This window comes from Pontibacter harenae (assembly GCF_020907245.1).
Taxonomy (GTDB): domain Bacteria; phylum Bacteroidota; class Bacteroidia; order Cytophagales; family Hymenobacteraceae; genus Pontibacter; species Pontibacter harenae.
In genome coordinates this window covers 1-49,610 of sequence record NZ_JAJJWH010000034.1, presented here as the reverse complement: position 1 = coordinate 49,610, position 49,610 = coordinate 1, and the positions used below count along the sequence as shown (strand labels likewise).

Below are 49,610 nucleotides of genomic sequence, written 5' to 3'. Positions count from 1 at the left end.
GCAGAAAAGTTATGAAACAGGATAAGGCTTGCAGCTCGTACCACTTCACAAAACAAGAAAGCTTGCTCAACTACATGTACATCAACAGCTGTATTGGTTGCAAAATAATTAGGTAATGAAGTACGAGCTGCAAGCTCGCACTAGCGAAATAGCGAAGAAATATCAGTTTATAAAATAGGTTGAAATGACTTTAAAAAAACACGCTTCTATACTTACTATACTTACTATACTGCTGTGCCTGGTTCTAAACTACGTGCAGGCGCAACAGCATGATTTTGTGGTGGCAAAGGATGGAAGTGGCGATTTTAAAACAGTGCAGGAAGCCATTAACGCTGTGCCTGATTTTAGGAAGAACCCAACTACCATCTACATCAAAAACGGGATGTATAAAGAAAAACTGGTACTGCCAGCTTCTAAAACAGCAGTGCATTTTGTGGGGGAAGATGTAAAGAAAACTATCCTCACTTATGATGATTATGCTTCTAAAAAGAACAGGTTTGGGGAGGAAATGGGTACGACAGGCTCTACTAGTTTTTACATCTTTGGCGATGATTTTTCAGCAGAAAACATCACCTTCGAAAATTCAGCAGGTCCAGTTGGACAAGCAGTAGCAGTGCGCATAGACGGTGATAAAGTAATGTTTACAAACTGCAGGTTTTTAGGTAATCAAGACACGCTGTACCCGCACGGCGAAAAGAGCCGCCAGTACTATAAAAACTGCTACATAGAAGGCACAACAGACTTTATTTTCGGCTGGTCTACGGCTGTATTCGAGAACTGCGAGATTTACTGCAAAAAGGGTGGCAGCTATATTACGGCAGCCTCTACCTTAGAAGGAACATCCTATGGTTTTGTATTCCTGAACTGCCGCATTACAGGCGACGCGCCTGCCAACTCTTATTACCTGGGCCGCCCCTGGAGACCATTCGCCAAAACTGTTTTTATTAACAGCTACCTAGGTAACATGATTAAACCAGAAGGCTGGCACAACTGGAACAAGCCTGATGCTGAGAAAACAACTTACTATGCTGAGTATAACTCCAAAGGACCGGGTGCAAACGCTAAAGCGCGAGTGCCATGGTCACACCAGTTGACGAAAGAGCAGCTTGCTGAATATACGCTGGCGAAGATTTTCGGCGACTGGACACCAGGCAAGGCTACAGCAACAGCTGGTAAGTAAACTTTAAATTATGAATTAGAATTCAACTTATTAAGTATAAAAGCATAAAATGACCTGTAACCGATTCACCTTTTCCTGTGCAGTAGTATCACTATTTCTTTTCTCCTGCTCAGGATCTAACCAAACCAGTTCCAGCGCCACGGTGGCAAATACAAGCACGAACACTGGTACTACAGAGAGAACCTCTGCGCCAGTTCCAACAGGCGAAGTATCGAAGGCTTGGGTTGCGGATAATGGCGACGGTACTTACAAAAACCCTATTATTTACTCCGACTATTCTGATCCTGATGTATGCCGTGTAGGAGATGACTATTACATGACCTCCTCCAGCTTTAATGCCATACCAGGTTTGCAGATTCTGCACTCGAAGGATCTGGTGAACTGGAAGATCATCGGTTATGCTTTGGATGAAAATACGCCATCGGAGCATTTCTCAAAACCACAACATGGCAATGGTGTTTGGGCTCCTGCCATCAGGCACCATAACGGGGAGTTTTACATTTATTGGGGCGATCCTGATTACGGCGTTTACATGGTGAAAACCAAAGACCCTGCGGGCCAGTGGGAGAAGCCTGTACTGGTAATGGAGGGTAAAGGCCTGATCGATTCCTGTCCGCTTTGGGATGAGGACGGCAAGGCTTATCTGGTGCATGCTTATGCAGGTAGTCGTGCGGGTATAAAAAGTGTTTTGGCGGTGAACAGGATGAATCCTGAAGGTACGAAAGTGCTGGATGCTGGCGTGATGGTGTTCGATGGACACGATAATCACCCAACGGTGGAGGGGCCGAAGTTCTACAAGCATAATGGTTACTACTATATTTTTGCTCCTGCAGGCGGTGTGTCTACAGGCTGGCAGCTTGTGCTGCGCTCTAAAAATGTATACGGTCCTTACGAGGAGAAAATAGTAATGGATCAGGGCAATACAACTATAAACGGTCCGCACCAGGGTGCCTGGGTGGATACCCCGACAGGTGAAGATTGGTTTATCCATTTTCAGGACATAGAAGCTTACGGTCGTGTAGTGCATCTGCAACCAATGGAGTGGAAAAATGATTGGCCTGTGATTGGAGAAGATAAAGACGGTGACGGCAAAGGCCAGCCTGTGATGAGCTATAAAAAGCCGAACGTGGGTAAAAGCTATCCGAAGGTAACCCCGCAGGAATCGGATGAATTTGATGGAAACGGTTTAGGGCTGCAGTGGCAATGGCACGCAAACCCGAAAGCCACTTGGGCTTTCGCAACAGGCAGCACAGGTAAATTGCGCTTGTTTACAGAACAGTTGCCTGCTGATTTTAAGAACTACTGGGATGTGCCAAACCTGCTGCTGCAAAAGTTTCCTGCCGAAGACTTCACAGCTACTACCAAACTCACTTTCACGCCTAATACTGAAAAGCTTCAGAATGAGCGCACAGGCTTGATTGTGATGGGTGAGGATTACGCTTACCTCTCGCTGGTGAGCAAAAAGGATGGTATTTACCTGGCTTATACTTCAGTGGACGATGCGCACAAGGGTACACCTGAAAAGGAGCAACTGCTGGGCAAGCTTAATGGCAAAGAAGTATACCTGCGCGTGAATATAGACAAAGGAGCTCAATGCCGCTTTAGCTACAGCGAAGATGGTAATCAGTTTAAGGAAGTCGGCAGCACGTTTACAGCCGTACCTGGTCGCTGGATCGGAGCCAAGGTAGGTTTGTTTGCAACCCGCCCCGATAAAACCAATGATGCTGGCTATGCTGACTACGACTGGTTCAGAATTACGAAATAACTTTATCACGGAAAAAATTACAAGTATAGATATGAAGATGAAGAATTTATATGTGAACCGTTTTATGCTGCTAATTGGTATGGCCGGGGCACTTCAGTTTTCCTGCCAGCGCCAATCTTCTAGCGAGAGCGTAGCAACTGCTTCAGCAACAAGCTCAACAACTACAGCTAATGGTGCAAGCAGCGCAAGCAATATAGAGGCTACCCTGTACGACGGATTAGAGTTTTATATGCCGCGTGTGCAGGAACCGAGCTTTCCGAACTATAGTGTAAGTATAACAGAGTTTGGCGCTGTGGGCGATGGCTTAACAAAAAATTCAGAAGCCTTTAAAAAAGCCATTGCCGCCGTCGCTGCAAAAGGTGGAGGAAGAGTAGTTATTCCAAGAGGCATGTGGCTGACAGGACCGATTGTGCTCAAAAGCAATATCAACCTGCATGCAGAGGCAGGTGCAATGGTTATCTTCAGTAAGGATTTTGATGATTATCCACTGATCGCAACAAGCTTTGAAGGCTTGGATACCTACCGCACTATATCCCCGATTTATGGAAAAGATATAGAAAATATTGCCATAACTGGCAAAGGTACTTTTGATGGAAACGGCGATGCCTGGCGCCCTGTGAAGAAAAGTAAAATGACGGATTCACAATGGAAAAACCTTCTGAAATCGGGAGGGGTGCTAAGCGATGATGGTAAAATGTGGTATCCTTCTGAGAAGTCTAAAAAAGGAGACAGCAATGATAATTTTAATGTGCCAAATTTTACGGAGATGGCACAGTTCGAGGCCGTAAAAGATTACCTGCGCCCTGTCATGGTGAGCCTGGTAAACTGCAAAAAAGTAATGCTGGACGGTCCGACTTTCCAGAATTCTCCTGCCTGGAACCTGCACCCGCTGATGTGCGAAGACGTTACCATTCGCAATCTGAACGTACGCAACCCCTGGTACTCCCAAAACGGTGATGGCCTTGATTTAGAGTCCTGCAAAAATTCCGTGATCTATAACAATACATTTGATGTGGGGGATGATGCGATCTGTATTAAGTCTGGTAAAGATGAAGATGGCCGCAAAAGAGGTATCCCTACAGAAAACGTGATTGTGAAGAATAACACAGTATACCACGGACACGGCGGTTTTGTGGTAGGTAGCGAGATGTCGGGTGGTGTAAAGAACGTTCATGTATCTAACTGTATCTTTATGGGAACCGATATCGGCCTGCGCTTTAAGAGCACACGCGGCAGAGGCGGCGTTGTAGAAAACATCTACATTTCTAACATAGACATGATCAACATCCCGACGCAGGCCATTAGCTTTAACCTCTTTTATGGCGGTAACTCTCCTGTGCTTGAGGAAGATCAGAATGCTAGCACAGAAGCCAGAAGCGAAGAAGCTGTGCCTGTAACCGAAAAAACACCATCCTTCAAAGACATTTACATGAAGAACATTCGTGTATCTGGTGCTGATGAGGCAGTGGCCCTGCAAGGCTTGCCAGAGATGAATTTGCAGAATGTGAACATCGAAAATGCTCTGTTGAAAGCAAGAAAAGGCATTACAGCGGTTGATGCGGATGGTATTACATTGAAAAATGTGAAGGTGATAGCTGAGAAAGGACCTGCGCTTACGATCTATAATAGCAAAAATGTAGAAGTAGAAGGTTTGGCTTATGATGAAACACAGGGGCCAGTAGTAAAAGTATTGGGGCCACTCACAAAAAATGTAAAGCTCGAAAGTAAAGATTTTAAAAACGCTTCGCAGCAGGTATCGAAGGGTAAAGATTTGAGCAATACCGCACTTACCATGGAGCAGTAGAAAAGTAAACAGCCTGCGCTTTCCTTAACGTAGGCTGCTTTACAGTTCATTTAATTTTTAAGTAACTCATTTACCATGTACTGGATTAGCTGTGGGATGAAGAGAAACAAGCAGAAGCCTAATCTTACTTCTTTTAAAACGTGGGTCTATAGCATCCGTGCTTTGCATACTCAGGTAGTACTTGCATTCTACTGCCTTTTGGCTGTTGGTTGTACTGGACAAACACATAAAACGCATGCTGCTGAACCTGTCAGGTGGAGCCGAGCACTATTACAGCAAAGCGAAAGCTGGTATGCTGCACCTGAAGCTATACGCATTGCTGACAACCTGCTCTTATACCAGCGCGATAGTGGCGGCTGGGACAAGAATACAGACATGGCAAAGGTCCTTTCAAGTAAAGAGAGAGCAATGCTTCAGTCGGAGGTAGAAAAGAAGGGCGAGGCAACCATCGATAACAACGCCACTTTTACCCAGATGGAGTTTCTGGCTAAAGTTTACAAGGCTACAGGTCAGGATAAGTACAAGCAAAGCTTTTTACGGGGAGTAGATTACCTGTTAGAAGCCCAATATGAAAATGGTGGATGGCCGCAATTCTACCCGATCAAGAAAGGCTACTACGAGCACATCACGTTTAACGATGGCGCCATGATCGGGGTAATGGAGTTGCTAACCGATGTGGCACACAAAAAAGAGCCATACACTTTTGTTGACACCGAGCGGGTAAATCAGGCCGCAAGGGCTGTTGATAAAGGGATAGAGGTAATTTTGAAAACACAGGTAAAGGTAAACGGTAAATTAACCGTTTGGTGTGCGCAGCACGATCGGTATGACCTGAGTCCTCAAAAAGCCCGTGCTTATGAACTACCTTCCCTTAGCGGCGGAGAAACGGTAGACATTGTAAAGTACCTAATGGCAATTGAGAACCCAAGTCCAGCAGTGATGCATGCCATAGAAGGGGCTGTCGTGTGGCTGGAACAGGTGAAATTTGAAGGTATTCGGCTAGAAAGAGTAGCAGAGCCTGCAGCGAGAAAAAAGTATGATGTAGTGGTCATAAAAGACCCTTCGGCACCTCCAATGTGGGCTCGTTTCTACGACATCAACACGAACCAACCTATGTTTGTTGGCCGAGATGGAATTGTGCGGGAAAATCTATCGGAGATAGAAGAGGAGCGCAGAAACGGCTATAACTGGTACAGCAATGCTCCGCAGGAACTATTGGAGAAAGATTACCCCCAGTGGAAGCAGCAATGGGTGACCAGAAAGTAAATTACTTTGCTTTATAGCCAAAATCCAATATTGCTTTGCTAACATAACAGCAATTAAAGCTTAAGCGAAAACTAAACGCTTTGTACAAGATGAAAAACAAGAATACAGGAACCATAAAAACTGCTATACGATGGGGGCTGCTCGTGCTGCTGGCATTGCCACTGGTAAGCTATATCCAGAAGAAGGAAACAACCATTTTTCTAGTGGGAGATTCTACTGTAGCAGATAAACCTTACAGCAACGGAAATCCAGAGAAAGGTTGGGGGCAGGTGTTCCCGCTATACTTGCAGGAGGGTGTGAAAGTAGAAAACCATGCCGTGAACGGGCGCAGTACCAAAAGCTTCCGCGACGAAGGCCGCTGGGACAAAGTGCTGAACAAGCTGAAGAAAGGCAATTATGTGATCATTGAATTTGGGCACAACGATGCTAAAAGCGAGGATCCTAAACGTTATGCTGCCCCTGAAACTGATTACCGCCAAAACCTGGAGCGTTATATTTCCGAGGCAAGAGCCAAAGGCGCTATACCTGTGCTGGCTACGCCCATCGTCAGAAGGTTGTTTGAAAATGGCGAACTGGTGGAAACGCACGGCAAATATCCGGACGTAGTGCGGCAAGTGGCCAAGCAGCAAAACGTACCTCTGCTAGACCTGCACAAGCGCACCAAAGAGTTGGTAAGCCGCTATGGAGAAGAAAAATCAAAGGCATTGTTTCTACATATAGATCCGTCAGAATACGAATCGTTACCTGAAGGAAGAAAGGACGACACGCATCTTTCGGCCTACGGTGCATTCAGAGTGAGTGATTTGGTGGCTGATGAGATGCGAACGGCATTGCCTGAACTGGCGAAGCTGCTGAAGAAGTAAGTTTTGTCATTCCATGCCAAATAATATAGCAGGTTGAAAACTTGCGGCAGGTAGAGAAATCCCCTTTGCCCTTGTTGTGTGTTCTCATCAACAAGCAGTACAGCGGAAGAGTTAGCAAGACAGTAAAGAGCTTGAAGGCTACAATTTTTCCATTCAAGAATGAAAAATGAGTTAGTGATGATTTTTACTTCTTCCTGTAAGTAATGTCTTATTGCTTGTTGGTGATAACACGCAATAAGGGCAAGGGCAACTACTTTAGGACTTTATAAATGTGAGAAAGGTATTCTTTAGTCAGAAATTGTTGCTCCATTGTCTGAGGAGCCGTTCTACAACAGCTAAAATACTAACCGAAGTGAAAACGATTTGTAAAATTACGACTACATCAAGCCTATGAATACCAATACTCTCAGGATCCTGCCCTTTATCCTCGTCAGCGTCATTCTCACATCCTTCATTGCTTTTAAAAAGAAGCCAGTAAAAGTATACCTGATCGGTGATTCTACGGTAGCTGATTACACAGGAGATTATGATGAGAAAGATTACATGACCACACGCTATCCCATTGCAGGTTGGGGACAGGTGTTTCAGCCTTTCATGAGCAAAGACAGCCTTTCTCAAGTTAAAAGCATCATTAAAGGTGATAGTGTGATCGTACTCGACAAAGCCAGGGGCGGACGCAGCACTCGTACTTTTTTTGAGGAAGGGCGCTGGGCGGAAGTATACCATAACCTGCAGAAAGGAGATGTAGTGATGATGCAGTTCGGCCATAACGATGCAGCCGAGAACAAGCCTGAACGCTATACTAACGTAACAGCCTACAAAGAGTACCTGCGCCTGTACGTGAACCAGGCGCGCCAAAAAGGAGCACTTCCAATCATCCTCACGCCAGTTAATCGTAATTACCCCTGGAAAGACGGCAAGCTGAGCAATGTGCATGGCGAATACCCACAGGCGGCTAAAGAAGTAGCCAAAGAACTGAATGTGCCGCTCATCGACCTTACACAACTTTCTATTGATGCCTTTTCGGCCAAAGGACAGGAGTATGTTACCAACCATTATTTCATGAACCTTCCTGTGGGCAAATACACAGCCTATCCAGATGGTGAAAAAGACAATACCCACTTTCAGCCAGAGGGAGCCAGGGCTGTAGCACAGCTAGTTTTTGATGCCATGAAAACGCTGAAGCCTGCGGAGGCATCGGCGAAAAGGTAAGTTTTAAGCAAGAGGGAGAAAAATATCAGCAACAAACCAAAGCCAAACTTCATGTACAAGTTCAAAAGCCTATACCTAATAGCTTTCATGTGGTGTTTTCTGTTGGGCAACACTGTTGCACAGCCTACAGAGGCTCCTGCGCTGAAACTATGGTATACAAAGCCAGCTGACAATTGGAATGAAGCTTTGCCTCTCGGAAACGGCCGCATCGGTGCGATGGTCTTCGGAAGCCCTGGTCGTGAACAGCTGCAACTAAACGAAGAAACGGTTTGGGCGGGTGAACCTGGAAATAACATTAACACAGCCTTAAACAGCGCCCTTCCCGAAATCCGCAAGCTGATTTTTGAAGGAAAGCACAAAGAGGCACAAGCACTTGCACTGGAGAAAGTTCCGAGGCATGCTCCTGCCGACAATAACTACGGTATGCCTTACCAGCCTGTGGGCGATCTGTATCTAACCTTCCCCAATCACGATGCTGCACAAAACTATTACCGCGACCTGGACATAGAACGAGCTGTATCCTCTGTATCTTATAAAGTAAATGGCGTTACTTTTAAGAGGGAGATGTTTACTTCTTTTCCTGATCAGGTGCTTGTTGTTAGATTAACCGCAGACAGGCCGAAAAGCATCACCTGTACGCTCAGCATGAATAGTCCGCACAAGCAAAACTCAGTGGCAACAAAGCAAAACAAGCTGATTTTGGCGGGAGTTTCAGGCGATGTAGATAACAAAAAAGGAAGGGTTAAATTCCAGGCGCAGGTACAACCTGTTGTGGAAGGAGGAAACGTATCTGCTACGGACACTTCGCTGCAGATTACAGGTGCCGATGCGGCCACCATATATGTTTCGATGGGTACCAACTTCAGAAGTTACAAAGATATAACTGGCAATGAAGCTGAAAAAGCAGCGAATTATCTGAGCCATGCCAGCGGGAAGAAGTATAAAAAGGCAAAGGAAGCCCACATCGAAAGCTACAGAAAGTACTTCGAAAGAGTATCGCTTGACCTGGGCGTGACAGAGATGGTACAGCAGCCAACAGATGTACGCCTGGCTGCCTTTGCCACCGAGGATGATCCGCATCTGGCTGCGCTATACTTTCAGTTCGGCAGGTATTTGCTTATCTCCAGCTCACAGCCTGGTACGCAGCCTGCCAATCTGCAGGGTATCTGGAACGATAAAGTCTCGCCGCCCTGGGACAGCAAGTATACTGTCAACATTAACACAGAAATGAACTACTGGCCAGCGGAAGTAACGAACCTGCCAGAAATGCACGAACCACTCTTTGCCATGCTCAAAGACTTAGCGGAGACAGGCAAAGAAAGTGCCCGCACCATGTACAGTGCCAGAGGCTGGAATATGCACCACAACACCGACATCTGGCGCATGACGGGTCCTATAGATGGCGCTTTTTATGGACTTTGGCCGATGGGAGGAGCCTGGCTTACGCAGCATATCTGGCAGCATTACCTTTTTACAGGCGATAAGAAATTCCTGAAGGAGATGTATCCTGTTCTGAAAGGCGCAGCCATGTTTTATGTAGATGTACTGCAGGAGGAACCTACGAATAAGTGGCTTGTGGTAGCACCCTCCATGTCGCCTGAAAATGCGCACCAGAGCGGTGTTTCTATTGCGGCAGGCACTACTATGGATAACCAGCTGGTATTCGATGTTTTTTCCAACATTATTCGGGCAGCCGAGGTGTTGGGTACTGACAAAGCTTTTGCGGATACGGTAAAAGCAAAAAGAGACAGACTGCCGCCCATGCAAATAGGGCAGCATAACCAGTTGCAGGAGTGGATGCACGATTGGGACAGAACAGGCGATAAGCACCGCCATGTGTCGCATCTATATGGTTTGTACCCAAGTAACCAGGTGTCTCCGTTCAGCAATCCTGCCTTGTTTGCTGCCGCCAGAAATTCGCTGGTGTACCGTGGAGATAGATCTACTGGCTGGTCTATGGGTTGGAAAGTGAATCTGTGGGCAAGGCTGCTGAATGGAAACCGTGCCTATAAGCTTATCCAGGACCAGCTAACGCCTGCTGGTAGCGAGGCCTCTGGAGAAGGGGGAGGCACTTACCCGAACCTCTTCGATGCGCACCCGCCTTTCCAGATAGACGGAAACTTTGGCTGTACGTCTGGTATAGCTGAAATGCTGGTGCAGAGCCACGATGGGGCCATTCATTTGCTTCCTGCGTTGCCAGACGCCTGGCAATCTGGCGAGGTGAAGGGGCTGGTGGCAAGAGGTGGTTTTGTGTTAGACATGAGCTGGGAGAACGGAAAAGTGAAATCACTAACGGTACATTCAAATCTGGGAGGCAACTGCAGAATCCGTACATCAAGCCCTTTAACCTTGGCTGGAAAAGGCGAGTTGAAGCAGGCCGAGGGAGAGAATGAAAATCCTTTTTACCGAACAGCTGCGGTGAAAGAACCTTTGGTTTCAGCAAAAGCAGATATTCAAAAAGCGGACGTACCCAAAGTAATTGAAGTAGATTTAACCACTAAAAAAGGCAAGGTATACCAGCTTCAGATGAAGTAGAAAGTGCCTTTTACTATACTCTATGACAAGAAATATCTTCAACATTTGGTTTGCTTGCTTCTTGGCCTCGTTTTGCTGTATGAGCAGCACCTTAAAGGCTCAGGAGCAACCTAAATCTGATGTCGCTAATTTTTACCCGCTTCTGGATGCCTACGCCAGCAAAGAAAACAGCAGTTTATCGTATCTCTCCCGAAACTGGCGCAGTGTGGAAAAGTGGCGAAAAACTGCCAAAGCACAGCTAAACGATTTGCTCGCCTTCAATCCGACTCCTGCGCCACTTAACTCCGAAGTTTTAAGCACGACCAAACGCGAAGGTTATACCCAATACTTGGTGCGGTATAACGTAAATGCATTACAGAAAACAGAAGCATTCCTGCTTATACCTGATAACCTTACCAAACCTGCGCCCGCCGTTATCGCCCTACACGACCACGGCGGTTTTTATTTTTTCGGAAAAGAGAAACATACTTACACAGATAATCAGCCTGCTTTACTAAAAGAGTATGTGCAGAACCTGTACGACGGCAGGTATTATGCTGATGAACTCGCGAAGCGGGGTTTTATAGTGCTTTGCCCTGATGCGCCATATTTTGGCTCCCAAAAGCTGAATCCAGCCCTGTTGGTTGATGCCAAAGGATACGAGAAGAAAATAGGAGGAGCCGATGAAAGTGAACGCATCAAAATTTACAACAAGCAGGTGGCAGGGCCGAACGAGGTGGCAATGAATAAAACTATTCTTACAGCAGGCACCACATGGCTCGGCATGATTGTGCAGAACGACAAAGTAGCTGTAGATTTCCTGCTTTCCAGGCCAGAAGTAGATAAAGATAAAATCGGCTGCATTGGTCTGTCTTTAGGCGGATTGCGCAGTAACTACCTCTTCGGGCTCGACTCTAGGATAAAAACAGGTGTGGTGGCAGCTTTCTCTACTACATATCAGCACATGTTGCAGCAACATGCCCACCATACCTGGATGATGTATGTGCCGCGTCAGTATGAGTTCCTCGACTTGCCCGACGTTCCCTCGTTAAATGCTCCACGTCCCTTGATGATCATGAACTGTAATCAGGATAAACTTTTTAGTATAGCGGGGATGCAGGCCGCAGAGCAAAAGCTTTCAACGATTTATTCCCGTATGAATGCCTCGGACAAATTCGCCTGCAAATATTATGATGCACCTCACTCTATGACGATTCCGATGCAGGAGGACGCTTTTGCTTGGCTGGAGAAGTGGCTTAAGTAAAAAAGAGAAAAGTCGTAAGACACAGGACCTTGAATACAGTTGTATACCTATGAAAGTCTTAGCTATACTTTTCAGAAATTCTTGTAAAGGCTTGATGCCTGTTGTATACTTATGAACTGCTCCCAATGTAGGCTTTGAAACGGGGAAGGCTTCAGGTAGGAAAGAGTTTACTATCTAGCATCTAAAATCTAACAACTAAACCATGAAACTAGAACACTTTGCCCTGAACGTAGAAGACCCGCTTACGATGGCCAAATGGTATGTAGAGCACCTGGGCCTGACAGTTGTAAAGCAGCAAGAGGAGCCACCTCATATGACTTTTCTGGCCGATGATAGCGGCAGAATAATGATAGAGATTTACTGTAATCCTGCAGACGAGGTGCCACCCTACAGAGAAATGAACCCGTTGCTAGTGCACCTGGCTTTTGTGTCAGAAGATCCCGCTCAAGACAAAGAACGCTTGGAAAAGGCAGGAGCGAGTGTTGTGTCAGATCAGCAACTGGAGGATGGGTCGCACCTGGTTATGCTCCGCGACCCCTGGGGTTTGGCGCTACAGCTATGCAAACGAGGTACGCCTATGTTGGCCTCAGCCGAGAGACAAGTATAGATTTCTGCTGATGAGAACAAACTTAATTTTTCCTTCTGCTTTTGTGCTTGTGTTGCTGCTTGTTTTTGCCTCCTGCACTAAGCGTACTACCACAAGCAGCCAGACCGAAGAGACGATAGCTGCTGATGCCTGGCAATATGCCGCAGACATTCTAACACAGATTGTTCCTCCTACCTTTCCCGATAAAGATTTTAAGGTTACAGAATTCGGAGCAGTGGGAGACGGCAAAGCAGATAACTCTGCAGCCATTAAACAAGCCATAGAAGCCTGTAGCAGCGCAGGTGGAGGGCGCGTAGTAGTACCTGCTGGGGATTATTTATCAGGGCCTATTTACCTAGAGAGTAACGTAAACCTGCACCTCGAAAAAGGAGCCCGCATTTTATTTTCGACTAATCCGAAAGATTACTTACCATTGGTTTATACCCGTTGGGAAGGAGTGGAACTGATGAATTATTCGCCCCTGATCTACGCTTTCGAAGAAACGAACATTGCAGTAACAGGTGAAGGTACACTGGATGGGCAGGCCAACGAAACCAACTGGTGGCCCTGGAAAGGAAACAAGAAATATGGTTGGAATGTGGGTATGCCTAGCCAGAACGACGATGACAAGAGACTGGCCTTATTCGAAATGGCTGAGAACAATGTGCCTGTTTCGGAAAGGAAGTTTGGGGAAGGCTACTACTTGCGCCCGCAGTTCGTACAGCCTTACCGTTGCAAGAATGTGCTGATAGAAGGGGTGACCATTGTGAACTCTCCTATGTGGATACTCAACCCTGTGCTTTGTACCAACGTGACTATTCAGGGTGTGCGAGTAGAGAGCCAGGGCCCTAACTCCGATGGCTGCGACCCAGAGTCCTGTAAGAACGTGCTTATTAAAGATTGTTATTTTAATACGGGAGATGATTGCATTGCCATAAAATCGGGCAGAAATGCTGATGGCCGCAGGATAAACGTTCCGAGTGAGAACATTATCATACAAAATTGCTCTATGGCAAACGGGCATGGCGGTGTGGTAATTGGCAGCGAGATATCGGGAGGTGTGCGAAATGTATTTGCCGAGAACTGCACCATGAACAGCCCTTTATTAGATAGAGCGTTAAGAATTAAAACAAGTTCGATGCGTGGTGGAGTGGTAGAGAATGTGTATCTGCGCAACATAGAGGTGGGGCAGGTAGCAGAGCAAGTAATCAGGGTAAATATGTTTTACGAAGATTCAGGCCCGCACATTCCCTCTGTTCGAAACATAGAGGTACGAGACATGACCGTGCAAAATGGCGGTGAAGTCGGTGTTTTGTTAGAGGGTTACGAAGAGTCGCCTGTGCAGAACCTGCGCCTGATCAACGTGAGAATAAATAATGTGAGGGTGCCTTATAAGTTCTCCAATATCAAAAGCATCAGCTTTGAGAATGTAACTATAAACGGGGAGCTAGTAGAGCTTCAGAATAAGTAAGCGGTTTTAGTAGCTCTCGCCGTGGGTTTGGCAGGTGTGTTTGTGCCTAAATGCTTCTGCCATCTTACTCATCACCCAGTGTTGTAGCTTTATTTAGATGTAGAAGATACTATGCCAATAGCGGCAGTATACTTAGGTTTCTCTTTGAAGAACAATTTAAAAAGAATATCTTGATAGACAGAAGCTAACCAGTTACAGCCTCTACTACCCATGTCTAACGAAGCAGCGCTATGAGTACAGAGAACCAGAAAGTGTCTATGATAAGGTCGGGTAATATCTGGCCTTACATCCTGATCACAAGCCTCTTCTTTTTGTGGGGCTTGGCCAACAACATGACCGATACCTTGCTGGCTGCATTTAAGCGGATACTGAGCCTGTCAGACTTCCAGGCCTCCTGGATACAGGTGGCGTTTTATGGCTCTTACTTCTGCCTTGCCTTGCCAGCGGCTATCGTTATTAAAAAATACTCTTATAAAACAGGCGTACTGCTGGGCTTGGGCCTGTTTATACTTGGCTCATTGCTATTTTACCCCGCCAGCCTCACCGTGTCTTATGGCCATTTCCTGATAGCACTTTATATTCTGGCTGGTGGCTTGTCTATTCTCGAGACTTCTGCTAATCCATACATTGTAGCCATGGGGCCAGAAGAAACAGGTACCAGACGCTTAAACCTGGCCCAGTCGTTTAACCCCATTGGCTCAATTACAGGTGTTGTGCTGAGCCAGTTGTTTATACTTTCGCAACTGAATTTATCAAGTGCGGCGGAACGCGGGGCCATGAGCGATGCTCAGCTGGCTGTCATTCAATCAGAAGAACTTACTGCCGTGATGGGGCCTTATGTGGGTGTGGCAGTGTTCCTGATGGTGCTGTGGGTGGTGGTAAAATTCACAAAAATGCCCAAAGCCTCTGACGCTGGAGGTAACCTTGATCTGGGACCGACTTTCAAACGACTAATCAGAACACCACATTATACTTGGGCTGTTATTGCACAGTTCTTCTATATAGGTGCCCAGATCGGTATCTGGTCCTTTACCATTCGCTATGTGATGCAGGAACTGGGGCTGAACGAAGAGGGTGCGGCCAATTATTATACGGCTTCACTGGTGCTGTTTATGGTTAGCAGGTTTGTTTTCACGGCCCTGATGCGCTATATTAAACCCAGAACCCTTCTTTTTATGACTGCCGCTGTTGCTATGGTGCTCACGCTTATTGTTATTTACGGAAGTGGTATCTTAGGTGTGTATGCTCTAATTGGTATTTCAGGTTGCATGTCGCTGATGTTCCCAACCATCTACGGACTGGGCATCAGGGGCCTTGGAGAAGATACAAAAATCGGTGGCTCAGGCTTGATTATGGCTATACTGGGTGGAGCATTACTGCCTGCCTTGCAAGGCTACATCTCCGACCAAACGGTAGGTATTGGCACTGCTTTTTACGTGCCGCTGGTTTGTTTTGGTGTGGTGGCCGTCTATGCGCTTTTAGAAGCAAAACTAAGTGCTGATAAAGTTCAGCATCATGGTACAGCCGAAGCGCAATTAAATAAACCGAAGGCTGTGCTTTAGAAAATCAACTTAAAAATAAGTAGTACAAGAGGAGGAAGAGGCGAAGCAGGGAGAGAATTGTACTGCATCAACTATAAAATTGATCAACATTCGATCTTATGTTTAGACTTGATGATAAAGTAGCCCTGGTAACGGGAGGTGGCAGCGGTATAGGAAAAGCCGTGGCCCTGACTTTTGCTCAACAGGGAGCCCTGGTGCAGGTGCTGGATGTGAACCAGGAGCAGGCACAGGCAACAGTAGAAGAGATACAAAACAGCGGCGGTACCGCCTATACCCAGACCTGCGATGTAACAAACCAGCAGCAGGTAGTAGAGGTGTTCAGAAGTATAGGTAAACTGGACATACTCGTAAACAGCGCAGGCGTATCTCATATCGGTAAAGCCGATACCACTTCAGAACAGGACTTTGACTGCGTGTTCCAGGTAAATGTTAAAGGTGTTTACAACTGCCTTTATGCCGCTATTCCTATCATGAAAGAAAACGGGGGTGGTGTAATCCTGAACATGGGTTCCATAGCTGCGCTGGTCGGTTTGCCAGATCGCTTTGCCTATTCCTTGAGCAAGGGCGCTGTGTATGCCATGACTTTATCGGTGGCAAAAGATTACCTGCAGGACAACATCCGTTGCAACAGCATCTCGCCTGCCCGTGTGCATACGCCTTTTGTAGATGGTTTTCTGGCTAAAAATTATCCTGGGCAGGAAGATGAGATGTTTGCTAAACTTTCTAAAACACAACCTATCGGCAGAATGGGCAAGCCAGACGAAATATCGAAGCTGATTCTGTACCTCTGCTCCGACGAAGCCTCTTTCATTACAGGCAACGATTACCCCATAGACGGTGGATTTATCAAGCTGAATAATTAAGCTGATGTTAACACACTTCTCACTTTCTCATTTCGAACGGTAGTGAGAAGTCTGAATTGATTCAGCCATCTATAAAAACAAAATCAACCATAAAATACTTTTCACTTAAGAAAAGCAGAAACTATACTATGAAACTGATACGCTACGGAGAACCAGACCAGGAAAAGACAGGTGTTGTACTGAATGATGTGTACTACGACACTGCTGGTTTTGGGGAAGATTACAATGAGAAGTTTTTCGCTACGGATGGCCTGCAACGCCTGCAGCGCTACCTGGATGAAAACGAAGGAAAACTGCAAAGAATACCTGAAGGTGCTCGTTTAGGTTCCGCCATCGCGCGTCCTTCTAAACTTGTTTGTATTGGCCTGAACTACGCCGACCACGCCAAAGAAACGAACGCCAAAGTGCCAGAAGAACCGATTATATTTTTTAAGGCGACCAGTGCCCTTTGCGGTCCGAACGATGCCGTGGTGATACCCAGGGGAGCCGAGAAGTTGGATTGGGAAGTGGAACTGGGCGTGGTGATCGGCAAAAAAGCCAGCTATGTTTCTGAAGAGGAAGCCTTGGGTTATGTAGCAGGCTATGTGCTGCACAACGACTACAGCGAGCGCGGCTTCCAACTGGAGCGTGGCGGACAGTGGGTGAAGGGCAAGAGCAACGACACTTTTGCGCCTGTGGGGCCTTTCCTGGCTACACCTGATGAACTGGGTGACATAGACAATCTGCGCCTGTGGCTGACGGTGAACGGCGAAACCATGCAGAAAGGCAGCACATCCAACCTGATCTTCAAAATCCCTTTCCTGGTTTCTTACCTGAGCCAGTTCATGACTTTGCTGCCAGGCGATTTAATCACCACAGGTACACCTGCAGGAGTAGGCTTGGGCATGCAACCACCTGTGTACCTGAAGCCTGGCGATGTAGTGGAATTAGGTATAGACGGCCTGGGTTCGTCGAGGCAAGAAGTGAAAGCCTATGCTGCGGATTGACGCACATCAGCACTTCTGGCACTTCAACCCGTACAGGGACAGCTGGATAACGGATGAGATGGCGGTGATTCAGCGGGACTTCCTGCCAAAGGATCTGCAGCCTATCCTGCAGCGGCACAATTTTGATGGCTGTGTGCTGGTGCAGTCGTCGCAGCCTGAGCAGGAGAATGATTTCCTGCTGGAGCAGGCGGGGCAGCAGGATTTTGTAAAGGCTGTAGTAGGTTGGGTTAATTTTCTGGCCGAGGATGTGGAGGAGAGGCTGGCGCATTACAAGCAGTTCCCGAAGCTGAAGGGCTTTCGCTACATTCTGCAGGGCAACCCCGACAAAGCCATTATGCTGTGGCCCGAGTTTACACGTGGTATCAGCCTGCTAAAAAAGTACGGCTATACCTACGATATTCTGATTTACCCCGACCAACTGCACTACACTGCTGAGTTCGTAGCCGCTTTCCCTGACCAACCTTTTGTACTGGACCATCTAGCCAAGCCGCATATAAAACAAAGGGAAGTGCAGGAGTGGAAGCAGGGAATACAGGCGCTGGCGAAGCACAAGCAAGTAAGCTGTAAAATCTCAGGTTTGGTAACGGAAGCCGACTGGCAAAACTGGAAGCAGGAAGATCTGATCCCTTACATAGATACGGTGGTAGAGGCCTTCGGCACAGAGCGTATTATGTTCGGCTCCGACTGGCCTGTGTGCCTGGTGGCAGCAAGCTACGAGGAAACGCTTGGGGTGGTGGAGAAGTATTTTTCCGCCTTCAGTAAAGAGGAGCAGGAGGCTTTATTCGGTGGGAACGCCGCCAGTTTTTACGGGTTAGTTTAGCCAATTAGAACGATGGATTTAGGACTACAGGATAAAGTGATTATTGTCTCGGGAGGTGCCAAAGGTATAGGCAGAGGCATTGCTGATGTGCTTGCCGCTGAGGGCGCTGTGCCTGTTATACTCGGAAGGGATGCCCAGGATAACCAGCAGGCGGTATCGGAGGTGGAGGCTGCTGGAGGTAAGGCATTTCAGGTGGTGGCGGAGCTATCGAAGCCAGAGGAATGCCAACAGGCTGTAGCCGCTGTTTTAGATAAGTATGGCAGGATTGATGGGCTGGTGAACAATGCGGGCGTGAACGACGGGGTGGGGCTGGAGAACGGCAGCTATGAAAAGTTTATTTCTTCACTGCATAACAACCTAGTGCACTACTACCTGCTGGCACATCATGCGCTGCCTGCACTAAAACAATCTAAAGGGGCCATTGTGAACATCAGCTCCAAAACAGCTGAAACAGGACAAGGCGGTACCTCTGCCTACGCAGCGGCAAACGGCGGGCGCAATGCCCTTACGCGTGAGTGGGCGGTGGAGCTGCTTAAGTATGGCATCAGGGTAAATGCCATTGTAGTGGCGGAGTCCTGGACACCGCAGTACGAAAAATGGATACAGACGCTGCCGAACCCCGAAGAGAAGCTTAAGGAAATAACCGACCGAATTCCTTTAGGAAACAGGATGACCACACCTGAGGAAATTGCCAATACCACGGCTTTCCTGCTGTCGGAGCGCTCCAGCCATACTACAGGGCAGCTTTTACACATTGACGGCGGCTACGTACATCTCGATCGGTCTTTAGCGAATGCGTAAGCTTCAACAGTTTAAAAGGAATAGTATGTACTTCAAAAGCCTCAGTCTATACTTTGCTATACTTGCTGTACTTTGCTGCGGATGCAAAACCGCAAAAGTGCAGCCGCAAACGGAGGTCTGGCATTTAAATTCGCTCGAAAGCATCGGCAACCACGAGGTAAGTATAGTCGGTAACCCGAAGGTTATAAACGTGGAGCCTGCTGGCAAAGCCGTTGAATTTGATGGTGTGGATGATGGCTTGCTGGTGGATGCAAACCCTATAACTGGCGCTGAGGAGTTTACTATTGAAGTGGCTTTTAAACCTTATGCATCTTATCCAGAGAACATAGAACAACGTTTTCTGCACATCCAGGACCCCAATAACGAGAGCCGCAGAATCCTGATCGAGCTCCGCCTGAACAACAAGCAGGAGTGGTACGTCGACTTTTTTATGCGTACAGAGGATGCCTCGCTGGTACTGATTGACTCCACCAAAACACATCCTGTTGATGAATGGGCTACAGTTGCGCTTGTTTATCAGGATGGCCAAATGCGGGGCTACGTAAACGGTGTGCAGGAATCAGCGGGAGATATAGCATATCTGCCTATCAGCGCAGAAGCTAAAACCTCCCTCGGCACCCGCATGGACAAGAGGTCCTGGTTTAAGGGAGCCATTCGTACGGTTACTTTTAATCATGAGGCACTGCAGCTGCAATAGTGTTGTGGCTCATTCTTAAAAACAAAAAGCTGGACTCTGTAGAATCCAGCCTTTTGGCTTAGCTTTTTCTAATATTACAACGAAACGCCTCTTTTCCAAGGAATGAAATCATCCTGGTGGAGCTGCTGTGCTTTTGTAAGCGTTCTGCCACTGGCCACCTCGATAATGTAATCTAGTATAACCTCGCCCATTTCCTCGATGGTCTTCTCGCCCGCAATTACAGGGCCCGTATCAATATCAATGATGTCGGGCATGCGCTGTGCAAGTTTTGAGTTAGAAGACACTTTTAGAACTGGTGTAACAGGGTTGCCTGTAGGTGTACCAAGACCAGTTGTAAACAGTATGATGTTAGCACCAGAGCCAGCCATAGCAGTAGTGCTTTCTACGTCGTTGCCAGGTGTGCAAAGCAGGTTAAGACCAGGCTTTGTAACATAGCCGCCATAATCCAGCACATCCACAATAGGGGAGGTCCCTCCTTTTTTGGCAGCACCAGCCGATTTGATAGCATCTGTAATTAAGCCGTCTTTAATGTTGCCAGGGCTTGGGTTCATGTCGAAACCAGAACCTACGGCTTCGGCAGCACGCGCATAGGCACGCATCAGCTCTACAAATCTGTCGGCAGTTTTATCATCTACGCAACGGTTAATAAGTTCCTGCTCCACACCGCAAAGCTCGGGGAACTCAGAAAGTATAGACTTGCCGCCCAGCGCAACTATAAGGTCTGAAGTATGTCCGATGGCAGGATTGGCAGAGATACCAGAGAAACCATCAGAACCGCCGCACTCCAGGCCAATTACGAGTTTACTGAGCGGTGCCGGCTGGCGTGTTTGCTTATCGGCCTCCACTAAGCCTAAAAAGGTTCTGCGGATAGCCTGTGTCAGTAACTCCTGCTCCGTACCTTCTTTCTGCTGTTCCAGAATTACAAGCGGCTTTGCGAAGTTCGGATTAATCTTTTGCAGTTTTTCCTCCAATATAGACGTCTGAGCATTTTGGCAGCCCAAGCTCAATACCGTGGCACCAGCCACGTTAGGGTTGTTTATGTAGCCTGCCAGCAAAGCGCAGAGTGCTTCAGAATCTTGTCTGATGCCGCCGCAGCCACCTTCGTGCGTAAGGAACTTAATACCGTCAATATTTTCGAAGATGCGTCTTTGCCCGTACAACTGGTCATTCTGCACAGACAGGCGCTCAATTTCGTCAAGTTTACCTGTCTGGTAAAGCTCTACCATCTGCTGTACATACGATTTGTATACATCCTGCTGACCAAAGCCTAGTTCGTCTATAAAAGCCTGCTTTATGGTATTTACGTTGCGGTTTTCGCAGAACACCATCGGTATTACGAGCCAGTAGTTGCCTGTGCCCACCTGGCCGTCGGCACGATGGTAGCCCATAAAGGTTTTATTTGCCCAACGCGATACATCGGGCACATTCCAACCTGTGGTTTGTGTCTTGCCTGCAAACTCCGATACCTGGTGTTTTACATTTTGGGTTGTGAGTACGCCGCCAGTTGGGATGGCATGTACTGCCTTTCCCACCAAGGTGCCATACATAATTATTTCTTGACCAGGAGCTAATTCTTGTTGAGCAAACTTGTGCTTAGCTTGCACATCATTTGGCAGTATGATGGATGCTCCATCATACGTTACTGTTTCTCCTAAACTTAGATCTGTTAAGGCTACCAGCACGTTATCGTTCGGATGAATCTTTAAAATTCTGTGTGACATAGTCGTTTTTCCTTTCGTTGCGCAATCGATTGCGCACAGATGCAATTAAAAAAAATATTAGCAAAAACAGAAATGTTTTCTTAAAAAGGATGAACAAAAAGTGTAAAAAAGATGCAAAATTCAATCATTTAAGTAAATACTCACTTTTGTATTTAAAAACCGATTCCTATATTTGTAGCACCATGATTTAACAGAAACTTAAAGCTAAAAACTGTGTTAGCATGATTGTTGTTTGTACATTTGTGGTGAGAAATGTAGTGCATTTCTTCAAAAGTATTTACACATAGATTTATTATGGAATTTACAATAGAAAGAGAAGGAGCCCTAAAGCTTTGCCGTTTAGTGGATATAACAGAGTTGTATCAGGGGAGAGAGCATGGAATGGTTTATATAAATCCAGATGGAACGAAGGGTACTACTCTTGTTTCTCATTGCTCTAAAACAGATTTTTGTAGATACGGTGCACCTAATTTGGAAATGGTGCTGAAAGGCTGGAGACCATTCATTTATAAAGATGAGGTTCTTGCTGCCTAACAGTGTAGCAACGGAGTAGATACTTGCTGCTCAAAATGTAAAGTATAAACCAATGAAGGGGAGCTTTTTTAGCTTCCCTTTTTTTATTGTTGTGCATCCATTCTGTCGTTAATCTAGCTTAAACTGCGACTTGTTTTTCTTGTTTATTTCAATCATCACGAACTCGTTTGCGGCTTCTCTTGTGGGGAATAGTCTCCTGTTGCTGTAGATTTTTAGTTTAAGTTGATAGTTAAGCAAGAAGGAGTGTAACTTAAGTTCTATAACCTCTTCTGTTTTTCCCCTCTTGAACGTTGCTCTGTAGTTGCTAACTGTTTGTAAGCATATCCATAAATTATTTTTCCGCTGATAATTGGCTAGTTATCTGCTTTAAGAGTAGCCTGGGTTGCTATAACTCTGTTTCTGCACATAGCTAAAGAAAAATGTATAGGTGTTAGCTATGTTTTTATAATGGTTCGTAAACAAGCTATTGATTATACAGTACATCAGTATACTTAGCCAACCCAAAAGAGCAACAACTATGATAGAAGACTTGTGGTACAAAAACGCCGTGATGTATAGCCTTGACCTGGAAACGTTCATGGATTTAAGCGGAGATGGTGTTGGCGATTTTGAAGGCCTGACTCGTCGTCTGGACTATCTACACGCCTTAGGTATCGATACTGTCTGGCTCGCGCCTTTTCAGCCTACCCCAAACAAAGATAACGGATACGACATCTCTGACTATTATGGCGTTGATCGAAGGCATGGCTCCAGCGGCAACTTTGTCGAATTTATACACCTTGCCAAAAAGCGCGGTATAAAAGTGATTATCGACCTGGTGGTAAACCATACTTCAGATCAGCACCCGTGGTTTCAGGAGGCACGGTCCGATAAGAACTCCAAGTACCGCGACTGGTATGTGTGGTCTAAGGAGAAGCCAGATGACTGGGATAAAGGCATGGTGTTTCCTGGAGTGCAGGAGGCAACCTGGACCTACGATAAAGTAGCGAAAGAATACTTTTTTCACCGCTTCTATAAGTTTCAACCCGATCTTAACATAGATAATCCAGAAGTGAGGGCAGAGATCAAACGTATAATGGGCTACTGGTTGCAAATGGGTGTGGCTGGCTTTAGAGTAGACGCTGTTCCTTTTATACTCGAAAGTCAGGTGCCAAACGAAACAAAACGGAAGCAGCGGTTTGAGTACCTGCATGAGATGCGACGCTTTGTGCAGTGGAGGCGTGGGGATGCCGTGCTGTTGGGCGAGGCAAACGTAATACCTGAGGAAAGTATGAAGTATTTTGGTGAAAATTCAGACGGTATACACCTGATGTTTAATTTTTATGTGAACCAGTACATGTTTTACGCTCTGGCTACAGGCGACGCAGAGCCACTGGCCAAGGCATTGGAAGCTACGCGTAATACGATGCCTGCCGCACAATGGGCCCACTTTCTGCGCAACCACGACGAACTGGATCTGGGGCGACTGACGGAAGAGGAACGGCAAAAAGTTTTCGCCCGTTTTGCACCAGACGAAAACATGCAGCTTTACGGCAGGGGTATTCGCAGGCGTCTCTCCACCATGTTAGGTAACAGGCTGCAGTCAGAATTGGCGTATAGTTTAATGTTTTCACTGCCAGGTACACCTGTTATCCGCTATGGCGACGAAATAGGTATGGGTGATAATCTGAGTTTGGAAGAACGCAACGCTGTGCGTACTCCCATGCAATGGTCTGCCGATAATCAAGCAGGTTTCTCTAAGGCCGACAAGTTGATACATCCTGTTGTAGAAGAGGGTCCTTATGCTTATGAGCATGTAAATGTAGAAACACAGCGCCGCCAGCCAGACTCATTGCTGAACTGGATGACCACAATCATACGCTTGCGGCAGGAGTGTACTGAAATAGGATGGGGCGATTGGCAGATCTTAGATACTGGTGTGCCATCTGTTTTAGGAATGCACTATAACTGGCAGGGCAGTTCGTTGGTGGTGCTCCACAATTTTGCTGAGAAAGCTTACGAAGTAGTATTTGATCTAAAACAAAAGGAAGAAAGTAAATTAGTGGACTTGATGGCGAACACTGAAAGTAAAGTAGACGATAAAGGGCTGCATCATATTACGCTGGAGGCTTACGGCTACCGCTGGTTCCGTGCTGGCGATCTTAGTCATTTAATGTTTAAGCAGGGTTAGTAGCCTCTGCTCAGAAAATATCCTCTAGGTGCTACTGATTTGTGATTAAAAGAGTTGTTCCTTAAGCAACTGCAGGTGTTTTTTACAAGCAGTTTTGTCTTTGTTTATCCAGGAGTTTTGTTTGGGATTTCTACTTTTGTAGGTAAAACAACTGAGAAAAAGAATGCGCCTGATTGATAAACTAGCCTGGATAGAAATACAGAACGGGAAAATATTAAGCACCAGGAGTAAGGGAAGAACGAAATACTATATACCTGGAGGCAAGAGAGAAGCTGGAGAAAGCGACCTTGAAACGCTATTCCGTGAGGTAAAGGAAGAGCTAACAGTTGACTTGTTATTGGACACAGCAGTTTACGTAGGAACATTTCAGGCACAAGCTGATAGCCATGCACCAGGAGTAGAGGTTAAAATGACTTGTTACACCTGCCGTTACAACGGCACCATTACACCAAGCAGCGAAATAGAAGAAGTAGTGTGGTTGGGGTATTCCGACAGGGAAAGTATTTCTCCTGTAGATAAGCTTATTTTTGATTGGCTAAAAAGAGAAGGCTTGTTGTGGGATTGAGGTTTCAGAGCCTCATAGGTCTACTAATTGGCTCTGGAAGCCTTCCTCTATGTACTTTCTGTTAGGTTCTCGTCTGTTGAAGATTATCCTGTTCCACTTTTCAATTCAATCGGTAAGAAAGGGCTAGGCTTAAATTAGTAGTGTGCATGGGCTGCTTAAGATCTTTAACTTCACCGTCAATCACTACATTAAATTCTGGTTTGGCTGCTATCATGCCTAGTTCGGCCCCTAATCCAAAGTGGCCAAAGTTATAACGTACACCGCCTGCAATTCCGTAAACACCGCTACCGCTTCTTCCTGGGTCTGAAGAGAATTGTAAGGTAGAACCGTTTTCATAAACAACTGTGCCGGAAAGAGCTGCTGGGCGAAAAGCGCCATAACCTGCCGAGCCCTTCGCGTAAGCAGTAAACTTATTTAGCGGTAGCTGAGCGTAGGCATCTATAGTAGCATATATAGAAACATACGGGTCAGCTTCTATCTCATACGCATAAGCTTCATACTTTTCTGCATAAGGAGCAATATTGAAAGGGTGGTTACGATAAGCCCAGGTGGCGCCAACACCAAAATTTTTGTTTAAGTCTTGTGTATAGCTAGCGGAGATGAAAACACCATCATGTGCATACCCTGACTTGATATTGCTTAATTCTGTGCTCTTGAAATCTCCTGAAGGAAACGCCATGCCCATCTGAAGGCTTACCCTTGAAGCTTGATCGTTGCTCTGCTGAGCGCTGGCTACCAGGCCAACGCAGCACAAAGCCACTGTAAACAATGTTTTTTTCATATAGATAGTGATGTGGAGGTAGCTAAATCATATTTTGGAGCATCTCAAATCACATGCCATATATTAAATATTAAAGATATTTGTTTACATTCTTGTGGCTGCTATAAGATAAGGGTGCAAAGCTGATTTAGAATTTTCTTATAGCGTGTGCGGCTTTGGCTGCGCTAGCAAAACTTCACAATAGAAGTAAGAGTTATGTTTTTAGTTGATTGCAAAGTTTTTTCATTAAGTATCATCACTTTGCCTTGGCTCATTAACATGCTAACAGCCGCTTTGTAATTATCTTTTGTATAGTTCGTGCCTATGCTATGAAGTTCGTAAATCTTTTCAATCTTTTTATAGTTGAAGCTTGACACCTTTTCTGAAAGCTCTTTCACCAAATTTAGAATAGAATAGGTATAGTGCTCTTGAAACAGCGAAGTTTGGTAATGCGCTAGATTAACGCCAAATAACGGCACGCCGTCTTCTTGAAATTCGCTGTAGGCAGTCAGGGTTTCTTTTACTATAAAATATTCTGCCTCCGATCGGGTTGCATATAACACGTAAAAGCTAGGTGTGCTCTTATCTGTGGAAGTAATTTTGAAGGTAGCAAGCTGAAAGCCTCTGTTCTTAAAAATACTATCAAAGCACTCCAGAATAAAGTCTTCTCTTTTCACAGCATTTCTGTTCTTGCTTATAAATTCCTTTAAGCGAATCAGTTTATCTCCAAACAGCTGCTCAATCCATGGCTCAATGTTTTTTTGCGTAACAGCCTTTTTCAATGCGTTCATATCGAATAACATGAAAAAGCTACTGTTAGAGTTATTAAAAGATTCAAGCAACAGATTTTGAGCAAAGCTGCTGCCAAACAACTCCATCGCTATAAGTGTTGGAAAGAGCTCATGTAAGAGTTCTTTCAGACGGTCATGGTCAAGCTCGTTCTCCAAAACAATAGGAACGTGCTTTAGCTCTTCGTAGTAAGGAAGGCCTTCTATGTGTTGCCGTAGCTGGCTCAGGTCCGATAAATTTGCATCGGTAAATACTGGCTGTACTAGCTCATTATAATCGGTGCGTGTGCCAGTGCTGGCGTAGAGCCTTTTTAAAATCCTGAGCGGAAAGGCTGCTGTACCTGCTTCGTCGTAGCCTGAGCTAGAAAAAGTATCTATATAAAGTGCGGTCTTGATTGGATGCGTTTGGTTAGGCAATATAGTGGCGCACCAAGCCTCAAAGCACTTGCTAAGTAGCTCTGTTTTTATTTCTGATACACTTCGAGTTTGTTTAAAAAATGTACTGGGCTCAATAGCAGGCATGCTTGCTGAAATATGGGTGTCGCGGTTAATTGTTAAAATCGCTTGTTTACGTGTTTTAACTGTACCTGTTAAAGAAGTGTTCCGAGCGATAGCTAACATAATTGATCCATTGTCTTCTGCTTTGTAGAAAGCACAGCAGGTTAAATTATCCGTATGGTGTACTAAAATTGTTGCTAATTTAATTAGTTTCCTTGATAGAATTTACTATTTTTATTAGTAATATTTTATATGAGTAGATTAACCATTACAGGTAAACAAGTTTGCTTAAAGTAACAGAAGCTCATCAGATAAATTCTTGCCATTCTATTTTGTTGTAGAAGTTGAATTGACTTTTGGCTGTATTTGCTAAGTTTACAACCTAAGTGCGTACAGCAACCATGAAGAAGCCAACACCTTATACTATAAAAGACATTGCCGCTGAGCTAGGAATATCTGTCTCTACAGTATCCAGAGCTTTAAACAACCATCCGCATATAAGCGACAAGACAAAGGCAAAGGTTAAGGATTTGGCTTCTAAGTCTGATTATAGGCATAACGCGTTGGCGGCAGGTCTTCGCAGTAACAAGTCTAACATTATCGGGCTGATCGTACCTAAAATATCTATGTTCTTTCCCTCCACCGTTGTGACAGCCATACAAGACAGGCTGCACGAGAAAGGCTATAACCTAATGATTTGCCAATCAAATGACTCACCCGCATTGGAAAAGGAGTTGGTAAACGTGCTGTACTCCTCTAGGGTAGAAGGGCTTATTGTGTCTACGACATTATATACAGAAGACTTCTCCTATTTCGATATCTTTTCCAGGGCAGGTATTCCGCTTATGTTTTATGACAGGGTGCCTAAGAGTTACCCAGCGCACAAAATTAAAGGCGATGAGTATACAGGCGGCTATCTCTCCACGTTACACCTGTTGGAGCAGGGGTGCAGGCGTATTGCTCATATTACTGGTCCTACCTCGTGTAGCATTTATGAGGAGCGCTACCAAGGTTATACCGATGCCCTAAAAAAGTACGGCATCGCTGTGGATGAGTCTATGGTTTTCTTTCATGAGCTGACATGGGAAAATGCGATGCGTGCCTGCGAGGAGGTTTTTGCAGCTGAACCCTTTCCTGATGCCATTTTTGCGTGTAATGATACTTCAGCGATTTCTGTAACAGAGCATGCGAAGAGAGTGGGGCTCAAGATTCCAGAGGATCTTAAAATTACAGGCTACTCCAACGACCCTCGTACACAAATTATAGAGCCAGCCATCACATCAGTAGAGCAATTCCCTTACGAGGTGGGGCGGCAGGCGGCTTCTCTAATGCTTGAGCTCATCCAAGATAAAGAACGTTACAGCAAAAGCTTTGTCTCTTTTACAACTCCAGTGGAGCTAGAGAAAAGGGCTTCAAGTGGTGTGAATTCTCCCTTTTTGCAATAAAATAGCATGTGAATTGTATTCATTAGTTAGATAATATAACTATAGTTTTGCCTGAGTTGATGAGTAAGCGCTTACAAAATATTTAAGGTTTTTATTGCGTGTAAAATTTACGTTTATTATTTTTAGTCAAACATACACTTAATACCAGTCTTAATATATGCGTGTCATCAGAGGTGAGTACAAGTATACAGTAGTGAGATTTGATTTTGAACGGTTTCCTTATAAAGTCCATGTGCAAACGTTTGCATAAAACTGTCGAAGTATAGCCATGAAATGTTTTTTTAATGAAGTGTCATCTTCACATTTGAACTTCAATAGATTGTGTTACTAGCAGGTTTTGTGGCTGTAAAAAATTGTGCATTAGGAGTTGCCAATGTTTCGAATAAAGTTGCCAAGATGTAATTGGAATAGTTTTAATAGAAACGAGCATATTAACTGATCATCTGAAAGTGAGATGTTCCCGCTAAGAGTAGCTCAGCTAAATGATTTACAGGTAAGAAACGAACTATAGTAAATAGGAAAGATTGTATGATAACAGATTTACACCAAAGTTTATGATTGTAACTCCTACACCAGAAATCGGAATGAAAAACGCTCGGCAAATTGAGAATGAAGCTGAGAGAGTGCTGTGGAAATCATTTCAAGAGGGAGATGATGATGCTTTTGCAAAGCTGTACCAACAGTACATTCAGGTTATCTACAATTACGGCAGAAAGTTTTCTGATGACCAGTCTTTAATTGAAGACTGTATACATAGTCTATTTGTAGATCTGTGGAACAACAGAGAAACTATTTCCTTACCTATTTCGGTACGCTTTTATCTGTATGCTTCTATCAAAAGAAGACTGCACAAGGAGATGGCAAAGAAAAAGGTTACTTCGGTGTGTGACTATAGCATACTTGAGGCTGTGATAAAAGATAGCAGCGCCTCTGCTGAAGATCAAATGATACACAAGCAACAGGCAACAAAGCAGCAGAAAACAATTATGCAGAGTCTGTCAGCGCTTTCAGAAAATCAGAGGAGGGCCATACTGTTGAAATATTATAAAGATCTTTCGTTTCAGGAGATTGCAAAGGTAATGGGAATGAGTACTGAGAATATTTACAAGTTGGTGAGCAGGGGAGTTGCTATGCTGAAGAAAAACCTACAGTATCAGGCGTTATATAACTAATCATACAAAATTGCAGTTTAAAAGGAGTGGTACCTGGAGCAAAGCTTATTACTTTGCTCCAGGTACCACTCCTTTGTTTTATCAATTGTTTAAATTGTTTGTCCAAACTCACAAAGAAAGAGCTCTATCTTTGTGTTACAAACAAGACAGGGGCTTGGATATGGATACTGCACAATTTATAGAATATACTTTCGAGGACTTTGTGGAAGATAAACGCTTCTGGAAATGGGTTCTGAAAGAAGATGATAGCCATGATAGCTTCTGGCGGAGTTTGCAATTTGAAAAACCAGAGACAAAACAGATAATGGAAAAGGCGCAAGAGCACATTTTACATTTGAATTCAGAAAGATATAAATTATCAGAAAGTCGGGTGGCGACTTTATGGGAAAGAATACAAGCATCCAAAAACAAACGCTGAGGCTGCCATTTAACTATCATAATGCTGGCGCACTAGAATTAAAAAAGATTCAATAAATATAGAACAGATAAAACCTTTATGATGTTTTTATTTGATGAAGGTAAAAGTGGTTAATATCATTTCAATTTTAGTTGTGTTATTAATAAATTAGTTTACAGTGAGTTATGAGCTTTTTCACAACGTTATAAAAACTGTGATTTTCCATAGTCTATAAATTTCTCTGATCTCCTCAGAATTAGTCGTGCTTACTAAAGCAATCCTCCCTTCTTTCAAAGATTATTGATAAACGCTCCAAATATCAGCTCAAGAGGAGGGCCTTGTCTAAAAAAAATGTTTGCCTATCAAACAAGATACTTGAATATTCCTTTTTGTAATTCTAAAATTTTAACTGACTTGCGGCTACGCTAGCTGGCACATATTTGGCGTTGGCATTACTAGCTGGTGAAGTAGAATATTGATGATCTGCGCTGGTTTCTGATTACAATTAACATTGTAGTATAGCGTGCGGTTCATCAGTTTTAAAGCAATCCTTTTATACCTATCTCGAGCGTATTGCTTCATTTTGTGCTAAAGCGGTAAATTTTTTATAAAATAATCTATCAGAAGTGTCTAAAAGCTATAGGCTTAGGGCTCTACTATCATAATGGCTAGTACTGTTATTACTGTAGTTTAAACATCGAGGGCGAAACAGCATCTTTAACAAAGCTTTTGTGGCAGTAAAAACAAATAAGTAAAAGTCTGAAAAGAGTGCTGATTGCAATAGTGGGTGTATTTTATATGGTTTCGGCTTATGAGTTGTAGGAACATAACATCTAAGTCGCTGTCAATAACGAGCACAATTTATCAATAGGATTATACCTATTAGCATATAACCAATACCCGTATGAAAAAGATACTTCACCTATTAGCCTGTTTTTCGCTGTTGTTGAACAGCTGCTCGCAGAAGGCGCAAACGGCTCAAAGTGTTCAGGAACTGCCACCTCCTAAGCGAATCGAGATTCTCTTCCTGGGGCATGACAGCGAGCACCATAATTCAGAAAAATTCTTTCCGATGCTGGCGTTGCCGCTGTTTCAGAAAGGTATAAACCTTACTTATACCGAAGATCCTAATGATCTTAACTCAGAGAACCTAGGCAAGTATGATGGATTGATGATTTACGCAAATCATGATCGAATTACTTCAGAACAGGAAGCGTCATTAAAAGAGTTTGTTGAAGGTGGAAAAGGGTTGATTCCTATTCACAGCGCCTCTTTCATGTTCAGAAACTCTGATTGGTATGTAAGCACTGTAGGTGGACAATTTAAATCACATCGTACTGGTACTTTTACTGTTCCAATCGTCAACAAAGAGCATGAGACGATGCAGGGGCTGTCAGAGTTTGAAACTTGGGATGAAACTTATGTGCACAGCAAGCTAAATCCTGATATGACAGTGCTAATGGAGCGTGTAGAAGGAGAACATAGGGAGCCGTGGACATGGACAAGAACACAGGGCAAAGGGAAAATTTTCTATACTGCCTACGGGCATGACGAAAGAACATGGGTCCAACCTGGGTTCCAAAACCTAATGGCTAACGGCGTGTTGTGGGCGGTAAGCGACCAGGCGAAAGACCAATTAGCCCGTCTGGCACTGCCAACTCCTACCTTTAGTGATGCAGACGTGCCAAACTATGAGAGACGAGATCCTGCTCCTAAGTTCCAGCACCCGTTATCTCCAGAAGAATCTCAGAAACTGGTACAAGTGCCAGTAGACTTTAAACTTCAGTTATTTGCTTCTGAGCCTGATATCATTAACCCTATTGCTATGGCTTGGGATGAGAGAGGACGCCTTTGGGTTATAGAAACAGAAGATTACCCTAACGAAGTGCGCGACGAAGAAGGCGTAGGTAAAGACAGAATTAAAATTTGTGAAGATACAGATGGTGACGGCAAAGCGGACAAGTTTACCGTTTTCGCCGATGGACTTAACATTCCTACTAGTTTAACCTTTGCCAATGGAGGCGTGATCATTTCTATGGCGCCACACTTTGTTTTGCTGAAAGACACGGATGGTGATGATAAAGCTGATGTTAAAGAAAAAATAATAACAGGTTGGGGTAAGAGCGATACGCATGCTGGTCCGTCTAACCTTAGATATGGTTTGGATAACAAAATTTGGGGTGTGCTGGGGTATTCAGGCTTCAAAGGAACTGTAAATGGCAAAGACCTTTCTTTTAGCCAAGGAGTATACCGCTTTGACCCAGATGGAGATAACCTGGAGTATTTGGGTAGAACCTCTAACAATACATGGGGCCTCGGCTTTTCAGAGGAGTTTGATGTATTTATCTCAACTGCCAACGGATTGCACAGTGCTTACTTTGCCATGCCGAATCAGTATATAAAAAGAGTAATACTTGGTGGTTCCGGTAACACTGTTTTCAGAGCAGATACACACTTCGATATGCCGCACGTTACGCCTTATCTGCGCCAGGTAGATTGGCACGGCGGCTTTACCGCAGCGGCTGGACACAACCTATATACTGCCAGAAACTATCCGAAGTCATACTGGAACAGAGTAGGGTTTGTAGCAGAGCCTACAGGACGTGTGTTACACAATGCAATTTTAGAGAAAAAAGGAGCAGGTTATACAGAAAAGAATGGCTATAACTTGCTTGCAAGCTCAGACGAGTGGTTTTCGCCAGTACATGCTGAAGTAGGGCCTGACGGAGCTGTATGGGTTGCAGACTGGTATAACTTTATCATTCAGCACAACCCAACTCCTCGTGGTTTCGAGAACGGAAAAGGTAACGCCTATATCAACCCCCTGAGAGACAGCAAGCACGGTCGTATTTATCGTGTGGTGTACAAGAACGCAAAGCCTTACAAGCCGATGCAGCTTTCGAAAGACGATACCGAAGGTTTGCTGGCTGCATTGCGCAGCGACAACATGTTCTGGCGTACGACAGCACAGCGTCTGATTGTAGAAAACCAGAAGAAAGATGCTATTCCAGGGCTGCTAAATCTTGTGAAAGATAAGAGTGTGGATGAGATAGGCCTTAATAGCCCTGCAGTGCATGCTCTTTGGACGCTACATGGCTTGGGTGCATTAGATGGTTCTAACACAGAGGCTATGGAAGTAGTGAAGAATGCTTTATCGCACCCAGCAGCTGGCGTAAGAAAAAATGCAGTACAGGTGCTTCCTAGAAATCAGCAAAGCCTAGATTATCTGATGGGTGCAAACCTGATCAATGACCCTGACATGAGAATAAGAATGGCCGCCGTATTAGCTGTTGCTGATATGCCAGCCTCCGCTGAAGTTGGTAAGCAACTATATGAAGCTAGCTTGAGTGCAGATAATGCTAAAGATGAATATATTCCTCAAGCATTTTTTGCAGCTTCCCTAGCGCATGAGGCAGGCTTTAACAGTGCTGCTCCTAAAGATGCACACTTGGCTCATAAGCCTGATTCTGTACTGACTTTATCAGAACGTATTGTAAAGTCGATGAGCCAGGAGCGGTATAACCTGGACAGGAGAAACCCAATTATGTTCCCACCGAATGTAGCAGGCAAGGAAATCATAGTAAGAGCTTCTTTAGCGCCTTCAAGTAATGGAATGGATGGCGTAGTGGTAGCTCAAGGTGGAAAAGTGGCAGGCTATAGCCTTTATGTGCAAGACAACAAGCTGCATTGGGTGGTGAAACAGAATGGCAAGGCTTATACGGCTGTAACTACTAAAGCCTTACCAACCGATAAATTCAATGTTGTTGCCAAACTCACGAATGGAGGTAACATGAACATTGATGTAAACGACCAGACGGTAGCTAAAGGTAAGGCACCAATGTTATTTGCTTCGGCTTTAACTCCGGAAGATGTGCGTGTAGGAAGAGATTTAGAAGATGAAAACAAAATCGGAGACTATCCAACCAGGTTCTTTTTTAGAGGAGATTTAGGCAGAGATGCTACTTTGGAACTTCAAAAGCCAACTGCTAAAGCTATAGCTGCAAACACTTCTGCTAAAAAGACATCTACAGCGAAAGCTGCTAGAAAGCAAGCAGCAGCCAAGGCTGCTGCACCTAAAGGTCCTACTAAAGCAGTAGCAAAAGCTGCAACTATTAACATAAAAGTGGTAGAGCATGAAATGAAGTTTGATAAGAAGACTTTCACTGTAAAAGCTGGTCAGAAAGTGACCATCTACTTCGAGAACCCAGACTTTATGCAGCACAACTTTGTAGTTGTTAAACCTGGCACACTTGAGAAAGTTGGTAAAGCAGCCGATGAGTTGGCAAGAGATCCTAAGGGAGCGGAGAAGAATTATGTGCCGCAGATTTCAGAAGTGATTGTTGCTACCCGACTAGTAGATCCACAGGGCAAAGAAGCCATAGTTTTCACTGTGCCTGACAAGCCAGGTGAGTATCCTTTTGTATGTACCGTACCGGGCCACTGGCGCTTGATGAATGGTATAATGAAAGTAGAGGCAAGCACCATATAGTTCGACTTGGCAGTGTAGGGCTGTTGCATTACGCACAGCCCTACGCTGCCAAACTATAAACTATTCTGCTGCTAAGCTTTTCCGAAGCAGCTAAGTAAGGTACCTGTAACCCATTGCCATATTTCCTGTAAATGTGTGGCTTTGAATTGCTAATGTGCTACTGCAGGCCCAAGGGAGGCTATAAAGTGGTAACAGCAGTAAGTTGATAACTATAAATACGTAAAGATGAGTTTAGACATAAAGTTTGGAGTTAGTACCTGGTTATGGACTTCGCCTTTTAGTAAAGACACACTCCAGCTTTTCCCGAAAATAAAGGAGATGGGGTACGATGTGGTCGAAATACCAGTAGAGGACCCTGGCCTGGTAAATGTTAAAGAGGTGAAGGAGGCTCTTTTGCAAAATGAACTGCAAGCGGTGGTTTGTGGGGCATTTGGAACTAGTCGTGATCTGACACATGACGATGCATCTTTCCATAAAACAAGCTTTGAATACATAGAGACGTGTCTAGAGATTAGTGCCGCGCTCGGTGCAGGTTTTTTTGCTGGACCAATGTATTCAGCTGTGGGTAAAGCCAGATTAGTATCTCCAGAGCAGAAGAAAAAAGAGTGGGAGAGAGCCGTTAACAATCTGCACAAAGTGTGCGGCATGGCTTCTGAACGTGGATTAGAAATAGCGTTGGAACCGCTGAACCGTTTTGAATCAGATTTGATAAATACTGCAGAAGATGTTATGCGGTTGGTGAACGATATTAACCATCCTGCGGCAAAAGTGTTGCTCGATGGGTTTCATATGAACATTGAGGAACCTGACATAGAGAGAGCCATCACGTCGGTGGGCGAGAAACTGATACACTTGCAGGTTTCTGAGAATTACAGAGGCACACCAGGTACTGGTCAAACGCGTTGGGATGCCTATAAGCGGGCCCTTACAGCTATAGACTATAAAGGTGCTGTTTCAATAGAGAGTTTTACGCCTGAGGTGAAGGAGTTGGCTGGTGCTGTTTGTATATGGAGACCACTTGTGCCGAGCCAGGACGGTTTTGCAAGAGAGGGCCTGAAGTTCCTGAAACAATGGGCGGCTTCTCCCAATGAGTCAGAGCAAAAAGAAATAGAAAGCCTATCAAGCATTAAATAAAATTAAGAACACATAAAATAGCCTAATTATGAGCCAAAAAAAGATAAATATTGCTATTGTTGGACTAGGATTTGGTGCTGAATTCATTCCGATCTATCAGAAGCACCCTAATGCCAATATGTATGCTATTTGCCAGAGAACTCAAAGCAGGGTAGATGAAGTTGGTGATGCTTTCGGTATAGAAAAAAGATATACCGATTATGATGAGATGCTGAAAGATCCTGAAATTGATGCAGTTCATATCAACACTCCTATTCAAAGCCACGCAGCGCAATCTATAGCGGCTTTAAGGGCAGGAAAGCACGTGGCTTGTACGGTGCCTATGGCAACTACTGTAGAAGAATGCAGGCAAATAGTGGAGGCTGTTAAGGAAACAGGCCTTACTTATATGATGATGGAAACAGTGGTGTATAGCCGCGAATTTCTGTTTGTGAAGGAAATGTACGAAAAAGGTGAGCTGGGTAAGATTCAGTTTCTTCGCGCATCGCACCAGCAGGAGATGGCAGGGTGGCCAGGCTATTGGGAAGGATTGCCTCCAATGCACTACGCCACACACTGTGTGGGACCAGTTTTGGCTCTACCTAAGGCTGAGGCGGAGTATGTTTCCTGCTTTGGCTCAGGTAGAATAGATGAGGAACTGATTCCGAAGTATGGTTCTCCATTCGCTATCGAGACCTGCCACATTAAGTTTAAAGATTCAGATTTATCTGCTGAGGTTACACGTTCACTGTTTAACACAGCTAGGCAGTATCGTGAAAGTTTTGATGTTTACGGCTCTAAAAAGTCTTTTGAGTGGACACAGATTGAGCATGAGGACAGTGTGATACATACAGGTGAGGTGCCAGAGCGTGTGAAAATTCCAGATTATGCGCATCTATTGCCAGAAGAAATACAGCAATTTACGCAAGCAGGCGTTTATGACTCTGATAGTAACCAACACCTGTCTTTTATTCAAGGCGCAGGTCACGGAGGTTCGCATCCACACTTGGTGCATGAGTTTTTAAGTGCGTTGGTGGAAGGCAGAGAACCTTATCCAAATGCCAGCCAGTCTGCAAACATTACCTGCGTAGGTATTTTGGCGCATGAGTCTGCTATGAATGGTGGGGAGATTAAGGCTTTACCGAGCTTTACTCTTTCAAGCACTAACGCAGAGCTAGTAAGTTAGTAAGATCTTTCCAGGAGTTATGTTGCTCCGATACTCCTCATATTTCACTGACAAAGTACGTCCCTCTTTGGAGGGATGTACTTTTATCTTTTTATGGATGATAAGCTAGTGAATGAGGGAGTGAAAATGAATAACTATAAGTAGTAATACCTGAGGAGAATTATGATGATGTTTAGTGTCACTACATACCTGTTGTACTTCTACCTGACGATAGTTGGCGTATTTGGTAAGCGAGATGTTCCTCAAAGACTAGAAGCAGCACAGCCTGTTGCCAAAGCTCAGGACTGGCCGCAGGAGATCGTAGTCACAGATTTTTCTGGTCCTGATCTTACTCCTAGTCCTGCCTGCCTTGCTGTGTCGCCAAGCGGCGATGTATTTGTAGGTGTTGATACGGAAGGCTCTTTGGGAAGAGGGCTTGGTGATAGCCGTATTATCAGACTGACAGATAAAGACCATGATGGTAAGGTAGACGAACACACTGTTTTTGCCAAAGTAGATAACCCAAGAGGCATTCTTCCTGTTGGCGATAAACTCTTCGTTTTACATACAGCTTCCTCCCCAGACGGCAACAAGGCAACAGGTATGGACCTGGTTGTATTTGAAGACCTAAACCATGATGGTGTGGCTGATGGGCCCTCTAAGCCTCTGATTCAGCATATAGGCAATGCGAAGCTGGTGCAGGAACGAGGCGGAGACCATGCTACCAATGGTATCAGAATGGGTATTGACGGCTGGATTTATGTTGCGGTTGGTGATTTTGGATTTCACGATGCTGTAGACCGTACGGGTAATAAACTAACCATGTTGGGCGGCGGTATAGTGCGCGTTCGGCCAGATGGCACGGAGATGGAAGAGTATTCTCATGGTACACGAAACATTTATGATGTGGCCATTGACCCTTACATGAATATTTTCACGCGAGGCAATACCAACGATGGCGGTGGATGGAACATTCGCTTCAGCCATCAGGTGCAAACAGGGGAGTATGGGTACCCTGTGCTTTTCAAGCACTTTACAGATGAAATCATTCCTGCTTTGGCAGATGTGGGAGGTGGTTCTGGAACAGGTGCTCTATTTATGGATGAACCCACCTGGCCAGCAAAGTATAATAAGGTTCCGATGATGGCTGACTGGGGCAGAAACCAGCTCTACATCCATCGGGTGAGCCCAGATAAGGCAAGTTTTACGCAAGCGGAAGAAGAATTTATAAAGCTGTCTCAAATCACTGATTTGGATGTAGATGGTTCTGGACGGCTTTACTTGGCTGCCTGGAACGGCGCTGGTTACTCTGGTAGTCCTGAAAAAGGATATGTGGTACGTGCTGTACCCAAAAACTGGGAATATGCGCCATTCCCCAACCTTAAAAATGCCTCGGTGAAGGAATTAGCTGCCTTGCTTACCTCTAACAGTGCCGTGGCACGCTTACATGCATCACAGGAACTGTTAAACTGCTCTCAAGCTCAAGCGGCAAAAGCTGCCTGGAAAATTACTGCTGACAATAAACTGCCACTTTACGCCCGTGTTGCTGGTATGTTTACCTACGCACAGGCAGCAGGCGAAAAAGGAATAGCTAACCTAGTTAAGCTAACACAGGACAACGAGCTTCGGGAGTTTGCGCTTAAGGCCCTCACCGATCGAAAAACATACGTAGATAAAGTGCCGTTGAAGCCCTTCCTGCAAGGGGTGAAAGATCCTTCCGAACGAGTTCAGGTCGCCGCTATTATTGGCTTAGGCCGACTACAGCGCGAGGAGGCGATTCCTGCTTTGTTGCAGGTAAAAGTTCCTACATCTTTTGTGGCTCCTGCAAAAGATATGGAGGGGCCTCATGCCACGCCTCATGCCGCTATTATACCTGCTCATGTGGCTATGCGTGCTTTGGTAAACTATAATGCAGTAGATGCTAGTGTACAAGCTATCAGGTCAGAGAACTCTTCGCTTGCGCTATGGGCTTTGCGCTCCATGCACAGCACCAAAGCCGTTAATGGTTTGATATCTGCTTATGAACAAGCTTCTGACAAAAAACTGAAAACCCAAATCCTTACCACTTTATCGCGTCTTTATAAAAAAGAAGCACCTTATGATGCTTCCTGGTGGTGGGGTACGCGTCCTGATTCGCATGGACCTTACTACAAAGGGATAACGTGGGAAGAGTCGCCCAAAATAGAAAAGTTCTTGAGGGCAGAATGGGAAAAAGCAGGTACGGCAGAAAAGCAACTCTTTGCAGATTTAAATGGTCGCCATCGTATGGGGATAACTGAGTTTGGCGGCGAAGAAACCGAAGCTATAGCCAATGAGGTAAACGTGGATCTGGAAAAGATTAAGAATAAGAAAGGTCAAATAGGGGAGTCTTCTATAGAAGATGTGATGCTGGCACTTGGTAGCATAAAAGGTGATGTCATCAAGGGGAAAGCAATTTTTTACCAGCAGGGATGTATTGCCTGCCACAGCATTGAAAAAGGCGAGAAGATGAAAGGCCCTTTTATGGGGCAGGTTGGTTCTATCATGAATAGGGAGCAAATAGCAGAGTCTATTTTAAAGCCCAATGCTTCCATTTCCCAGGGTTTTGCCAGTGTGCTTGTAACCGCTAAGGGTAATAAAAGCTACATGGGTTTTATTACAGAAGAGTCTGCCGAAAAAATAGTGATGCGCAACATTGTAGGCGAAGTATTTACTGTTAAAACCAGCGACATACTCTCCAGAAAAGAAATGGAGACATCGATGATGCCTGCTGGCCTTGCAAACGCTTTGTCTTATGAAGAATTCGCTTCTCTTGTTCAGTTTCTTTCTGAGCAGAAGCAGTAGCAAATTATTAACTGTAGCAAAAAATTAGCGAGGCTAATAGCTATGCCAGTTGAGCATTTATAAAGTTTTTACCATACCTTTTTTAATTATGACTTATTCAAACTCTCGCCGTTCGTCTATCATGAAGATTGCTGGCAGTGTTGTGCTGGCAACAGTTGGTAGTGCTCTTACACATCGCTTGGAAGCTGCTGATAAAGCCGTTGGGTATAAGTTAAAGGGTAAAATAAACCACTCTGTTTGCCGCTGGTGCTATGAAAAAGTCTCGTTAGAGGATTTGTGTAAAGCGGCAAACGATATAGGACTCCAGTCAATAGAACTAGTAGGGCCAGAGGAGTGGCCTACACTTAAAAAATACGGGTTAACTTCGGCTTTGCCTTGGGGAGCGGGTATGGGAATACAGAAAGGTTTCAATGACCCTCAGTACCACAATGCTTTGGTGAAAAGCTATGAAGAAGTTATTCCGTTAGTAGCCAAAGCGGGCTTTAACCAGATTATCTGCTTTTCGGGCAATCGTAACGGTATGGACGATGAAAAGGGATTGAAAAATGCCGCAATAGGCCTAAAGCGCTTAATGCCCTTGGCCGAAAAGCATAAGGTAACGATGGTGATGGAGTTGCTGAACAGCAAAGTAAACCACAAAGATTATATGGCTGACCGCACACATTGGGGAGCAGCCTTGGCAGACCAAGTAGGATCGGATCGGTTTAAGCTGCTGTACGATATATACCATATGCAAATTATGGAAGGAGACGTAATTGCAACCATCAACAAGTTTCAAAAATACATTTCTCATTACCATACAGGTGGCGTGCCTGGGCGTGCAGAAATTGATGAGACACAGGAGTTAAATTATCCTGCTATCATGAAAGCGATTGCTGATACTGGTTACAAGGGCTTTGTAGCACAGGAGTTTGTCCCCAAGCGGCCCGACAAGCTTGCCTCGCTAAAACAGGGCGTTCAAATATGTGATATCGCCTAATAGTAAGCAATAGAAACGGTTTTATTCATTCTCCGTTTCCAGAGCTGAATAACACATTCTAAGGATTTACCCCTTACCCTTTCTCATAAGGGTTAGGGGTAGAAAGAATGCTTCTCTCCTCAGATTCCTCATCTGATAGGAAAAAATCTACACCTGCCACACTAGCTCTTACACCTATAAGGATAGCTTTAAACTTCCAGATGAAGTTTTATGAATCTTTTTTGAAATGCGTTATGCAGTTTTTAAAAAGCCGACACGATTTTTTAGTGAATTTTACCTCTCTTAAAAGTAGTAGCTCCTACTATCGTCATCTTCTCTTTGTGCAGAGAAAAAGCTTCTGTTAAATAGTATTTGAGTTTACATTTTCAGTTTTGACCTCCTTTAACTGATTTTTGCCAATATTATTTTAAGACACGCAGTTTTAAAATAATATTCGTTTTAAAGCTCTATATAAAGATATAGCTACTTAGTGTCTTAACATAGAAGTGTTTACTCACTTTGTTATGGAAATAAATTGTAAAAATTTCTATATCATTGTCCAAATATATAGCTAACTAGCTCTGAGTTAGGTGATACAATTTTATTGAGTATTTACTCATGTGAACAAAGCTTTATAGAGTGTTTGCTCTTATGCTTAAGGTGCTTTGAAGGGTGCTGAAAATTCAAATTGGAATTGCCAGTAGCAAGGCCTAATATTTTGGAGAAAGCATTTGCAAAATAACATCATTAGTAGTGAGCTGAAAAAGCCAAAAGTAGCCGCAGAGAAAAAACGAGTTGTAGGTGCGCAAATTTTCACTTTAGGTTGGTGTGCAAGAACAGAAGGGGTGGGTTGAGAAGATTCCTATGACTAATGATTGAATATATAGGATTATAAAGATATAATAAGAATTTATAAAGATTAATTTATTGATAATTTATTCTCCACTGACTATTGGTATAAACGCTCACACACATGAAGAAAAATGTACAAAAAAGAAAATGGCTTCTGGTAATGATGGGGATAGGCCTTGGCCTGTCCCCATCATTTGCTCAGGGCAACATGTCTGCGCAAGTAGAGAGCAAAAATTTGCAAGGATCTGGTGTTGGAGAGCCTGCAAAGATTGTGCTGGCACCTTTAAATCTAAGACTTAAAAGGACTGACAACAGCAATTATGAAGTGCAGGAAGCCACTGCAATAACTCCAACTGTAGTCTTGAATAACCCTGCAAGTGTCAGTAGGATTAGCGAAACTGCCAAGCAAGATCAGTTTACGGTAAGAGGTAAGGTTATTTCTAAAGATGATGGTGCTCCGTTACCTGGTGTAAGTATCGTGCTTAAAGGAAACATGAGTGTTGGTGCCGTTACAGATGAAAATGGAGAATATACTTTAACTGTACCAGATGCTAAAGGCAGACTTATTTTCTCATTTATTGGTTTCCAAAGCCAGGAGGTGGCTATCGGAAGCAAAAATCAGATTAATATAACACTGGCTACAGATGCACAGGCTCTAAAAGAAGTAGTTGTTGTAGGTTTTGGTGAGCAGCGTAAAGAAAGCTTGGTGAGTTCTATTACATCTGTAAACGTAGAAGAACTAAAAACCCCATCTTCGAACTTAACAAATGCTATTGCTGGTAAAGTAGCCGGTATTATCTCTTTCCAGCAAAGCGGTGAACCAGGCTTGGGAACCGATAACTCTACTTTCTACATCCGTGGTTTATCTACGTTCGGAACAGGAAAGCGCGACCCTCTCATCCTTATAGATGGTATCGAGTCTACTCCAACAGATATGGCTCGTTTGCAACCAGATGATATTTCTGACTTCTCTGTGCTAAAGGATGCTGCTGCCAGTTCTATTTATGGTGCCAGGGGTGCAAACGGTGTGGTTCTAATCAACACGAAGCTAGGTAAGGAAGGCGTAACACGATTTAGCTTCAGAGCAGAAAACCGTGTGTCTACTAATACCAAAAACTTTAAATTTGCCGATAACATCACTTACATGAGGTTGGCTAACGAAGCCACATTGAGCCGTTCTCCTGAAGCTATTCAGCCTTACAGTCAGAACAAGATTAATCATACGCAGGCTGGAGCTGATCCATATCTCTATCCTAATAATGATTGGGTTGACCAATTAATTAAAGATTATACGATCAACCAAGGGTATAACCTGAACATAAGCGGAGGAACTCCTAAAGGACGCTATTACATAGCTGGTACTTACAACCGCGATAACGGTTTGCTACAGGTAGACCCTATCAACAACTTCAACAGTAACATCAAGCTTAGTAATTACTCGATAAGGTCTAACGTTGACTTGAACCTGACAAAGTCGCTCGTGTTAATTGCCCGTATCTATGGCCAGTTTGACGATTATACTGGTCCTATCGGAACAAATGGCAGAAGTGGTGGCGCTACTATTTTTGATAATGCCTTGCGTGCAAATCCTGTTATGTTCCCGGCAGTGTATCCGAAAGATAAGCTACCTTACTTAGATCATCCGCTATTTGGTTCAGCCCGAATAATGAACGGCGAAGGTATGGCAACAAACGTTTTATATGTGAATCCTTACGCTGAAATGGTGAAGGGGTATCAGACCTATAAAACATCCAACCTGAATCCGCAGATAGAACTGAAGCAAGACCTTGGTTTTATAACAGAAGGCTTAAGCGCCCGTGCAATGAGTTATGTCAAAAGAACTTCGCATGTTGCCCTAAACAGGTTCTACAATCCCTTTTTCTATAACTCTACTATAGACCCAACAACAGGAGGTTATAGTATCGGTGTATTAAATGATGGTTCAGCCAATTCTGTTGGTGTGGCTGGTACAGAATATCTAAACTATACAGAAACCGATAAAATTATTGAGTCTCAGTTCTGGCTGCAGGGCGTTGTAGACTATAATAAACTGTTTGCCGACAAGCACTCTGTTGGGGCAATGCTGGTTTCTTACATCTCTAGTTATGAAGCAGGTAACCCAGGAAGCTTGATTCGTTCTCTTCCTGCCCGAAACAACGGTACATCTGGTAGACTTACCTATGGTTTTGACGAACGCTACTTGGCTGAATTCAACTTTGGATACAATGGTTCAGAAAGATTCTCTGAAAAGAACCGTTTTGGTTTCTTCCCTTCTGTTGGTTTAGGTTACAGAGTTTCTAACGAAAGATTTTTTGAGCCTCTTAAAAGTGTTATCGCAAACATGAAGTTGAGAGCAACTTATGGTATTGTTGGTAACGATGCCATTGGCACAAGAGATCAGAGATTTTTGTACATGTCTGAAGTTAGCTTAAATGATGGTAATTATGGTGCAACCTTTGGTAAGAACGATGGAGCAGCTACTTATTACAAGCCAGGGGTTTCCATCGGCAGATATGCTAATGATGCTATTACCTGGGAAGAGTCAAAGCAGCTAAACTTGGGTATGGACTTGAACCTGGCGAACGGCTTTGAGCTTATTGTTGATGCGTTTCAGCAAGAGAGAACCCAGATTCTACAACCTATAACCTATATCGATAATGCTTCTGGCTTAATGGCTACTCCATTGTCAAACTACGGAGCGTTAAAATCTGAGGGCGTAGACCTTTCTGCCAGCTATACAAAAGCCATAGGTAGTGATTTTAGTGCAGATCTAAGGGGTACTTTTACTTATGCTACCAGCAAGATTATTAAAACCGACGAACTTGCCTATCAGAGTGGCCTTTCCCATTTAACTAGAACTGGGCGTTCTGCTTCTCAGCAGTGGGGGTACATCGCAGAAAGATTATTTGTTGACCAAGAGGAAGTGGCTAACTCACCTGTGCAGTTTGGTGACGTGGGCTTGTTGGCTGGAGACATCAAGTATAGAGATATTAACGGCGATGGCGTAATAAACTCAGATGACCAAGTGCCTATCGGTTATCCTACACAACCTGAAATTATCTACGGTTTTGGTTCTTCTATGAGGTATAAGAACTTTGACTTTAGCTTTTATTTCCAGGGTTCAGCTCGCTCTTCTTTCTTCATAAACCCAGCTGCTATACAACCTTTTGTTACGTCAGGCGGCAACCAGAACGGTTTGTTAGAAGCTATTGCTAACGACCATTGGTCTGAGGAGAACAGAAACCTATATGCTTTCTGGCCACGAATGAGTACTTGGCAGGTAGGGCCAAACAATGTGAGGTCAACCTGGTGGATGCGAAACGGAGATTTTTTAAGGCTGAAAAATGTAGACTTAGGTTACAACATACTTAATGCTAAGAAAATTGGTGTACAAAGTGCCAGGGTTTATTTCTCCGCTACCAACCTCTTTGTTATCAGCAAATTTAAAATGTGGGATGTGGAAATGGGAGGAAATGGTTTGAACTATCCTATTCAGTCTGTTTACAACTTAGGTGTTTCGCTAAACTTATAGTATAATTTTATTTTGAAATCATGATAAAGGATAATATTCTTTCTAAAATTAGTCGGTTGAACGAGGCAACAAAGAAGCCTTCTTTAAAAGGCTTGAAGTCTAAAAGGGGAAGTAGATACTTAAAGTGCATATTGTTGCTAGTAGCTCTTAATGTTTCTTCTTGCAAAGACTATCTGGATGTAGTACCTGACAACGTAGCAACTATAGAAAATGCTTTTAAGCTGCGCAATGAAGCGGAAAAGTACCTGTTTACCTGTTATTCGTTTTTGCCAAAGAACGGTGACGGCTGGTACAATGTAGGTATGTTTGCTGGTGACGAGATGTGGTTGCCGCAGGCAAGCCAAGCCCAGTGGCATGCAGCTTTCAGAATTGCCCAAGGGCAGCAGAATAAGGATGCTCCTTTGTTTGACGAGTGGTCAGGTTTAAGAAAAGGCGGCGGAAACGGTTGGGAGCATCTAAAGATGTTTAGAGGTATCCGTCATTGTAACATCTTTTTAGAAAACATAAAGGATGAAAACAAGGTGCCTGATCTTACCATAGACGAACGTGAAAGATGGATTGGAGAGGTAGAGTTCTTAAAAGCATTCTATCACTTCTACTTATTCAGAATGTACGGGCCTATTCCAATCATGGATGAGAACTCTCCTATTGCGGAACCAAATGCCGTACGACAGCCAGTAGATGATGTGGTGACTTATATCTCGGATTTACTTGATGAATCGGTTAAGAAACTGCCTCCTAGAATAGTAGATGAAAACTCCCAGCTTGGCAGAATAACACAGCCTATTGCGCTGGCTGTTAAAGCAAAGTTGTGGTTATTTGCTGCTAGCCCTTTATTTAATGGCAATACAGATTATGCAGGCTTTGCCAATCATGATGGTACTGTTTTATTCAATAGACAGTACGATCAAACTAAATGGGTAAAGGCCCGTGATGCGGCTAAAGCAGCCATAGAAGCTGCCGAAGCAAATGGACACTTTCTGTATACCTATAAGAATGATGTTTTACAGCTAAGTGATGAAATTAAAACACAGCTGAACATTCGGAATGCAGTGACAGGCCGCTGGGGACCTGAGGCTATATGGGCATTGTCTAACAGCTACATGAACAACGAGTTCCTTGCAATGCCTCCTGTAGAAAGAAGCCCACACAACGACAGAGGCCAAACCAGAGGTGCATGGGCTGCTCCTTTAAAAATAGCAAAGATGTTTTATACTAAAAATGGAGTTCCCATTGAAGAAGATAAAACATTAGACTATTCAGATTATATGGCTGTAAGAACGGCTGAAATGAGCGAGCGTTATTACATTGAGCCTACTTACAGAACTGCCCGACTTAACTTCGATCGTGAGCCACGCTTTTATGCCAGCCTTGGATTTGATGGATCTATCTGGTACATGAAAGACGGCAATGCTACTGGTGCCGATGAGAATACTTTCTATATCAGGTCTAAGAACAGCGAGAAAGCTGGTTTTGGTGATTACATGAACTGGAACGAAACAGGCTATTTCATTAAAAAGCTTGTGCACTGGGAGTCGACAACTAATAGTACTTCTGCTCCAGCCTGGAAGGGGTATCCTTGGCCAGAGATCAGATTGGCAGATTTGTATTTGATGTATGCCGAAGCCTTGAACGAGACAGGCGAAGCAGCTGAGGCGATTGTGTATGTAGATAAGTTAAGAGAGAGAGCTGGACTGAAAGGTGTGGCAGAATCTTGGTCTACTTATTCTAAAAACCCAGCTAAGTTCACTAATCAGAATGGCTTGCGAGAGATAATCCAACAGGAGCGTTTAATTGAGCTTGCTTTCGAGGGCCATCGTTTCTGGGACCTTAGAAGATGGAAACTGGCAGGTGAAGAACTGAATAAGGACATTACCGGCTTGAACATCACGTCTAAAACAACTGAAGGTTACAATAGCGAGAGAGTAGTTTTCAGCCAGAAGTTTATTGTTCCAAGAGACTATTTATGGCCAATTGGCAACTTCGATACCAGAAGAAATCCAAATTTGGTAGAAAACCCTGGTTGGTAATTTAAAACATCAAAAAGATAAAATATCATGGATATACGTTATATAAAAAATGTGTTTTTTCTTCTGTTAGGAGCCTTTGCTATGGGCTCCTGCGAGGAAGACTTAGGTTTCAAAGAACCCATAGGAACCGACACAACCGTACCTGGGACGGTTTCTAACATCACGGTACAGAACCTATCTGGAAAAGCAAAGCTTACTTATAACCTGCCTACAAACCAAAGTTTACTCTACGTTAAGGCTGTTTATAAACTTGCAAATGGAGAAGAGGCAGAAGTAAAGTCTTCTTATTACAACAGTGAGCTAACAGTTGAAGGCTTTGCTGACACATTAGAGCATGAAGTAAAGGTGTATGCTGTAAGCCGCACCAAGGTTTCTTCGGAGCCTGTTACGGTAATAGTTAAGCCGCTGGAGGCGCCTATCTGGAAGGTCTATAAAAGCATTAAAGTAGACAACGCCTTTGGTGGTTATAACTTATCAGCTGAAAACCCTGATGCGGACAACGTTGCAATAATGGTGATGAAGCCCAATGCTTTCAATGAGTTTGAGGTAGATAACAACAAAAGTGTTTTTACTAGAGTTAGCGACATTCAGTCTAAGATAAGAGGGCTTGATACAGTTAATTACGAGTTTCAGGTATTCGTTAGAGATAAATGGGGTAACTCTACAGATACCTCTACTGTAACTGTTAAACCAATTTATGAGGTAGAGTTAGAACCTACAAAATTCAGAGCATTTCAATTACCTGGCGATGCTCCACAAGTTACAAATGGCGCAAGGTTAGAGTATGCTTGGGATAACCGCTTGGGCTGGCCTTATGTAAGCTTTACCCACCAGGTAAACGGAGGTCCAGGCCCACACATGATTACTTTTGACACGGGTGTATCTGCAAAATTAAGCAGGTTCTGGATACGTCCTTTCCCTGAACTTAGCCCAGCGCAGTTCTACTTCTTAACTACTCTGAAAAAATTTGAAGTGTATGGTTCAGAAAATCCATCTTTAAGTGGTGCCTTAGATGAGAGTTGGGTTTTACTAGGCTCCTATGAAGTGACAAAGCCTTCGGACACTCCTTATGGGCAGGATACAGCTTTAGACAGAGAAACGGGAGAAAAGGGATGGGATTTTGATATTCCGTTAACTGCACCTAAAGTAAGGTACATAAGAGTTAGATGCCTTGAAAACTGGGCAGGCGGTACAGCTCAAAGCATCAATGAGATAAAAGTATACGGTGATCCGCGGTAAATAAATAAATGAAATAAAGGCCCTGTTGCAGTTTAGGCTGTGCTTCGGTTGCAACGGGGGCTGCTAAAAATAAAATATCATGGAAAGAAATTTTATGTTAAAGAAAATAAGGTTAGCTCTTGTAGCTGTACTTTGTTCTGCGGCAATGATTTCATGCTCTAAATGGGATGAGTTCAAAGAGTTTACCAAGGACGGCGAAATAATGTATACGGGCAAGATTGACTCGGTACAGGTGCTGGCTGGTAAAGGACGGGTAATGTACAAAGGTCTGATAAGTGCAGACCCGAAGGTGACAAAGTTGAGGATATTTTGGAATGACTTTCGGGACTCGGTGGAGTACAACCTAGATAAGGGCACAGAGACAGGAAAAGTGCCTTTTGAAAGAGTTTTTGATGTGGATGAAGGAGTGAAGAACTTTGTGTCATATACCTATGATGCGGTTGGCAATCGTTCTGTTCCAGTAAATGCAGTTGGTACTTCTTATGGGAGCTCTTATAGGCGAAAAATAAACAATCGTTTAATATCATCGCTTACTTTCAATCCTAACAATACCATCATCAACTGGGAGACAATGGATTTATCCACAGGCGCTCAGTTTACTGAAATTGAGTATGATGTAGACGGAGAAACAAAGCATGTGGTAACACCTGCCACACAACCTACAGCTGTACTGGAAGGCTTGAATAAGACCACGACAATACGCTACAGAACTATATTTAAGCCTGAAGCTACAAGTATAGATACCTTTGCGGTTGCTTACAGAAATTATGAAGTGAAAGTAGTGCCTCAACTAAAGAACCGTCAGGTCCCTTTTATAGCTTCATCAAGATCTGGCCGATGGGGAACGCTGGCAGATTGGATAACTAATGATGCTATCAAAATTCATGGTGGTGGCCATGGCGGTTGGGATGAGTGGAATGGCAACATCTTTAATGTTGAATCTGGATGGGGAGCTCCTGCTGTTACAAATGGTAAGGTTTACCAAACTCTTGCGCTTGATCCAGGTAGCTATACCTTCGAAATTTCGGACCTGAGAGACACCAACTTATCTGAGAATGATCATGCCTACATTGTTGTAGCGCCAGGTGACGAGTTGCCAGATGTAGAACAGGTTAGTACTGCCATTGGGTCTGTGAAAATAGTTAATGGAAAGCCTGTAACAGCGTATAAAATCACATTTACGGTTACAGAAGCCTCTGAAATATCGATGGGGTATTTAACAACGCAACCAGCTGGCGACCCAGGACGATTTGCCAATATTCGTGCTTTTAACTTCTATGCCAACTAATAGTTGAGGTAATAATTTATTTTATGTAGAATACCTGTTCCTGACTTAGGAGCAAAACAACGGAGAACCTCCTACTTTAGTAGTGATTACTGCTAAAACAGGAGGTTCTCCATTTTATAATGTATTGCTGAGTGAGGTATTGTAGCTATTGCTAAAGAAATTGCGTTCAAGATGTAAATTCTCTTCTTATGGCTAATACTTTAGAGTCTGTTATAATTCATTTGAATCACAACAGCCTCTAAGCTTTTCCATATAAAGTTGACCTCAGAGCGAGTAACGGAGGCATTCACGAAATAGCAGCAGAGATAAGTACTAACTAAAATTGCTGCGTCACATTAAGAATTTGCTAGTGGATTGCATATCTAAAAACAGGAATGGAGGCTGTAAAACAAACTGTGTCAAAGGATTAGGAGTATT

The 49,610-nt window shown here is 44.1% G+C and carries 34 protein-coding genes; 31 read left to right on the top strand and 3 right to left on the bottom strand.

Going from position 1 to position 49,610, the window contains the following annotated elements; genetic code table 11:
* Window positions 1-184 precede the first annotated feature (184 nt).
* The 16 genes from LN893_RS15280 to LN893_RS15205 all read left to right on the top strand — a co-directional run bounded on the left by LN893_RS15280 (window position 185) and on the right by LN893_RS15205 (window position 19,654).
* Complete coding sequence (locus tag LN893_RS15280) at window positions 185-1,180, top strand: pectinesterase family protein (RefSeq protein WP_229971557.1); 996 nt, start codon at window positions 185-187, stop codon at window positions 1,178-1,180.
* A 49-nt stretch (window positions 1,181-1,229) separates the two neighbouring features.
* Window positions 1,230-2,945, top strand: a complete 1,716-nt coding sequence (locus LN893_RS15275) for a glycoside hydrolase family 43 protein (RefSeq protein ID WP_229971554.1) — start codon at window positions 1,230-1,232, stop codon at window positions 2,943-2,945.
* Window positions 2,946-2,976: 31 nt separating this feature from the next.
* Entirely contained in the window at window positions 2,977-4,749 is a 1,773-nt protein-coding gene (locus LN893_RS15270) for a glycoside hydrolase family 28 protein (protein WP_229971561.1), read from the top strand.
* A 96-nt stretch (window positions 4,750-4,845) separates the two neighbouring features.
* The gene (gene pelA, locus LN893_RS15265) at window positions 4,846-6,015 is read left to right on the top strand and encodes a pectate lyase (RefSeq protein WP_229971552.1); all 1,170 of its coding nucleotides are present in this window, start codon (window positions 4,846-4,848) and stop codon (window positions 6,013-6,015) included.
* Window positions 6,016-6,104: 89 nt separating this feature from the next.
* Window positions 6,105-6,878 carry a rhamnogalacturonan acetylesterase gene (locus LN893_RS15260; RefSeq protein WP_229971549.1) on the top strand — a complete coding sequence of 258 codons (774 nt, stop codon included), beginning with the start codon at window positions 6,105-6,107 and terminating at the stop codon, window positions 6,876-6,878.
* A 390-nt stretch (window positions 6,879-7,268) separates the two neighbouring features.
* Window positions 7,269-8,090 (top strand): rhamnogalacturonan acetylesterase, encoded by an 822-nt coding sequence (locus LN893_RS15255; protein WP_229971547.1) that lies wholly within the window; start codon window positions 7,269-7,271, stop codon window positions 8,088-8,090.
* A gap of 51 nt (window positions 8,091-8,141) precedes the next feature.
* On the top strand, window positions 8,142-10,625 hold the full coding sequence (locus LN893_RS15250) for a glycoside hydrolase family 95 protein (protein ID WP_229971545.1): 2,484 nt from the start codon (window positions 8,142-8,144) through the stop codon (window positions 10,623-10,625).
* 79 nt (window positions 10,626-10,704) lie between these two features.
* A complete protein-coding gene (locus tag LN893_RS15245) occupies window positions 10,705-11,868 on the top strand; it encodes a dienelactone hydrolase family protein (protein WP_229971543.1) in 1,164 nt (387 codons plus the stop codon).
* A 202-nt stretch (window positions 11,869-12,070) separates the two neighbouring features.
* A complete protein-coding gene (locus LN893_RS15240; protein WP_229971541.1) occupies window positions 12,071-12,475 on the top strand; it encodes a VOC family protein in 405 nt (134 codons plus the stop codon).
* A gap of 10 nt (window positions 12,476-12,485) precedes the next feature.
* Window positions 12,486-13,925, top strand: coding sequence for a glycoside hydrolase family 28 protein (locus LN893_RS15235; RefSeq protein ID WP_229971539.1), 1,440 nt, complete (start codon window positions 12,486-12,488; stop codon window positions 13,923-13,925).
* A 230-nt stretch (window positions 13,926-14,155) separates the two neighbouring features.
* Complete coding sequence (fucP, locus tag LN893_RS15230; protein ID WP_229971537.1) at window positions 14,156-15,487, top strand: L-fucose:H+ symporter permease; 1,332 nt, start codon at window positions 14,156-14,158, stop codon at window positions 15,485-15,487.
* A gap of 98 nt (window positions 15,488-15,585) precedes the next feature.
* Entirely contained in the window at window positions 15,586-16,350 is a 765-nt protein-coding gene (locus tag LN893_RS15225) for an SDR family NAD(P)-dependent oxidoreductase (protein WP_229971535.1), read from the top strand.
* A gap of 128 nt (window positions 16,351-16,478) precedes the next feature.
* Complete coding sequence (locus tag LN893_RS15220) at window positions 16,479-17,336, top strand: fumarylacetoacetate hydrolase family protein (protein WP_229971532.1); 858 nt, start codon at window positions 16,479-16,481, stop codon at window positions 17,334-17,336.
* Window positions 17,323-18,156 (top strand): amidohydrolase family protein, encoded by an 834-nt coding sequence (locus LN893_RS15215; protein ID WP_369427686.1) that lies wholly within the window; start codon window positions 17,323-17,325, stop codon window positions 18,154-18,156. The genes LN893_RS15220 and LN893_RS15215 overlap by 14 nt, the downstream gene beginning before the upstream one ends.
* A 12-nt stretch (window positions 18,157-18,168) precedes the next feature.
* Complete coding sequence (locus LN893_RS15210) at window positions 18,169-18,957, top strand: L-fucose dehydrogenase (protein WP_229971530.1); 789 nt, start codon at window positions 18,169-18,171, stop codon at window positions 18,955-18,957.
* Window positions 18,950-19,654 (top strand): LamG-like jellyroll fold domain-containing protein, encoded by a 705-nt coding sequence (locus LN893_RS15205; protein ID WP_229971528.1) that lies wholly within the window; start codon window positions 18,950-18,952, stop codon window positions 19,652-19,654. The genes LN893_RS15210 and LN893_RS15205 overlap by 8 nt, the downstream gene beginning before the upstream one ends.
* Window positions 19,655-19,728: 74 nt before the next feature.
* On the opposite strand, the gene LN893_RS15200 is transcribed toward LN893_RS15205, so the two are convergent.
* Window positions 19,729-21,375 carry a UxaA family hydrolase gene (locus LN893_RS15200; protein WP_229971526.1) on the bottom strand — a complete coding sequence of 549 codons (1,647 nt, stop codon included), beginning with the start codon at window positions 21,373-21,375 and terminating at the stop codon, window positions 19,729-19,731.
* Between the two features lie 294 nt (window positions 21,376-21,669).
* Here LN893_RS15200 and LN893_RS15195 point away from each other — a divergent pair, with 294 nt between their 5' ends.
* The 3 genes from LN893_RS15195 to LN893_RS15185 all read left to right on the top strand — a co-directional run bounded on the left by LN893_RS15195 (window position 21,670) and on the right by LN893_RS15185 (window position 24,644).
* The gene (locus LN893_RS15195; RefSeq protein ID WP_229971524.1) at window positions 21,670-21,909 is read left to right on the top strand and encodes a hypothetical protein; all 240 of its coding nucleotides are present in this window, start codon (window positions 21,670-21,672) and stop codon (window positions 21,907-21,909) included.
* A gap of 517 nt (window positions 21,910-22,426) precedes the next feature.
* Complete coding sequence (locus LN893_RS15190) at window positions 22,427-24,079, top strand: alpha-amylase family protein (protein WP_229971522.1); 1,653 nt, start codon at window positions 22,427-22,429, stop codon at window positions 24,077-24,079.
* A gap of 163 nt (window positions 24,080-24,242) precedes the next feature.
* On the top strand, window positions 24,243-24,644 hold the full coding sequence (locus tag LN893_RS15185) for an NUDIX hydrolase (RefSeq protein ID WP_229971520.1): 402 nt from the start codon (window positions 24,243-24,245) through the stop codon (window positions 24,642-24,644).
* Window positions 24,645-24,744: 100 nt separating this feature from the next.
* Here the strand turns inward: LN893_RS15185 and LN893_RS15180 are convergent, their stop codons facing one another.
* Together LN893_RS15180 and LN893_RS15175 are read right to left on the bottom strand one after the other, a co-directional pair.
* Complete coding sequence (locus LN893_RS15180; RefSeq protein ID WP_229971518.1) at window positions 24,745-25,425, bottom strand: outer membrane beta-barrel protein; 681 nt, start codon at window positions 25,423-25,425, stop codon at window positions 24,745-24,747.
* Between the two features lie 164 nt (window positions 25,426-25,589).
* A complete protein-coding gene (locus tag LN893_RS15175; protein ID WP_229971516.1) occupies window positions 25,590-26,813 on the bottom strand; it encodes a class I SAM-dependent methyltransferase in 1,224 nt (407 codons plus the stop codon).
* A 278-nt stretch (window positions 26,814-27,091) separates the two neighbouring features.
* Here LN893_RS15175 and LN893_RS15170 point away from each other — a divergent pair, with 278 nt between their 5' ends.
* From LN893_RS15170 to LN893_RS15115, 12 genes are all read left to right on the top strand, one after another.
* Window positions 27,092-28,135 carry a LacI family DNA-binding transcriptional regulator gene (locus LN893_RS15170; protein WP_229971514.1) on the top strand — a complete coding sequence of 348 codons (1,044 nt, stop codon included), beginning with the start codon at window positions 27,092-27,094 and terminating at the stop codon, window positions 28,133-28,135.
* A gap of 554 nt (window positions 28,136-28,689) precedes the next feature.
* Window positions 28,690-29,307 carry an RNA polymerase sigma factor gene (locus LN893_RS15165; protein ID WP_229971512.1) on the top strand — a complete coding sequence of 206 codons (618 nt, stop codon included), beginning with the start codon at window positions 28,690-28,692 and terminating at the stop codon, window positions 29,305-29,307.
* A 160-nt stretch (window positions 29,308-29,467) separates the two neighbouring features.
* Complete coding sequence (locus LN893_RS15160) at window positions 29,468-29,725, top strand: hypothetical protein (RefSeq protein ID WP_229971511.1); 258 nt, start codon at window positions 29,468-29,470, stop codon at window positions 29,723-29,725.
* 883 nt (window positions 29,726-30,608) lie between these two features.
* On the top strand, window positions 30,609-34,193 hold the full coding sequence (locus LN893_RS15155; protein ID WP_229971509.1) for a PVC-type heme-binding CxxCH protein: 3,585 nt from the start codon (window positions 30,609-30,611) through the stop codon (window positions 34,191-34,193).
* Window positions 34,194-34,418: 225 nt separating this feature from the next.
* Window positions 34,419-35,327 (top strand): sugar phosphate isomerase/epimerase family protein, encoded by a 909-nt coding sequence (locus tag LN893_RS15150; RefSeq protein WP_229971507.1) that lies wholly within the window; start codon window positions 34,419-34,421, stop codon window positions 35,325-35,327.
* A 28-nt stretch (window positions 35,328-35,355) separates the two neighbouring features.
* Window positions 35,356-36,492: a Gfo/Idh/MocA family protein gene (locus LN893_RS15145; RefSeq protein WP_229971505.1), complete on the top strand. Its 1,137-nt coding sequence runs from the start codon at window positions 35,356-35,358 to the stop codon at window positions 36,490-36,492.
* Between the two features lie 168 nt (window positions 36,493-36,660).
* Entirely contained in the window at window positions 36,661-39,294 is a 2,634-nt protein-coding gene (locus LN893_RS15140) for a DUF7133 domain-containing protein (protein ID WP_439651217.1), read from the top strand.
* 88 nt (window positions 39,295-39,382) lie between these two features.
* Window positions 39,383-40,273, top strand: a complete 891-nt coding sequence (locus LN893_RS15135) for a hydroxypyruvate isomerase family protein (RefSeq protein ID WP_229971501.1) — start codon at window positions 39,383-39,385, stop codon at window positions 40,271-40,273.
* A 952-nt stretch (window positions 40,274-41,225) separates the two neighbouring features.
* The gene (locus LN893_RS15130) at window positions 41,226-44,636 is read left to right on the top strand and encodes a SusC/RagA family TonB-linked outer membrane protein (RefSeq protein ID WP_229971499.1); all 3,411 of its coding nucleotides are present in this window, start codon (window positions 41,226-41,228) and stop codon (window positions 44,634-44,636) included.
* A 20-nt stretch (window positions 44,637-44,656) separates the two neighbouring features.
* Window positions 44,657-46,666: a RagB/SusD family nutrient uptake outer membrane protein gene (locus LN893_RS15125; RefSeq protein WP_229971497.1), complete on the top strand. Its 2,010-nt coding sequence runs from the start codon at window positions 44,657-44,659 to the stop codon at window positions 46,664-46,666.
* Between the two features lie 27 nt (window positions 46,667-46,693).
* Window positions 46,694-47,905, top strand: a complete 1,212-nt coding sequence (locus tag LN893_RS15120) for a DUF5000 domain-containing lipoprotein (protein ID WP_229971495.1) — start codon at window positions 46,694-46,696, stop codon at window positions 47,903-47,905.
* Between the two features lie 79 nt (window positions 47,906-47,984).
* Window positions 47,985-49,193 (top strand): DUF4998 domain-containing protein, encoded by a 1,209-nt coding sequence (locus LN893_RS15115; RefSeq protein ID WP_229971494.1) that lies wholly within the window; start codon window positions 47,985-47,987, stop codon window positions 49,191-49,193.
* The last annotated feature ends 417 nt before the right edge of the window (window positions 49,194-49,610 follow it).

What these genes read in the sequence shown, in the direction of transcription:
- LN893_RS15210 (WP_229971530.1), top strand. Translation starts at nt 18,169, where the DNA reads ATGGATTTAGGACTACAGGATAAAGTGATTATTGTCTCGGGAGGTGCC.
- LN893_RS15245 (WP_229971543.1), top strand. Translation starts at nt 10,705, where the DNA reads ATGAGCAGCACCTTAAAGGCTCAGGAGCAACCTAAATCTGATGTCGCT.
- LN893_RS15145 (WP_229971505.1), top strand. Translation starts at nt 35,356, where the DNA reads ATGAGCCAAAAAAAGATAAATATTGCTATTGTTGGACTAGGATTTGGT.
- LN893_RS15120 (WP_229971495.1), top strand. Translation starts at nt 46,694, where the DNA reads ATGGATATACGTTATATAAAAAATGTGTTTTTTCTTCTGTTAGGAGCC.
- LN893_RS15185 (WP_229971520.1), top strand. Translation starts at nt 24,243, where the DNA reads ATGCGCCTGATTGATAAACTAGCCTGGATAGAAATACAGAACGGGAAA.
- pelA (WP_229971552.1), top strand. Translation starts at nt 4,846, where the DNA reads ATGAAGAGAAACAAGCAGAAGCCTAATCTTACTTCTTTTAAAACGTGG.
- LN893_RS15205 (WP_229971528.1), top strand. Translation starts at nt 18,950, where the DNA reads ATGCGTAAGCTTCAACAGTTTAAAAGGAATAGTATGTACTTCAAAAGC.
- LN893_RS15275 (WP_229971554.1), top strand. Translation starts at nt 1,230, where the DNA reads ATGACCTGTAACCGATTCACCTTTTCCTGTGCAGTAGTATCACTATTT.
- LN893_RS15130 (WP_229971499.1), top strand. Translation starts at nt 41,226, where the DNA reads ATGAAGAAAAATGTACAAAAAAGAAAATGGCTTCTGGTAATGATGGGG.
- LN893_RS15260 (WP_229971549.1), top strand. Translation starts at nt 6,105, where the DNA reads ATGAAAAACAAGAATACAGGAACCATAAAAACTGCTATACGATGGGGG.
- LN893_RS15235 (WP_229971539.1), top strand. Translation starts at nt 12,486, where the DNA reads ATGAGAACAAACTTAATTTTTCCTTCTGCTTTTGTGCTTGTGTTGCTG.
- LN893_RS15175 (WP_229971516.1), bottom strand. Translation starts at nt 26,813, where the DNA reads ATGTTAGCTATCGCTCGGAACACTTCTTTAACAGGTACAGTTAAAACA.
- LN893_RS15255 (WP_229971547.1), top strand. Translation starts at nt 7,269, where the DNA reads ATGAATACCAATACTCTCAGGATCCTGCCCTTTATCCTCGTCAGCGTC.
- LN893_RS15115 (WP_229971494.1), top strand. Translation starts at nt 47,985, where the DNA reads ATGGAAAGAAATTTTATGTTAAAGAAAATAAGGTTAGCTCTTGTAGCT.
- LN893_RS15195 (WP_229971524.1), top strand. Translation starts at nt 21,670, where the DNA reads ATGGAATTTACAATAGAAAGAGAAGGAGCCCTAAAGCTTTGCCGTTTA.
- LN893_RS15125 (WP_229971497.1), top strand. Translation starts at nt 44,657, where the DNA reads ATGATAAAGGATAATATTCTTTCTAAAATTAGTCGGTTGAACGAGGCA.
- LN893_RS15190 (WP_229971522.1), top strand. Translation starts at nt 22,427, where the DNA reads ATGATAGAAGACTTGTGGTACAAAAACGCCGTGATGTATAGCCTTGAC.
- LN893_RS15135 (WP_229971501.1), top strand. Translation starts at nt 39,383, where the DNA reads ATGACTTATTCAAACTCTCGCCGTTCGTCTATCATGAAGATTGCTGGC.
- LN893_RS15170 (WP_229971514.1), top strand. Translation starts at nt 27,092, where the DNA reads ATGAAGAAGCCAACACCTTATACTATAAAAGACATTGCCGCTGAGCTA.
- LN893_RS15140 (WP_439651217.1), top strand. Translation starts at nt 36,661, where the DNA reads ATGTTTAGTGTCACTACATACCTGTTGTACTTCTACCTGACGATAGTT.
- LN893_RS15240 (WP_229971541.1), top strand. Translation starts at nt 12,071, where the DNA reads ATGAAACTAGAACACTTTGCCCTGAACGTAGAAGACCCGCTTACGATG.
- LN893_RS15155 (WP_229971509.1), top strand. Translation starts at nt 30,609, where the DNA reads ATGAAAAAGATACTTCACCTATTAGCCTGTTTTTCGCTGTTGTTGAAC.
- LN893_RS15200 (WP_229971526.1), bottom strand. Translation starts at nt 21,375, where the DNA reads ATGTCACACAGAATTTTAAAGATTCATCCGAACGATAACGTGCTGGTA.
- LN893_RS15165 (WP_229971512.1), top strand. Translation starts at nt 28,690, where the DNA reads ATGATTGTAACTCCTACACCAGAAATCGGAATGAAAAACGCTCGGCAA.
- LN893_RS15160 (WP_229971511.1), top strand. Translation starts at nt 29,468, where the DNA reads ATGGATACTGCACAATTTATAGAATATACTTTCGAGGACTTTGTGGAA.
- LN893_RS15150 (WP_229971507.1), top strand. Translation starts at nt 34,419, where the DNA reads ATGAGTTTAGACATAAAGTTTGGAGTTAGTACCTGGTTATGGACTTCG.
- LN893_RS15215 (WP_369427686.1), top strand. Translation starts at nt 17,323, where the DNA reads ATGCTGCGGATTGACGCACATCAGCACTTCTGGCACTTCAACCCGTAC.
- LN893_RS15280 (WP_229971557.1), top strand. Translation starts at nt 185, where the DNA reads ATGACTTTAAAAAAACACGCTTCTATACTTACTATACTTACTATACTG.
- LN893_RS15225 (WP_229971535.1), top strand. Translation starts at nt 15,586, where the DNA reads ATGTTTAGACTTGATGATAAAGTAGCCCTGGTAACGGGAGGTGGCAGC.
- LN893_RS15250 (WP_229971545.1), top strand. Translation starts at nt 8,142, where the DNA reads ATGTACAAGTTCAAAAGCCTATACCTAATAGCTTTCATGTGGTGTTTT.
- LN893_RS15180 (WP_229971518.1), bottom strand. Translation starts at nt 25,425, where the DNA reads ATGAAAAAAACATTGTTTACAGTGGCTTTGTGCTGCGTTGGCCTGGTA.
- LN893_RS15270 (WP_229971561.1), top strand. Translation starts at nt 2,977, where the DNA reads ATGAAGATGAAGAATTTATATGTGAACCGTTTTATGCTGCTAATTGGT.
- fucP (WP_229971537.1), top strand. Translation starts at nt 14,156, where the DNA reads ATGAGTACAGAGAACCAGAAAGTGTCTATGATAAGGTCGGGTAATATC.
- LN893_RS15220 (WP_229971532.1), top strand. Translation starts at nt 16,479, where the DNA reads ATGAAACTGATACGCTACGGAGAACCAGACCAGGAAAAGACAGGTGTT.